Raw genomic sequence first — 54,318 nt, forward strand, 5'->3', positions numbered from 1 at the left:
AAACAACAAAGCCCGGCAGAGCCGGGCTTTGTTGTTTGGGCAGTACCCAGCGGGTACTGCAGGGAGGCTGATTAGGCAGCCAGCTTGGCAATGCCATTGGCCGCTTCGGCCAGTGCTTCTGCCTTCTTGGCGTCGCCCATGGCCAGGCCTTCGGCGCGCACAAAGCGCACGTCGGTGATGCCCAGGAAGCCGAACACGGTTTGCAGGTAGCTTTCTTGGTGCTCCGCAGCGCGGCCCCAGTCGTTGGTGGAGTACACGCCGCCGCGGGTGGAGGCCACGATCACGGTCTTGCCGCCGGCCAAGCCCTTGGGGCCGGTTTCGGTGTAGGTGAAGGTGCGGCCGGCTTGGGCGATGCGGTCGATCCAGGACTTGAGCTGGCTGGGCACGCTGAAGTTGTACAGCGGGGCGCCCACGACGATCACGTCAGCGGCCAGGAATTGGGTCACCAGCGCTTCGGAGATGGCGTTTTCGCGTTTTTGCACGTCGGTTTGCTCAGCGCCAGCGGGGGCGCGGAAGCCCAGGGAATCGGCGGACAGGTGGTTGGGGGTGTCCACGGCCAGATCCAGGTATTCGACGGTGGTGTCTGGGTGGTTGGCAACCCATTGGGCCACGGTGTCCTTGGTCAGTTGGCGGGACACGGAGTGGGCGCTCAGGATGCTGGAGTCGATGTGCAAGAGTTTCATGGCAGGTCCTTAAAGAGGGGAAGTTCAATGCAACTAGTGTCTTTGAAAGACGAATGTTTGATAAGTCAGCATATTTGCGTTAGATTGTTCTGAATTTGGAACAATAAGGGCGCTTATGCAAGACACCAATGACATGCTGTACTTCGCCGAGGTGGTGGAGCGTGGCGGTTTTGCGGCCGCGGGCCGGCACTTGGGGCTGCCCAAGTCCAAGCTGTCGCGCCGCGTGGCCGAGCTGGAAGAGCGACTGGGCGTGCGCCTGCTGCAGCGCACCACCCGCAAGCTCTCGCTCACGGAGGTGGGCGAGGTGTATCTGCGCCACTGCCTGGCTGTGCGCGATGCAGCCGAGGCGGCTGCCGAGGCGGTGGAGCAGGTGCAGACCGAGCCACGCGGCACTATTCGGATGGCCTGCCCGGTGACGCTGGCGCAAAGCACGGTTGGGCCCATCATGGCGCTGTTCCTCGCGCGCCACCCGCAGGTCAAGGTGGACATGCGCATCAGCAACCGCGTGGTGGACCTGGTGGAAGAGGGCGTCGACGTGGCGCTGCGCGTGCGCGGCTCGCTGGACGACAGCGGCAGCCTGGTGGTGAAGAAGCTGGGCGAGTCCAACACCGTGCTAGTGGCCAGCCCGCTGCAGCTAGAGCGGCAGGGGCAGCCGGCCTCGATTGATGACCTGGCGCGTATGGACACCATTGCCATGTCCGCGGTGGACGGCCGGGCCACGCTGGTGCTGCTGGGGCCTGGCGGTGCCGTGCACAACCTCGTGCACCAGCCGCGCTATGTGGCCGACGACTTGCTCACGCTCAAATATGCCGCCTTGCAGGGCACAGGCATGTGCTTTATGCCCGACTACATGGTCCGCCGCGAGGTGGAGCAGGGCCGCCTGGTGCACGTGCTGCCGGGTTGGGCTCCGCCGCGCGGCATCTTTCACGCGGTCTATCCGTCGCGCCGCGGCATGGTGCCGGCGGTGCGGCGGTTTCTGGATTTTCTGGATGAGCACACCAGCAACGAGGGCATGCCCGTGCTGCCGCCGGGCTGCCCGTCCATCGACTGATGGTTGTGCGACATCAGCGCAGGCGCAGCGGGTCCACACGCCGCTCGGGCCGCGCGGCGCTGTCCAGGGCGCTGGGTTCGGTGATGGCGTCGGGGTCCGTCCAACCAAAGAACTTGCACACTTCGGCGCGCTGGCGCTGCGCATCCGCGTAGCCCAGGGCCATGAGTTCGCTGGTGTAGCCGCTCTCAAACAGCAGATAGCTGGCCAGCGCAGCGCCCTTCACATCGGCCTTTTGGGACGACACGCCCACGCCGCCCAGCATGGTGCGCACAGCGTGGGGCAGGTCCCCCACGTGGCGTGAGGCCACGGCGTCCAGGCGCTGGCTGGGCGCGATGACCAGCAGGTCCACCGGCTTGAGTGCGCTGGTTTTGCGTGCTGCTTCGGGCACCAGTTGGATGGTCTGGTTGATGCGGCGCACACGTTCCACGTCCACGGCCAGCGCGTCCAGAAAGATGTTGGACAGCGCGTGGCCCGCAATTTGCGCAATGCTGGGGTAGCTGCTGGTGGTGTGCAGGTGGGCTTCGTTCTTGGGCTCGTGCATGCGACCGGCGCCAATCACGAGGATGCGCTCTGCACCCAGATGGATGGCGGGCGCCACCGGTGCGCTTTGGCGCATGGAGCCGTCGCCAAAATACTCATTGCGCCCGTTGATGTGCAACTGCGTGGCCGGAAACACAAAGGGGATGGCGCTGGAGGCCAGCAGGTGTGCGTGGGTGATACGGTCGCGCACCGCAAAGCGCTGCGTGCGCATCCACGGCATGATGCGTTTGTCACCCTCAAAAAACGTGACGTGGTCCCCCGTGCTGTAGCTGGATGCGGTGACGGCCAGCGCTTGCAGATGGCCCTGGCGCACCAGATCTGGCAGACGTTCCAGCGGCACCAGCTTTTGCAGCAGCTCGGCCAAGGGCGTGTTGTCCAGCAGCGAGCGCGGTTTGATGCGCCGCCACTTGGCCAGCAGCCAGCCCAGCGACAGCAGCGTGAGCCAGGTGGCGCCTGATCGGATCATGCTCAGGTGGTCGGCGCGGTACACCTCATGCGCGTGGAAATTGCGCCAGGTGTGGGCAATCATGCGCACCGTGGCATCAAAGTTGTCGGTCCCGCAGGCCAGGGCTGCAGCGTTGATGGCGCCGGCCGAGGTGCCGGCAATGATGGGAAACGGGTTGGGTTCATCACCTGCGCCGCAGGCCAGGCGAATGTCGGCGATGGCTTCGAGCACACCCACCTGGTAGGCCGCGCGGGCGCCACCTCCGGTAAGCAATAGGCCAGTGGCAGGCAGGGGTGGCGGGGTTTGATCCATGGGGCCATTATGAAAAGCCCGCCACGCTTGTAAACCGCTAAATGCAAGGAAAAACCCTAGCTCTATGGTGGCACGTGGCGATGGGGGTTTCCGCGCCGGGCCGCCCCAAGCGGAAACGCGCCCCCTTTGGGGGGCAGCGACCCGCGCAGCGGCGGAGCGTGGGGGCATAGCTACTTCGCTAGACTCGGCGGATTCAGGAGTTTTCATGTCCGTGACCGTTCAAGCCATCCACGACGCCTTGCAAGGCGTCATCGACCCCAACACCCAGCAAACCTTCGCCAGCGCCAAGGCGCTCAAGAACATCACCGTGCAAGGCGGCGATGTGCGCCTGGATCTGGAGCTGGCCTACCCGGCCAAAAGCCAATGGCCTGCGATGGTGGAGGCGCTGAGCGCCGCCGCCAAGACGGTGCCCGGCGTTGGCAGCGTGACCATCACGCCCAGCACCAAAGTCATCCCCCACGCCGTGCAGCGCGGTGTGCAACTGTTACCCGGCGTGAAGAACATCGTGGCCGTGGCCTCGGGCAAGGGCGGTGTGGGCAAGAGCACCACCGCCGCCAACCTGGCCCTGGCCCTGGCCGCCGAGGGTGCCACCGTGGGCCTGCTGGACGCCGACATTTACGGCCCCAGCCAGCCCATGATGATGGGCATCGAAGGCCGCCCCGAGTCGTCCGACGGCAAGACCATGGACCCCATGCGCAACCACGGCGTGCAGGTCATGTCCATCGGTTTCTTGGTGGATGGCGATCAGGCCATGATCTGGCGCGGCCCCATGGCCACCCAGGCGCTGGAGCAGCTGCTGCGCCAGACCAACTGGCAAGACCTGGACTACCTCATCGTTGACATGCCGCCTGGCACCGGCGACATCCAGCTCACGCTGAGCCAGCGCGTGCCCATGACCGGCGCCGTGGTGGTGACCACGCCGCAGGACATTGCGCTGCTGGACGCCAAGAAGGGCATCAAGATGTTCGAGAAGGTGGGCGTGCCCATCCTGGGCATCGTGGAAAACATGGCGGTGCACGTGTGCACGAACTGCGGCCATGTGGAGCACATCTTCGGCGCCGACGGCGGCAAGAAGATGGCCGCGGGCTACGGCATGGATTACCTGGGCGCCTTGCCGCTGGCCCTGCATATCCGCGAACAGGCCGACAGCGGCCGCCCCACGGTGGTGGCCGAGCCTGACGGCGAAGTGGCTGGTCTCTACAAGGGTATGGCGCGCCAGGTGGCGGTGAAGATTGCGGCCCAGGCCAAGGATTTCTCCAGCAAGTTCCCCACCATCACGATCAGCAAGAACAGTTGATTGGTACGCCCGTTTTTAAGTCAAATAGGGCGCTATCCCTCGTGGATCTTGCGCAAGCAGCTACCAAAAACGTAGCGCTTGTGTGACGTCCTTGCGGGCTTCACCGTGCGGGGTACGGGTGGGGGTGCCCAGCGCAATCCAGCCCAGCAGGGTGTCGCCGGGCTCGCAAAAGGCTTGGGCGATATGCGGCGCGCGGGCCTTGTCGCCGCTGAGCATCTTGCCGGCAAAGCCCAGCGCATGGGCGGCATTGAGGAAGTTGGCCACTGCGCCGCCCACACACATCCATTGTTCATGCGCAGGCACCAGCGGGTGGCCCAGGTCGATGCGGGCCAGCACCGCCACGGTCATGGGCGCACGCAGCGCGCGCTCGCGCTCCATGGCCACGCCCTCGGCGTCCTTGCCCTTGCGCTGGGCGTGCTCGGCAAACAGGTCTGCCAGGCGCTGGCGCGCATCGCCTTGCACCACCACGAAGCGAAACGGCACCAGCTCGGCGTGGTCCGGCGCGCGCAGCGCAGCGGCCAGCATGCTCTGCAGCTGGGCGGCATCCGGGGCGGGGTCGGTCAGGTGTTTCACGCCCAGCGAGTAGCGGCTGAGCAAGGTGTCGAGTGCGGGGGAGGTGTGCATGGCGGCGCAAGAATAGCAGGCGCGCCCGCATAATCGCGCTCCCCTTCACCACCGGACTTCGCGACATGAACCTTCTGGCTTCCATGAAATACCTGGTGGCGCTGAATGAGCACCGCCACTTTGCGCGTGCCGCCGAGGCCTGCCACATCACGCAGCCCGCGTTGTCCAACGCCTTGCGCGCCTTGGAAGAAGAGTTTGGCGTCGTCATCGTGCACCGGGGGCGGACGTTTGCAGGCCTGACGCATGAGGGCGAGCAGGTACTTTCTGCCGCGCAGCGCATGCTGCACGAACACATGGTGCTGCAGCAGACCCTGAAAAGCACAGCGGACAGACCCGCCGGTGGCTTGACGATTGGTGCCGTGCCCACGGCCATGCCGATTGCCGCGCGCTTTGCAGCGATGCTGCAGGCACAACACCCCGGCATCCTGCCGGTGGTGTTGTCGCTGAGCTCCTTGGAGTTGGAGAAGCGGCTGGACAACCTGTCGATCGACTTGGGACTGGGATATACCGAGCGCATGGACGCCAGCGCAGGCAAGCTCAAGGCCATGCCACAGTACGTGGAGCACTACTTTTTATTGCGGCGTGCTGCGGTGCCCCATGCGGTGGAGCTGCAGGTGGGGGCACCGGTGACGTGGCAAGAGGCGGCTGGGCACGCTCTGTGCTTACTCACGCCAGACATGCACAACCGCACCATCGTCAACGCAGCGTTCGCCAGTGTGGGCTGCCATGTGCAAGCTCACATCGAAACCAACTCCATTCTCACCATGGCCTTGAGCGTGGTGGAGGGGCAGGTGTGCAGCGTGATGCCGGGGGCGCTGGTGGCGGCGGTGCGCGGGTACCGGGAGCTGGAGGCGCTGCCGCTGGATAGCCCGCAGGTGCTCACCCCCATCGGTTTTATGAGCCATGCACAGGTGCGCCCTTCGCGGGCGATGGCAGCCGCGCAAGCGTTGGCGCAGGACAGTGCCTGGTTGCGGCATGCGGCCACTTATAGCGGCCTTTTGTTACCGTTTTAATTGATATTCATCAAGAAATTTGGTGTACAAACGCATCTTGACGCCCCTAAATTTTTAAGGTTATTTGCCTTATTTAGTGCGCGCCGTAGTTATTTTGGATTGGACAACGATGTCTTTTTTTTCCGGTCCCGCTCGGCGGGTCAATGCAGCAGCCCGCAGGTTTGCTGCGGCCTTGCCAGACAGTTTTTCGCTGGACCGCGACCAACGTGTGACCGTGCAAGACCGCCAAGTGGCCTTGTTGCGCAACGGCCAGCGCACCCTCAACCTCGACTTCACCCTGCCCGACGGCTTTAGTCAATCCACTGGCATGGTGGCGACGGTGTTCGCAAGGGATGGCGATGACTTCATCCGCATCACCACCTCGGTGCGCAAACAAGATGGCCAGCGCGCCATCGGCACGCCGCTGGACCGCTCCCAGCCTGCCTACAACGACGTGCTGCAAGGCCGCGCTCACCTGGGCTACGCCACCATCTTTGGCAAGCAGTACCTCACGCACTACGAGCCCGTCAAAGACGCGTCGGGCCGCGTCATCGGCATTTTGTTTGTGGGGCTGGACATCACCGCCTCACCCGGCATGGGGTTGTCGGCTGCCATGGCATGGCGCGTTGCGGCCGTGTATGCCCTGGGGCAGAGCGCGTTGCTGGTGGTCAGTGGCCAGTGGGATCAACCGACCCCTTTGGCCCTGGCTGCGGCCATGCTGACCCTGCTATGGGCCAGCACTTATTTGTTCATGAACCATTGTGTGACGCGCCCGCTAGGCGCTGGCCGGGCCGCCTCTCAGCGCATTGCCTCTGGCGACCTGACCCGGCAGGTGCATGTGGGCTCCAGCGACGACATCGGCCAGGTGCTGCTGGCCATCAACAGCATCAATGTGGGGTTGACGGTATTGATCGACAAAGTCCGTGGCTCGGCCTCGGTGGTGTCCATGGGCACCAATGAAATTGCCGATGGCAATGTGGACCTGGCCAATCGCACCGAAAAGCAGGCCAGCGAAGTCAATGCCGCCGCCTCAGCGGTGCACGAGCTCACCGCCACCGTAGCGCAAACGGCCGACCAGGCCGTGCAGCTCAAGACGCTGGTCAACTCGGTGTCGGGTGTGGCCAGCGATGGGGGCGAGGTGGTGCAGCAGGTGGTGCACACCATGGGGCAAATCTCGACCAGCGCCAGCAAGATCAACGACATCATTGCGCTGATCGAGGGCATTGCCTTCCAGACCAACATCCTCGCCCTCAATGCGGCGGTGGAAGCGGCCCGTGCTGGTGAGCAGGGGCGGGGCTTTGCAGTGGTGGCCTCCGAAGTGCGCAGCCTTGCGCAGCGCTCGGCCAGTGCCGCCCACGAGATCAAAGATCTGATCAGCGCATCGGTCAGCAATGTGGCTGCGGGCAGTGAGCTGGTGGACAAAACCCGCCACGCCATGGAACAGATCACCGGTTCTATCTCTGAGGTGGTGCGCTACATCGACGGCATTGCCCACGCCAGCCAGGAGCAGCGCGCCGGCATCGAAAGCGTGAACCGCAGCGTCTCCGAGATTGACCAAATGACACAGCAAAACGCCGCCTTGGTGGAGCAGGCCGCCGCCGCCGCCATGAAGATGCGCGACCAGGCCCACACCCTGGGCACTGCGGTCGATAGTTTCAAGACACACCACTAAATGCTGCTGCGCAGCATTTATTTTTTGAATCAATGCATGTGATGAATCAATTGGATTCATCCGGCTTGACCTGTGACACTCGCGGCCGCCACGGCGGACGATGGTGGGTCATGTTTTCATCAATCGCAAAGGAAACTTAATGTCTGGAATACTCGACAAGGAACGGATCATTGCCGGTCCCGGCTTCAACCGGTGGCTGGTACCCCCTGCCGCATTGGCCATCCACTTGTGCATCGGTATGGCCTACGGCTTCTCGGTGTTTTGGTTGCCCCTGTCCAAAGCCCTAGGCATCAAGGACGCCATCAAATGCGCCCCGGACGTCGGCTTCTGGGGACAGCTGTTCACCACCACGTGTGACTGGCAAATCTCGACCTTGGGTTGGATGTACACCTTGTTCTTTGTGCTGCTGGGCTCCAGCGCTGCCACGTGGGGTGGTTGGCTGGAACGTGCCGGTCCGCGCAAGGCGGGTGTGGTGTCGGCGGTGTGCTGGTGTGGCGGTATGTTGATTTCCGCCATCGGTATCAAGACCCACCAGTTCTGGCTCATGATCCTGGGCTCCGGCGTTATTGGTGGCATCGGCCTGGGGCTGGGCTATATCTCGCCCGTGTCCACGCTGATCAAGTGGTTTCCCGACCGCCGCGGCATGGCCACCGGCATGGCCATCATGGGCTTTGGTGGTGGTGCCATGATCGGCTCGCCCTTGGCCGCTGACCTGATGAAGTACTTTGCCACCCCTACCGATGTGGGTGTGATGCAAACCTTTGTGGTGATGGCGCTGATTTACTTTGTGTTCATGATGGCTGGTGCCTTTGGCTACCGCGTGCCTGAAACCGGCTGGAAGCCTGCCGGCTGGACGCCACCACCCGCCCAAGCGAACAACGCCATGATCACGCAGAAGCACGTGCACGTGAAAAAGGTCTGGGGCATTCCCCAGTTCTGGCTCATCTGGATGGTGTTGTGCATGAACGTGAGCGCCGGTATCGGTGTGATCGGCATGGCGTCTCCCATGCTGCAAGAGGTGTTTGGCGGTAGCCTGATTGGCGTGCAAGCCAAGTTTGGCGAGCTGGACAAGACCCAGCTGGCAGCCATTGCCACGGTGGCCGCTGGCTTTACGGCGCTGCTCTCGCTGTTCAACATTGGTGGCCGCTTCTTCTGGGCCAGCCTGTCCGACAAGATGGGTCGCAAGATCACCTACATCGTGTTCTTCGTGCTCGGTGGCCTGATGTACTTCAGCGTTCCCGGCAGTGCCGCAGCGGGCAGCATTGTGCTGTTCGTGGGTGCCTTCTGCGTGATCCTGAGCATGTACGGCGGCGGCTTCGCCACCGTACCTGCCTACCTGGCAGACATCTTCGGCACGCAAATGGTGGGCGCGATCCACGGTCGCTTGCTGACCGCTTGGGCGACTGCCGGCGTGTTGGGCCCCGTGGTAGTGAACTACATGCGGGAATACCAACTGGGTCTGGGCATTCCGCGCGAACAGGTCTATAACCAGACCATGTACATCTTGGTGGGCATGTTGGTGGTGGGCTTGATCTGCAACCTGCTGGTGCGTCCGTTGGATAACAAGTGGTTCATGACCGACGCTGAGTTGGCTGAAGAGAAAAAGCTGGCGCACGAACGCGCAGCTGCGTCGGAAGTCGGTACCAGCTCTGGCGGTGCAGACACCATTCCAACGGGTGTGGTGGTGTTTGCTTGGTTGGCCGTGGGCCTGCCTTTGGCATGGGGCGTGTACCGCACCTTGCTGAGCGTGGCCAAATTCTTTGCCTGATTTGCCAAGAGCGAACGACGTGTAACAACGCTCGCCCCGGCCGCTGCCTGCAGCAGCTGGGGCGAGCATGAAATAGACAGGCGCGGAGGCATGTTTCCGCGCCTGTCTGCCCTTTTGGGGCAATAACGACTGGGGGTCTTATGAGCGAGCAAAAAGTAGAGTTGTACAACGGTGCGGCCGGTGGCTGGGGTGCCTTGCGCAGTGTGGGCAAGACCTTGCTCAAGCAGGAGATTCCCATCAAAGGCGCCAAGACCTTGCTGTCCGCCAACCAGCCCGATGGCTTTGATTGCCCCGGCTGTGCATGGCCCGACCGCAACCATGCCTCCACCTTCGAATTTTGTGAAAACGGCGCCAAGGCCGTAGCCGCCGAGGCGACCGCACGCCGTGTGACGGCAGACTTTTTTGCGCAGCACACCGTGGCCGAGCTGGCCACCTGGGGTGACTTTGCGCTGGAGGACCAAGGCCGCCTGACAGCGCCCATGGTCTACGACGCCGCAACCGACAAATACCAGCCCATTGCCTGGGACGATGCCTTTGCAATGATTGCGAAGTATCTGAACGCGCTGCCCGACCCGAACCAGGCCATCTTCTACACCTCGGGCCGTGCCAGCAACGAAGCCGCATTTTTGTACCAGCTGTTTGTGCGCGAGTACGGCACCAACAACTTCCCCGATTGCTCCAATATGTGCCACGAGCCCAGTGGCACGGGCATGCGCGAGAGCGTGGGCGTGGGCAAGGGCACGGTCACGCTGGACGACTTCGAGCAGGCCGACGCCATCTTTATCTTTGGCCAGAACCCCGGCACCAACCACCCGCGCATGCTGGGTGAACTGCGCCAGGCCGCCAAGCGCGGCGCGCGCATTGTGAGCCTGAACCCGCTGCGTGAGCGCGGGCTGGAGCGCTTTGCCGACCCACAAGACAAACTGCAGATGGCCACCGGCGGCGACTCGCCCATCAGCACCCACTACTTCCAGTTGAAGATTGGCGGTGACTTTGCCTTTGTCAAAGGCATGATGAAACATTTGGTCGAGTTGCAGGATGCCGGCGAAGACGTGCTGGACCAGGCCTTCATTGCCGAGCACACCACAGGGTTTGATGCCCTGCTGGCCGACCTGCGCGCCGAGTCGTGGGCGCTGCTGGAAGCCGAATGCGGCTTGGCGCAGGAGCACATCCGCGCCGCTGCCGACGTCTACCGCCAGGCCAAAAGCGTGATCGCTTGCTGGGGCATGGGCATCACCCAGCATGCCAACTCGGTGGCCACCATCCAGATGATCGTCAACCTGCTGCTCATGCGCGGCAACATTGGCCGCCCCGGCGCCGGGCCTTGCCCCGTGCGCGGCCACAGCAATGTGCAGGGTGACCGCACCATGGGCATTTGGGAGGCGCCGCCCGTGGCGCTGCTAGACAACCTGCAAAAGGTGTTTGGCTTTGAACCCCCGCGCGCCCACGGCTACAACACCGTGGAATCCATCCAGGCCATGCTCGACGGAAAAGGAAAGGTGTTTTTCGCACTCGGTGGCAACTTTGCTGCCGCCACGCCCGACACCGTGCAGACCTGGAAGGCGCTGCGCAACTGCGACCTGACCGTGCATGTGACCACCAAGCTCAACCGCAGCCACATCGTGCACGGCAAGGCCGCGCTCATCTTGCCTTGCCTGGGCCGTACCGAGATCGACATGCAAGCCGGTGGCGTGCAGGGCGTGACGGTGGAAGATTCCATGAGCATGGTGCACATCTCGGTGGGCATCAACCCACCCGCATCCGAGCACCTGCTGTCCGAGCCTGCCATCGTGGCCCGCCTGGCGGCCGCCACGCTGGGTGCGCGCAGCCAGACGCCCTGGCTCTGGCTGCTGGAAGACTACAGCCGCATCCGCGACAAGATCGAGGCCGTGTTCCCCGACTTCAAGGATTTCAATACCCGTGTGCAGGTGCCCGGCGGCTTCCGCCTGCGCAACACGGCCAGCGAGCGGGTGTGGAACACCGCCAGCCACAAGGCCGTGTTCAAGACCCACGCGGTGCCCACCGGCACGCCGCTGCAGCGCGCCCGCGAGCGCAAGGGCGATGCGATTGTGTTCGCCCTCATGACCACGCGCTCGCACGACCAGTACAACACCACCATCTATGGCGCGGACGACCGCTACCGCGGCGTGTATGGCCAGCGCCGCGTGGTGTTTGCCAATGCTGAAGACATCCGCGCGCTGGGCATGAAAGACGGTGACTGGATCGACTTCCAGACCGTGTGGGACGACGGCGAGGAGCGCCGTGCCGATGGCTTCAAGCTGGTGGCCTACAACATCCCGCGCGGCTGTGTGGCGGCGTATTACCCCGAGACCAACCCGCTGGTGCCGCTGTCTTCGGTGGCGGCCAATGCGGGAACGCCCACCTCCAAATGCATTCCCGTGCTCATGCTGCCGCACCAGCGCCAGGAGGCGCAGGCTGCGTGAGTGACGCGTTGTCGGCTGCATTGCTGCGCGCTTTGGCCGAGGAGGCTGAGCCAGTCTCGATTCCGCGCCTGGGCAAACGCCTGGGCGTGGGGGCCAGCGTAGTCATGCGTGCCCTCACGCTGATGGGCGATGCGGTGCTGGGCGGCCAGGCCGGGCCCGGCTGGGTGCAGATGCGCCATGAGGACGGGCGCTGGGTGGTGAGCCTGACCGAAGCCGGGCGCCAGCACTGCGCCCAGCAACGCCATAGATGACGTGGTGGGCCTGCCCACACCGTTAAGCCGCAGCGCCGTGCTGCGCCAGCCCGAAGGCGTGCTGCTGAGCGACGCCCTGGCGGCCGAGGTGCCGGTGGCGCTGGTGTTCAACGGCATCTCGCACGCGGTGATGATGGCCACGCCGCAGGACCTGGAGGCCTTTGCCCTGGGCTTTGCCCTGAGCGAAGGCATTCTGGACAGCGCCAGCCAGTGCTTTGGCATGGACGTGCTGCCGGTTCAGATCGACGGTGGTGCAGCCTTGGAAGTGCAGTTGGAGATTGCCGCCCCTTGTTTTGCCCGTTTGAAAGACCAGCGCCGCAGCATGGCCGGCCGCACAGGCTGCGGCGTGTGCGGGCTGGACAGCTTGCAGGCATTGGACTTGGCGCCACCACGCATGCCCGAAAAGCCGTGGGTACGCGACCTGCCCGCGGCGACCGTGTTGCGGGCGTTTGAGGCCATGGCGCCGCTGCAGGTGCTCAACGCGGCCTGTGGCTCCCTGCACGCTGCGGCTTGGGCCACACCAGAGGGTGAGGTCACACTGCTGATGGAAGACGTAGGCCGCCACAACGCACTGGACAAACTGCTCGGTGCCGTGACATGCAGTGGTCAGATCACTGAGCCCGGCTGGGTGCTCATGAGCAGCCGTGCCAGCCACGAACTGGTGCGCAAATGTGTGCGCATGCAGGTGCCGCTCTTGGCCACCATCTCGGCCCCCACCAGCCTGGCCGTGGCCATGGCGCAGCGCACCGGCTTGCAGCTCTGGGGCCTGTGCCGCGCACCCCGCGCCGTGCTCTACACGCCCTGAGCCAGCGCGTTGCCTGCCCCCCAAAGCTCTGGGGAATAGGGCCCCGGGTGAATAATGCCGCTTTGCGCATCTCCTTGAGGAGCCTTCCTTGAAACTGTCTTTTTTTGCCCTGGGCTGGAAAACCCTGTGGCGCGATGTGCGTTCGGGCGAGCTGCGCCTGCTGATCCTGGCCGTGACGTTGGCGGTGGCGGCGCTGACTGCGGTCGGTTTTTTTGCGGACCGGCTGCAAGGCGGCTTGCAGCGCGACGCGCGCCAGCTGCTGGGCGGTGATGCGGTCGTCTCCAGTGACAACCCGCCGCCCGAGGCCTTTGAGGCACAAGCCCGCGCTTTGGGCCTGCAGGTCGTGCATACGCTGGGCTTTCCGACCATGGCGCGCGCCAGCGATGCGCAGGGTGGGGCGGCCAAGCTGGTGGCCCTTAAGGTGGTGGAGCCCGGCTACCCGCTGCGCGGCAGCTTGCGCGTAAGCAGCGCGCCCGACGCGCCCGATGCCCCCACCAAAGACACCCCCGCTGCAGGCAAAGCCTGGGTCGACGCCCCGCTGCTGGAAGCTATTGGCCTGAAGGTGGGCGACACGCTGCTGCTGGGCGACAGCCAATTCACCGTGGACCGCATCATCGTGATCGAGCCCGACCGCGGCGGCGGCTTTATGAACTTTGCGCCACGCGTGATGATTGGTCAGCCCGACCTGGCCGCCACGGGCCTGGTGCAACCGGCCAGCCGCCTGAACTACCGCTTGGCTGTGGCGGGTGACGAGCCCGCGGTGAAACGGTTTGTCGATTGGGCCGATGCGCAAGTGAAGGGCGGCGTGCGTGGCGTGCGCGTGGAGTCGCTGCAAAGCGGCCGCCCCGAGATGAGCCAGACGCTGGACCGCGCGCAAAAGTTCTTGAGCTTGGTGGCGCTGTTGGCTGCCTTGCTGAGCGCGGTGGCCGTGGCCTTGGCCGCGCGTGCCTTTGCCGCCAACCACCTGGACGACTGCGCCATGCTGCGCGTGCTGGGCCTGTCGCAGCGCACCATTGCCAGTGCCTATGCGTTTGAGTTTGCGCTGGTGGGCCTGTTTGCCAGTGGGCTGGGCGTGGCGCTGGGCTTTGGCGTGCATTACCTGTTTGTGGCGCTGCTGGCGGGGCTGGTGGATGCGGCCTTGCCCGCCGCATCGCTGTGGCCGGTGTTGCTGGGCGTGGGCATGGGCCTGACGCTGCTGATGGCCTTTGGCCTGCCGCCGGTGCTGCAACTGGCCCAGGTGCCCGCGCTGCGCGTGATCCGCCGCGATGTGGGCAACTTGCGCCCGGCTTCGCTGGGTGTGCTGGCGGTGGGTGTGGCCGGTTTTGCCGCACTCTTGATGACGGTGAGCAGCGACCTGCTGCTGGGCCTGATTGCGGTGGGTGGTTTTGCGGCATCGGTGCTGGTGTTTGCCGCGCTGAGCTGGCTGGCCGTCAAGGTTTTGCGCAAGAGCGTCAACGAGGCCACGGCGCCGCGCTGGTTGGTGCTGGCCACACGCCAAATCTCGGCCCGCCCGGCCTACACCGTGGTGCAGGTGAGTGCGCTGTCGGTGGGTTTGTTGGCGCTGGTGCTTTTGGTGCTGCTGCGCACCGATTTGATCAGCAGCTGGCGCAAAGCCACGCCGCCCGATGCGCCCAACCGCTTTGTCATCAACGTGATGCCCGAGCAGTCGGATGCCTTCCAGAAAGCGCTGACCCAGGGTGGCGTCACCAAGTTTGACTGGTACCCCATGATTCGGGGCCGCTTGGTGGCGGTGAACGGCAAGGCCGTGTCGCCGGACGACTACACCGAGGACCGCGCCAAGCGTCTGGTGGACCGTGAGTTCAACCTCTCCCACAGCAGCAAGAACCCGCCGCACAACGAGGTGATTGCCGGCCGCTGGACCGAGGACGAAGAGGGCGCCGTGAGTGTGGAAGAGGGCATTGCCAAGACGCTGAACCTGAAGCTGGGCGACAGCCTGCGCTTTGACATTGGCGGCGTGCAGACTGAGTCCAAGATTACCTCGCTGCGCAAGGTGGACTGGGGCTCCATGCGCGCCAACTTCTTTGTGATGTACCCGGTGGGCGTGCTCAAAGACGTGCCCAGCACCTACATGGGTGCCTTCAAGGCGCCCGAGACCAAGGGTTTTGACAACGCGCTGGTGCACCAGTTTCCCAACATCACCAATGTGGATATGACCAGCACCATCAACCAGGTGCAGCGTGTGTTGGACCAGGTGATCCGCGCGGTGGAGTTTTTGTTCGGCTTCACGTTGGCGGCGGGACTGGTGGTGCTGTTTGCCGCGGTGACCGCCACACGTGAGGACCGCGCGCGCGAGTTCGCCATCATGCGCGCCGTGGGTGCGGGCAGCAGCCTGCTGCGCCAGGTGCAGCGCACCGAGCTGGCGGGTGTGGGCTTGCTGGCGGGCTTCTTGGCTTCCATCGTGGCGGCAGCCGTGGGCTGGGCGCTGGCGCGTTTTGTGTTCGAGTTCGACTGGACCGTGCAGCTCTGGGTGCCGCTGGTGGGCGCGCTGGCCGGTGCGGTGTTGGCCTTGGCCGCTGGCTGGTGGGGCCTGCGCGACGTGCTGCGCCGCCCGGTGGTGGAGACGCTGCGCCGAGCGACCACCTGATTTACTATAATTTTGATAGCTGCTTGCGCAATATCCATGGGCGCTAGAGGCTGATTTGGCTTGAAGCAGCCGGGTGGCATGCAAGCTGCCTCTAGAATCGCTGCAAAGGGAAGCGAACCATGTCCAAAGAGGCCCAAGCCCGCATCAAGATCAACAAGCTGCTCGAATCCGCTGGATGGCGGTTTTTCGATGATGCGGTGGGCCCGGCCAACATCGTGCTGGAGCCCAAGGTCAAGTTGACCCAGGTGCAGGTCGACGCCTTTGGCGCTGACTTTGAATCCAGCAGCAAGGGCTTCGTAGACTTTTTATTGCTGGACGCGCAGGGCTTTCCGCTGGTGGTGCTGGAAGCCAAGGCGGAAAGCAAGAACCCTTTGGTTGGCAAAGAGCAGGCGCGCAAGTACGCCAAAAGCCAAAACTGCCGTTTCGTCATCCTCAGCAACGGCAACCTGCACTACCTGTGGGATTTGCAGCACGGCAACCCCCACGTCATCACCGCTTTTCCAGCGCCCGATTCGATCAAGGGCTACAGCAAGTTCAACCCCGATCCGGAACGGCTCGTCAGCGAAGACGTGCCGCAGGACTACATTGCACGCACCCAACTGCCGGGCTACGACCTGGAGCCGGGCTGGAAAGACGAAGCCCAGCGCGATGCCTTTGTAGAGAAGAACCGGCTGCGCTTCATGCGCCAGTACCAGCAGCGCGCAGCCCATGCTATTCAGTCCGCCGTCAAAGAAGGCAAAACACGCTTCCTGTTCGAGATGGCCACCGGCACCGGAAAAACGCTCACCTCTGCCGCCGTCATCAAGCTCTTTTTGCGCACCGGCAATGCCCGCCGCGTGTTGTTTCTGGTGGACCGGCTGGAGCTGGAAGACCAAGCCAACAAAGCTTTCGTGGCCTTGCTGAAGAACGACTACAAGTCCGCTATCTACAAAGAAAACCGCGACGACTGGCGCAAGGCCGAGATCGTAGTGACTACCGTGCAGAGCCTGCTGTTCAACGCCAAGTACAAACAGTTTTCGCCCACCGACTTTGACCTGGTAATTTCGGACGAAGCCCACCGCTCCATCGGTGGCAATGCCCGCGCCGTGTTTGAGTACTTTGTGGGCTACAAGCTGGGCCTCACCGCTACGCCCAAGGACTACATCAAGAAGTTTGACGCAGCCAAGCCCACCACCAAAGACCCGCGCGAAGCAGAGCGCCGCCTGCTGCTGGACACCTACCGCACCTTTGGCTGCGAAAGCGGCGAACCCACCTACCGCTACTCTTTGTTGGACGGCGTACGCGATGGCTTCCTGATCAACCCCATCGTGGTCGATGCGCGCACCGAAGTCACCACCCAGCTGCTGTCTGACCAAGGCTACGCCGTGGTAGTGATGCATGAAGCCGCTGAGGGTCAGCAAAACAGCGAACAGCGCTTCAAGCAAAAGAGTTTTGAAAAGCGGTTTTTCTCCGACCCCACCAACCGCTTGTTTTGCGAAACCCTGATGCAGCACGGCCTGCACGACCCCATCAGCGCCGAGTTCGGCAAAACCATTGTGTTTGCCGTGAGCCAGGCGCACGCCGCCAAACTCACCCAGATACTGAACGACCTGGCTGACAAGGCCTACCCCGGCCGCTACCAGTCGGACTTTGCGGTGCAGGTCACCAGCAGCGTGACCGATGCGCAGCAGTTCACCATCAACTTCACCAACAACAACCTGCTGGGTTCGGCCAATGGCTTGCCCGCCTACAAAACCAGCAAGGCCCGTGTCTGTGTCACCGTCGGCATGATGACCACCGGCTACGACTGCCCAGATTTGCTGAACCTGGCGCTCATGCGCCCGGTGTTTTCGCCTTCTGACTTTGTGCAGATCAAAGGCCGGGGCACCCGCAAACACGACTTCCGCGAAGCGCTGCAAGACGAGGCACTCAAAGCCCAGGTGCTAGCACCGCACAAGACGGCTTACAAATTGTTCGACTTTTTTGCCAGCTGCGAATACTTTGAAGAAAAGTTCAACTACGACGAAGTGCTCAAGCTGCCGCGCCCCGGCAGTGGCGCACCCGCAGGCAGTGGCGAAGAGGGAGCAGGTGCTGGCGCCAGCGGCGAAGCCGGCACCACCACCGGTGGCACAGACAACGGCCACTACCACCACACCGCCCCCGACGCCATCACCGCGCAGGAAGAAACCCAGATCGGCTTCCAGGGCATGAAGATTGACCGCATGTTCTTTGAGAAGTTTGAAGACACCGTCAAAGCCAGCCCCGTGGTGACAGAGCAGGTGAGCAATGCCCAGTGGGACCAGGCCATTGACTACATCACCACCGAGCTATTTGACAAACCCAACGAGTACTTCAACCTCGACAAACTGCGCCGCGCAGCGGGGGTAGACCGCCGCTTGGGCCTGCGCGAGATACTGGAAAAGGCCTTTGGCTTCATCACCGGCTTCAAAAGCAAAGACGAGTTGTTGGAAGAAGAATTTGAAAAGTTCTTGCTTGACCAGCAAAACGCCACCGGCTTCAGCGCCGACAGCACGGCAAGCAGCGTGCAGGCCATGAAGTACTACTTCAAAGCCTACGCCACCGACCACCACCTGCGCGAGATCATCGAAGCCGGCCACCTCACCAGCCTCAACGTCTACCCCGCCTTTGGCATGAGCGACTTCAAAGCCGTGCCCTCGGTGTGGCGCACGCGCATCCCCGAATACGTCAAAGACTACGTGCCACTCAACCAGTTCATGTAGCTCACCATGTCCGTAATGCCAGTCTTTAACGGCGTAAGGACTGGGATGACAGACATTGATATCGAAGCTTTATTAGCTACAATCGAAGCAAATTAAGCTACATATGCTCGCTGACCTCCTGTTTGGCAACTACCGCAAAAAAGTCCTGGGGCTGCTCTTGCTCCACCCGGACACGGACTACCACGTCCGCGAGCTGGCCCGTCAAACAGGCACCGCGCCCGGTACCCTGCACAAAGAGCTGGCACGCCTCGCCACAGCGGGGCTGCTGCTGCGCAAAGAGCAGGGCAATCAAGTTCGCTACCAGGCCAACCAAAAGTGCCCGGTGTTTGCAGAACTGGCTGGCATGTTGCGCAAGACCACGGGCGCGGCGGAGCTGCTAGCCAACGCTTTGGCGCCGTTGCACCCACCCTTGTCATTCATTTTCGGCTCGGTAGCCAGTGGCACCGAAACCGCCGCCAGCGATATAGACCTGCTGGTGATTGGCGACTTCGGCTTTGCCGATCTGGTGCGCGCCATTCACCCGGTGCAAGCCGAGCTGGGCCGCGAAATCAATCCCGTGGTCTACAGCGTGGCAGAGCTGCAGCGCCGCGTGCAGGCGCAAGACTCTTTTGTCATGGACTTGCTGCGCAAGCCCAAAATTTATCTAACCGGAACCGACGATGACCTTAGCCAACTTACTGGCCATTCAGCGCCTGCTGGCGTTTAGCGCAACGCCCGACGGCGTGCAACGCTTGCTGGCTGCGGCGGTGCGCAACCTGGCAGACGCCCAGCTGGCGCAGCTGAGCGCTGAAAACCGTTTTGACGCGGCCTACAAATGCATCATGCAATGCGCCATGCTGGGTCTGTGGGCACGTGGCTACCGCACCTCTACCAGCCAGCCCGGCCACCACCAGACGGCTTTGCAGGCACTGCCCCTCACCATGGGGCTGCCGAACGACATCATCATCGTGCTGGATGCGCTGCGCAAACAGCGCAACCTCAACGACTACGAAGGCGACCCGATCGGCGACGCCGTCGTGAGCGAATGCCTGGCCCAGGCGCAAAGCCTGCTGGCCCACACCCGCCAATTCCTGCAAACCCAGTTCCCCGATCTGCTGGCAACCCCCAAGAAAAACTAAATCCCCATGCTAGACGCAGACACCAAACGCCGCATCGACGCCTGCCGCGACATCCTGGTCGGCAAAGTGCCCGACCCCAAAAGCCAGGTCGAGCAAATCACCATCGCGCTGATCTACAAGTTCATGGACGACATGGACGCCGAAGCCGAAGAGCTGGGCGGCAAGCGCACCTTCTTTGCGGGCAGCTATGCCCGCTACGGCTGGGCCAAGCTCATGGCGCCCAGCTTGGGCGGCTTTGAGGTGCTGGCCCTGTACAGCGAGGCCATCGCCACCATGGGCCAAAACCCCGGCGTGCCCGAGCTGTTTCGCGACATTTTCAAAAACGCGTATTTGCCCTACCGAGACCCGGAGACGCTGAAGAGCTTTTTGAAGGAAATCAACCACTTCAGCTACGACCACTCCGAGCGCCTGGGCGATGCGTTTGAGTATTTGCTCAGCGTGTTGGGCAGCCAGGGCGACGCAGGCCAGTTCCGCACGCCGCGCCACATCATCGACTTTATGGTCGAGGTGATGGACCCGCAAAAGCACGAAAGCGTGCTAGACCCGGCCTGCGGCACCGCCGGTTTTTTAATCAGCGCCTGGAAGCACATACTCAAAAACAATAGCAGCCCACGCAATACGGACGAGGGAAAGAGCTCTAAAACGCTTAAACCCGTTCGCCCTGAGCTTGTCGAAGGCCTCCCCGGCAACCTGCTCACCCCCGACGAACGCGCCCGCCTGGCCGCCAACATTCGCGGCTACGACATATCGCCCGACATGGTGCGCCTGAGCCTGGTCAACCTGTACCTGCACGGCTTCAGCGACCCGCATGTGGTGGAGTACGACACCCTCACGCAAGACGACAAGTGGAACGAAGTGGCCGATGTCATTTTGGCCAACCCGCCGTTCATGAGCCCCAAAGGCGGCATCAAACCCCACAAGCGCTTTAGCGTGCAAGCCACCCGCAGCGAGGTGTTGTTTGTGGACTACATGGCCGAGCATTTGAGTGCGACTGGCCGCGCGGCCATCGTCGTGCCCGAGGGCATCATCTTCCAAAGCGGCACGGCGTACAAAGCGCTGCGCAAGATGCTGGTGGACACCAGCCTGGTCGCCGTAGTCAGCCTGCCCGCAGGTGTGTTCAACCCCTACAGCGGCGTCAAGACCAGCATCCTGATTCTGGACAAGCGCGTGCACAAGCAGACCGACAGCGTGCTGTTTGTGAAGGTGCAAAACGATGGCTTCAACCTGGGCGCCCAACGCCGCGCGGTGGTGAATAGCGACTTGCCGGAGGCGACACGGTTACTGCGTGGGTGGATGACTGTGCAGGACAAGTTTGAGGGCGACGGGGTGATGGCGCAGGCGGTGGCGCGTGGGCGGATTGGGGAGAGCGGGGACTTTAATTTGAGTGGAGAGCGGTATGTGGCTACCCCAGCTTCCATCAGCAACTTTGATCAGATCGCGATTGGTGACGTTGTTACGACGGTCACTGCGCCCGTGAAAATCCAGAGGGTCGAATATGCTGATACTGGACGTTACCCAATCATCGATCAATCTCAGGATTCGATAGCTGGCTGGACTGATGACGAATCAGCGATTGTTCGAATTCCAAAGCAGTTGGTAATCTTTGGTGACCATACCTGTGCTGTGAAGCTGATAGACCAGCCTTTTGCACAAGGTGCAGATGGCATCAAAATTTTGCAGACGGAAGATTCTCTGCTTCCGAAGTTTCTATACTTTTTTTTGAAATGCAACCCGCTTGAGGCAGATGGATACAAGCGCCACTTTGGGGACTTGAAGCGAAAGGTGATTCCCCTCCCACCCCTCGAAGTCCAACACCAAATCGTGACCGAAATCGAGGGCTACCAAAAAATCATCGACGGCGCCCGGCAAGTGCTCGACAACTACAAACCGCATATTGTGGTTAGTCCGGATTGGCCGGTGGTTGATCTCAAGGACGTGTCCGAAGTAACTTCAAGTAAGCGAATTCTCGCTGAGGAGTACGTTTCTACGGGTGCCCCGTTCTATCGCACAAAGGAGATCGTAGAACTGAGTAAAGGTAAAGACATTAGTCTTGAGTTATTCATAGCGCCGGATCGATTTCAATCAATTAAAGCTCGTTTCGGAGCGCCGGCCAAAGGCGAGCTGTTAATTTCTGCTGTGGGGACTATTGGAGTTTCCTGGGTTGTGGAGGACGACCGCGAGTTTTATTTCAAAGATGGAAATCTTTTGTGGGTAAAGAATCTCGCTAATCTCGATCCTTATTTCCTTAAGTACTGTCTCGACTCTACGTTCTCCGCAGGCATAGATCACATTGTGTTTGGAGCGGCGTATAAGGCGCTCACAATCGAGAAGCTAAAGGAATTCAAAATTCCCCTTCCTGACATAGAAACCCAACGCACCATAGTCGCCGAGATCGAAGCCGAGCAGGCGCTGGTCGCCGCTAACCGCGAACTCATTCGCCGCATGGAAGCCAAGGTCAAGGCCGCCATCGACCGGGTGTGGGGCCAAGCATGATGCAAACCACTCACTTTTTCATAGCTGCTCGCGCATATTCCACGGGCGCTAGAAGCACTTTTCGCTTGTAAGTTATGCAAATCCAAGAACCCAACGCCCAAACCCCGTTTGAATGGATAGGCGGCGAGCCCGCGGTTCGCAGCCTGGTGGACCGCTTTTACGACCTGATGGACCTGGAACCCGGCTACGCGGCGCTGCGGGCCGCGCACGGCAGCAGCCTGGACAAGGCGCGCGACCACCTGTTCTGGTTTCTGTGCGGCTGGCTGGGCGGGCCCGATTATTTTGTGGAGCGCTTTGGCCACCCGCGGCTGCGGGCGCGGCACATGCCCTTCAAAATCGGTATTCTGGAGCGCGACCAGTGGCTGGCCTGCATGGACCAGGCGATGGGGGACACCGGCGTGCCTGTCGAACTGCGCGAGCGGCTGAAAACCTCCTTCTTCCAAACTGCGGATTGGATGCGCAACGTGGGCGTCTAGCCCTGTTGCCGCCCACCAACCCATGGAAAACCTCGATGTCATGGTCTTGCGGGCCCTGTGCAGTTGGCGCCAGGCCGGGCGGCGTGCGTTGCTGGCCACGGTGGTGCGCACCTGGGGCTCGTCGCCGCGGCCCGTGGGGTCCATCATGGCGCTGTGTGAAGACGGGGCGGTGGTCGGCTCGGTGTCGGGCGGATGTATTGAGGACGATTTGATTTTTCGTTTCACGCGGGCCTACGCGTCAGACGGTGCGGCCACCAATGCCGATGCGCAGCAGATTCCCAGTGGCCCGCCGCAGCGCGTGAAGTACGGCATCACCGCCGACGAGGCGCACCGCTTTGGCCTGCCCTGTGGCGGCACGCTGGAGCTGCTGCTGGAGTTCGATCCCGATGCTGCGAGCCTGGCCGACCTTGTGGGCCGCCTGGAGCAAGGCCAGTTGGTGCGCCGCACCGTGCAGCTGAAGGACGGGGCGGCAGATCTGCAGCCCGCCGGCCCGCCCACCGCACTCCGTGTCTCGGACACCGAGTTGGTCAATACCTTCGGCCCCGAGTACCGCCTGCTCATCATCGGCGCTGGGCCGCTCAGTGAATATGTGGCCACCATGGCGCAGTTCAGCGGTTTTGCGGTGACGGTGTGTGACCCGCGCGAGGAGTACCGCGGCGCCTGGGCTGTGCCCGGTGTGACGGTGAGCAGCGGCATGCCAGACGAGGTGGTGACCGCCTTCAAGCCCGACAGCCGCAGCTGCGTGATTGCGCTGACCCACGACCCCAAGCTGGACGACCTGGCGCTGCTGGAGGCCCTGCAGTCCGAGGCCTTCTACATCGGCGCCATTGGTTCGCGCCGCAACCACGCCGCACGCCACCAGCGCATGCAGGAGCACCTGGGCCAGACGCCGCAAACGCTGGCACGTCTGCGCGGGCCCATTGGTATCTACATTGGCAGCAAGACGCCGCCCGAGATTGCGGTGAGCGTGATGGCGGAAATACTGGCGGTGAAAAACGGCGTGACCTTGCCGCGCGACATGGCGGTGTCGCACGCCAAAGACGAACTGGCCATCGCCCACAACGACCCCGGCGCCCTGGTCTGTGGCGTGCCGCAGCCCTGACGGATCAAGCCAAGCGTGCGGCCCAGGGCTGTGGCGGCCTCTAGAAGCTGGGGCACATGCTGCAAGGCTTGTTGCAGGGGCATGCGGGCCGCCGGTGCCTGCAGGGCCACGGCGGTGCGCACCGCGCGGCTGCCAGCTTGCAGCACCGGCACGGCCACACACACCAGCCCGTCCACAAACTCCTCGGCATCCACGGCATACCCCTGGCGCACGATCTGCGCGAGTTCGTCCTCCAGCGCTTGGCGCTGGGTGAGTGTGGTGGCGGTGTAGCGGGGCAGGGGCAGGCTTTCCAGCAGTGCTGCGCGGGCCTGCTCCGGCATGTGGGCCAGAAACAGCTTGCCGCTGGCCGAGCAATGGATCGGCACCCGCGTGCCGGCTTTGAGTTCCATGCGCAGCGGAAAGGCCGACTCCACCCGGTCCAGGTACATCACGTCGGTGCCGCTCAGGGCCGTGAGGTTGCAGCTTTCGCCCACCACACTGACCAGCTGGCGCAGCACCGCATGGCGCACGCCGCGCCGCGTGTCGGCGCTCAGCACGTTTTCGGCCAGGCGCACCAAGCGGGCCGCCGGTGCGTACAGCCGACCGCCGGGTTCACGGGTGATCAGGCCGCCGGCTTCCAGCTGGGCCAACATGCGGTGCACGCTGGGTTTGGGCCAGCCGCTGCTGCGCACGGCATCGGCCAGGCTGAAGGGCTGGCCCGTGGCACAGACCAGGTCCAGCAGTTCAAACATGCGCAGCGCGGGGGAGGGCTTGTCCATGGGTTTGGAGTTTTGTTCCGGAATCCGAGACAAATAACTATAAATATCCGAGATGAAAAAGTGCGCTGATTATGCTCGTGACATTCTTGTCACACCAGCCGCGCATGCCACTTCCCTTTCAAAACACCGTTCTCACGGGCGCCTGCGGCGGCCTGGGCCAAGCGCTGGCGCGCCAGCTGTTGGCCCAGGGCTCGGTGGTTGCGCTGGTGGGGCTGAACCGTCCTGCTCTGGAGGCGCTGGCCGCCACCGCCCCCTACCGCTGCGCCATCTACACCCCCGATGTGGCCGACCCGGCCGCCATGCAGGCCTGCGCGCAGGACTGGGTGGGCAGTTTTGGCGTGCCGGACTTGCTGATTGCCAATGCGGGTGTGGCCGGCGGTTTTGACACCGCCCAGGCCGATGACCTGGCCGTGATGCGCCGCATGCTGGAGATCAATGTGCTGGGCGTGGCCACCACCTTCCAGCCCTTTCTGGATGCCATGCGCGCCCAGGGCCGCGGCAGCCTGGTGGGCGTGGCCAGCCTGGCGGGTTGGCGCGGCATGCCGGGCAACGGCGCCTACTGCGCCAGCAAGGGCGCGCTGATCCGTTATCTGGAGAGTCTGCGTGCCGAGCTGCGCGGCAGCGGCTTGCGCGTGCACACCGTGAGCCCCGGCTACCTGCGCACGCCGCTCACGGCGGGCAACCAGTTTGTGATGCCCGGCCTGATGGAGGCCGACGATGCGGCGCGCGTAACTGCTGGACGCTGTGGCCAGTGGGCGCGAGCACATTGTGCTGCCGCGCCACATGGGCTGGTTGTCGCGCGCGCTGGGCCTGTTGCCCACGGCCTGGCACGACCGCATTTTGCTGGGCCAGCCGCGCAAGCCGCGCGTGGGTGAGGCCGGGGCCACGGCCATTCCGGGCTTGCCGCCGCGCTCCTGACCTGATTTCGACACACTACAAAAACCCGAGAGAGACACCCATGACAGAGACTCCCCAGCGTGCCGCAACACGCGATTGCATTGCCCTGATTGGCGCCGGCCCCAGCGGCCTGGCCGCCGCTCGCAACCTGCAAAAGCAGGGCCTGCCCTTCCAGGGTTTTGAGGCCCACACCGATGTGGGCGGCCTGTGGAACATCGACAACCCGCGCAGCACGGTCTACGAGTCGGCCCACTTGATCTCCAGCAAGACCACCACCGAGTTCAGCGAATTCCCGATGCGCCCCGAGGTGGCGGACTATCCCAGCCACAAGGAGATGCGCCAGTACTTCTTTGACTTTGCTGACCACTTTGGCCTGCGCGCGCACTTCCACTTTGGCGCCAAGGTGTTGTCGGTCAAGCCCTTGGGCGATAGCGTGGCGCCGCTGTGGTGTGTGGAATGGCAGGGCGCGGATGGCGTGGTGCAGAGTGCCGAATTCAAGGGCGTGGTGATTGCCAACGGCACGCTGGCCGAGCCCAACATGCCGCAGCTTCGAAGGCCACTTTGACGGCGAGCTGCTGCACACCGCGGCCTACAAGAGTGCGGAGATGTTCCGCGGCAAACGTGTGCTGGTGGTGGGCGCGGGCAACTCTGGCTGTGACATTGCGGTGGACGCAGTGCATGCCGCGCAGAGTGTGGACATCTCGGTGCGCCGCGGCTACTACTTTGTGCCCAAGTACGTGTTTGGCAAGCCGGCCGATACCTTGGGTGGCAAGGTCAAACTGCCGGCCTGGCTCAAGCAAAAGGTGGACAGCACGGTGCTGGGCTGGTTCACCGGCGACCCCAGCCGCTATGGGTTTCCCAAGCCCGACTACAAGATGTACGAATCGCACCCGGTGGTGAACTCGCTGGTGCTGCACCACCTGGGCCATGGCGACCTGCATGTGAAGGGCGATATTGCGCGCCTGGACGGGCACACCGTGCACTTCAAGGACGGCAGTGCCAAGGACTACGACCTGATTCTGTGCGCCACCGGCTACCGCCTGCACTACCCCTTCATGGATGTGAAGCTGTTGAACTGGCAGGGCATGTCGCCCCAGCTCTACCTCAACATTTTTTCGCCCCAGTTCGACAACCTGGCTGTGATGGGCATGATCGAAGCCAGTGGTATTGGCTGGCAGGGCCGGTACGAACAGGGCGAGCTGGTGGCGCGCTACTTCAAGGCGCGTGATGCCGGAAGCGCAGCCGCCGCGGCGCTGTGCCGCGCCAAGGTTGGCCCGCCACCCGACCTGAGCGGCGGCTACCGCTACCTCAAGCTCGAACGCATGGCCTACTACGTGCACAAGGACACTTACCGCGCCGCGGTGCGTGCCGCCAGCGCAGCGCTGGCCTGAGTTTTTCAGCACACTGGTTTTTCAAGAATACAAAAGGGAGACCCCCATGTTGCCTGTGGACGAAATACGCCTGAACTTCAACCCCGCTTCGCTGGTGGTGCTCAACATCGTGCTGGGTTTTCTGATGTTCGGCATTGCGCTGGACACACGCGTGGCCGACTTCAAACGCGTGATGCGCATGCCGGTGGCCATGGCGGTGGGCATTGCGGCACAGTTTGTGGTGTTGCCCGCCGTCACCTATGCGCTCACCCTGGTGCTGAACCCCGGCCCCAGCATTGCGCTGGGCATGATTCTGGTGGCTTGCTGCCCGCCCGGCAATGTGAGCAACATCCTCACGCACCGGGCGCAGGGCAATGTGGCGCTGTCGGTGTCCATGACCGCCATTTCCAACGCGCTGGCCATTGTGCTGATGCCCTTGAACTTTGCCTTCTGGGCCGGCATGCACCCCACGGCATCCACGCTGTTTCGCAGTATTGCGCTGGACCCGCTGGAGATGGCGGGCCATATCGTGGTGATCATCGGCGTGCCCTTTGTACTGGGTATTGCCTGTGCCGAAAAGCTGCCGCGTTTTACCGAGAAGGTGCGCAAGCCTGCGCGCATCCTGAGTTTCTTGTGCCTCATCGGTTTCATCGTCGGCGCCGTGGCCGGCAACTGGCGCTACTTTCTGGACTACGTGGGCCTGGTGCTGCTGGCGGTGGCCATCCATGATGCGCTGGCTTTTGGCACTGGCTATCTATGCGCCCGCGCCACCGGCCTGTCGGACTATGACCGTCGCGCCGTGTCGATCGAGGTGGGCATCCGCAATGCGGGCCTGGGCCTGGTGCTGATCTTCAGCTTCTTTGGTGGCCTGGGTGGCATGGCTGTGGTGGCCGGTGTGTGGGGCTTCTGGGACATCATCGCCGGCCTGGCGCTGGCCAGTTGGTGGGGTCGCAAGCCCCCGGTCAAACCGGCTGGGAGCGAGGCATGAATGTGTCGGCACATGGCGCCGCGCGTCGCGTTTTCATTACCGGGGCCGATGGCTTTTTGGGTCGCAGCCTGGTGTCGGCCATGTTGCAGCGCGGGCAGTTTGAAGCCATTGTGGCCGCCGATGTGCGCACCGTACCGCCAGAGCGCCGCCTGCCGGGCGTCACCTACCTGGAGCAAGATGTGCGCGACCCCACGGTGGGCAAGCTGTTGGCGGCGCACGCCATCGACACCGTGGTGCACTTGGCCTCCATCGTCACGCCGGGCAAACAGTCCAACCGTGAGTTTGAGTATTCGGTGGACGTGCTGGGCACGCGCAATGTGCTGGATGCCTGCGTGGCCCAGGGGGTGCAGCATCTGGTGGTGAGCTCCAGTGGCGCTGCCTATGGTTACCACGCTGACAACCCAGCCTGGCTGGTGGAGAGTGATGCACTGCGCGGCAACGAAGCCTTTGCCTATGCCCACCACAAACGCCTGGTGGAAGAGATGTTGGCGCAGTACCGTGCTAGTGCACCGCAGCTGCTGCAAACCGTGTTCCGGATTGGCACCATCTTGGGCGAAGGCGTGGACAACCAGATCACCGCATTGTTTGAAAAGCCGCGCTTGCTGGCCATACGCGGTAGCGATAGCCCGTTCGTATTCATCTGGGACGCCGATGTGACCGGCGCCGTGCTGCATGCGCTGCAGCGCCGCCACGCAGGTTGTTTCAATCTGGCAGGCGATGGAGCCTTGCCCTTGCAGGCCATTGCCAAACGCTTGGGCAAACCGCTGCTCACCTTGCCGGCCTGGTTGCTCAAGAGCGCTTTGGTCGTGGGCCAAGCGCTGGGCGTGAGCCGTTATGGCCCGGAGCAACTGGACTTTTTGCGCTACCGCCCGGTGCTGCTGAACACCGCGCTCAAAAAAGACTTGGGTTATGTGCCCGGCAAGACCAGCAGCGAGGCACTGGACGCCTTTATTGCCGCCCGGGCCGCCCAAGGCCGCCCTGTGACCGGTCACAGCGGGTCCGCCGCATGAGCGGCGCACAGGTGCTGCGGCCCTGGAGCCGTGGCGACAGCCTGCGCGCGCTGGCCGTGGTGGTGCTGTGGGGGCTGAACTTTGTGGTCATGAAGGTGGGCCTGCAGGGCCTGAGCCCCATGTTGCTGGGCGCACTGCGTTTTGCGGCGGCGTCGCTGCCGTTTTTGTGGTGGGTGGGGCGCCCGCCGCTGCCTTGGCGTTATGTGCTGGCCTATGGGCTGGCGCAGGGGCTGGGGCAGTTCGGCTTTTTGTTTCTGGGGCTGCAGCTGGGCATGACGGCGGGCATGGCCTCGGTGGTGATGCAGATGCAGGCCTTTTTCACCCTGTTGCTGGCCGCGCCTATTCTGGGTGAGCGCGCGCGCAGCTGGCAGTGGGCCGGGCTGGTGCTGGCGCTGTGCGGCCTGCTGGCTATTGCCTCGGCGCATGGCGAAGGGCCGGGCCAAATGACCTTGGTGGGCCTGGTGCTCACGGCCAGTGCGGCCTTTATGTGGGCGGTGTCCAACATCGTGGTGCGGCTGGCGGCCCGCCATGGCAGTTATGAGCCGTTTCCTTTCATCGTCTGGACCAGCGTGGTGCCTATCTTGCCCTTCACCGGCTTGGCGTTGTGGGCAGATGGTTGGGATGTCTGTGGTGTCCCCAGATCGGTGGTCTGGGCTGGGCGCAGGTGGCGTCGGTGTTGTATTTGGCGTGGTTGGCGACCTTGCTGGCCTACACGCTGTGGACCAAGCTGCTGCAGCGCCATCCGGCGGGCAAGGTGACGCCGTATTCGCTATTGGTGCCCGTGGTCGGTCTGGCTGCTGCCGCAGCTGGCGTTTGGAGAAGTGCCCAAGTTGCTGCAGTGGCTGGGAACTGGGGCGGTGTTGCTGGGGCTGCTGGTGAACCAGGCCGGGCAGTGGTGGGCGGCGCGCAAAACGCGCGCGTAGTGCGGTTCAGGCGCGATTCTGCGGCTGCAACAGCACCACCAGTGCGCCTGCGCCGCCTTGGGCGGGTGGCGCTTGTACAAAGGCCACCACCTCGCTCTTTTGCACCAGCCAGCGGTGCACTTTCTCTTTTAGCACCGGAGCCTTGCCAGGCGAGCCCAAGCCTTTGCCATGCACCACACGCACGCAGCGGATGCCTTGCTTGTGCGCCTCGCGGATGAAGGTGCCTAGCGCCTCGCGCGCCTCGTCGCTGCGAAAGCCGTGCAGGTCAATTTGCTTTTGAATCGTCCATTTACCCTTGCGCAGCTTCTGCGTCACATCGGTGCCCACGCCGGGGCGGCGAAAGCTGAGCTGGTCGTCGGTATCAAGCAGCGTGGTGACATCTACCTCGTCACTGAGGGCCTCTTGCAGGGCTGCGGCATCGTCCAGCATTTGTTGCTTGGGTATGGGCTGGGGCGGCGTGGGGGCTAGCGCTGCGCGCTGCGGTGGCACCATGGGTTGCACCTTGCCAATGGCGGCCTGGAACAGGTTGCTGGCGGCGGCTTTGCGTTTGGCCTCTAGTGCTTTTTGCGCGGCCAGCGCCGCTTCGCGCAGCGCCTGGGCCTCAATCTCTTTTTTGACCAGCTTGAGGTCGGAGAGGGCGGTGATCTTCATACCAAGCCCTGTTCAGCCATCGACAGCGCCTGGCCCGGCGCCACGATGATGTGGTCCAGCACGCGCACGTCCACCAGCGCCAGCGCCGCCTTCAGGGTTCGCGTCAGCGCCTCATCGGCACGGCTGGGCTGCACGCTGCCACTGGGGTGGTTGTGCGCCAGCACCACGGCGGCGGCTTGGTGGTGCAGGGCGCGGATTACCACCTCGCGTGGGTAGACCGAGGTTTGGGTCAGCGTGCCACGAAACAGTTCTTCCAGTGCCAGCAGGCGGTTCTGGCTGTCCAAAAACAGGACCGCAAATACCTCGTGTGCGCGTGAAGCCAAGTGCAGCTGCAAATAGTCTTTGACCGCATTGGGTTCGGCAAACACCGTGCGCTCTTGCAGGCGCTGGGCCAGCGCGCGGCGGGCCAGCTCCAGCACTGCCACGATCTCGGCGCGCTTGGCTGGCCCCAGGCCTTTGACGCGCTTCAAATCGTCTGCGGTGGCGTTGAGCAAACCAGATATACCTCCAAACCCACCTTGGCCCCCGTCCGTATTACGTGAGCTGCTATGATTTTTGAGTTGCAAAAGCTCTTCAGCCATTTGCAAAACGCCTTTGCCCGCAATACCGGTGCGCAGCAAAATGGCCAACAGCTCCGCATCGCTGAGGGCCGCCAGGGCCCCGCGCAAGCAACTTCTCGCGTGGTCGGGCTTCGGGGGGAGGTCTTTGAGGGGCATGGCAGTGGGCAGTGCAGGGGTGAATTCAGGGCTAAGCCCTTGGCCGGGGGCAGGGGCTGGTGCTTTCTACAATAGAGGGCAGTTTATCGAGACTTTTATGACCACCACGCACCCCCGCGTCGACGCCGGCTCCTTCCTCACCTTGCACTACCGCCTAGGCGGCCCGGCGGGCGACATCATCAATACCTTCACGGGCAAGCCCTCCACCCTGACGCTGGGGAATGGCGAACTCTCGCCGGCGGTAGAAGAATGCCTCTTGGGGCTGGAAGAGGGCACGCGCGCTACGTTTGAGCTGCCCGCTGGCGCTGCCTTTGGCGAGCGCAACCCTGACATGCAGCAGTGGTTGGCCCGCAAAGAGCTCAATTCCATGGGCGACCCGCTAGAAACCTACAACGTGGGCGATGTGGTGCAGTTCCCCACACCCGATGGACAAGGTCAGTTTGCCGGCGTGGTGATGGCGGTGCGCGAGGCCGGTGGCAAGGACGGCGCCGTGCAATTCGACTTCAACCACCCGCTGGCCGGTCAGCCCGTCACGTTTGAAGTGCAACTGATTGGGGTGTTATGAGCCACACCGTGAACATCACTAGACCACAGGAAATCATTCTGGCCGAGCCACGCGGCTTTTGTGCCGGTGTGGACCGCGCCATTGAGATTGTGGAAAAAGCGTTGACCAAGTTCGGCCGACCTATCTACGTGCGCCACGAGATCGTGCACAACACCTATGTAGTGAACGACCTGAAAGAACGCGGCGCCATTTTTATTGAAGAGCTGGATGACGTGCCACCGGGCGCGACGCTGGTGTTCTCTGCCCACGGCGTGAGCCAGGCGATCCAGCGCGAGGCCGCGCGCCGTGGCTTTCAGATCTTTGACGCCACCTGCCCGCTGGTGACCAAGGTGCACGTGGAAGTGGCCAAGCTGCACAAAGAAGGCTACGAGTTCATCATGATCGGCCACAAGGGCCACCCGGAGGTGGAAGGCACCATGGGTCAGCTCGACGCCGGCATCCATTTGGTGGAAGACGTGGCCGATGTGGCGCGGGTTCAGCCGGGCCAGACGGCCAAGCTGGCGGTGGTGACGCAAACCACGCTGAGCGTGGACGACGCCTCGGAAATTGCGGCGGCAGTGAAAGCCCGCTTCCCCAACGTGCGCGAGCCCAAGCAGCAAGACATTTGCTATGCCACGCAAAACCGCCAAGACGCGATCAAGGTCATGAGCCCGCAGGTGGACATCGTCATCGTGGTCGGCAGCCCCACCAGTTCCAACAGCAACCGCCTGCGCGAACTGGCGCAAAAGCTGGGCACCGAGAGCTATATGGTGGACAGCGCTGACGAATTGCAGGTGGCGTGGTTTGAAGGCAAGCAGCGCGTGGGCCTGACGGCTGGCGCTTCCGCCCCAGAGATACTGGTCAAGGCTGTCATCGACCGCATCAAGGCGCTGGGCGCTGTGTCAGTGCGCAAGATGGACGGCATTGAAGAGACTGTGAAATTCCCCCTGCCCAAGGGCTTGCGGCTGGACGCCTGAGCGGCGACTAAATTGCTCCTAAAAGAGTAGCTGCTTACGCAATAAAATAAAGGGCTAGAGCCCGATTTGACTTAAAAGTACGAGAAGAACGCCATGTTAGACATTACCCTGCTGCGCAAAGACCTGGATTCGGTGGTTGCCCGTTTGCAAACCCGCAAGAACCCGCAAGCCTTCTTGAATGTGGACGCGTTCACCGCGCTGGAGGCTGAGCGCAAAACCATCCAGATGCGCACCGAAGAGATGCAGGCCAAGCGCAATACGGTCAGCAAACAAATCGGCATGCTCAAAGGCAAGGGCCAACACGCGGAGGCCGACGCTGCCTTGGCGGAAGTGGCGGGTTTGAAAACCGAGCTGGAAGCCTCCGCTACCCGTCTGGACGCGATTCAGGCCGAAATGCAAACCATGCTGGAAGCCGTTCCCAATCTGCCACACGAGAGCGTGCCTGTGGGCGAAGACGAACACGGCAATGTGGTGGTGCGCACTTGGGGCACGCCCAAGACCTACGATTTTGAAGTCAAAGACCACGTGGATTTGGGCAACCCGCTCGGGTTGGACTTTGAGATGGGCGTGAAACTCTCAGGAGCACGCTTTACTTCAATGAAGGGCCCAATCGCTAGATTGCACCGTGCTTTGTCGCAATTCATGCTAGATGTGCAGACAGAAGAGCACGGATACACCGAGTGCTATGTGCCGTACATCGTCAACGAAGACAGTCTGCGCGGCACTGGTCAGTTACCTAAATTTGAGGAAGATCTCTTTCAGGTTTCCTTTGGCGCCATAAAGAGCAAAGCCGCGTATGCCGATGTATACGCAAATAAGTTCGATGTAAACGGCAATGTTGCTGCCGATTCTGAGCTGAAGGTTGTCGAGAAAAATTGGTACCTCATCCCAACAAGCGAAGTGCCGCTGACCAACTTCGTGCGCGATGTGGTGTCCGCCGAATCCGACCTGCCCATCAAACTCACCGCCCACACGCCATGCTTCCGCTCTGAAGCCGGCAGCGCCGGGCGCGACACGCGCGGCCTGATTCGCCAGCACCAGTTCGACAAGGTGGAAATGGTGCAGATCGTGCACCCCGAAAAGAGCTACGAAGCGCTGGAAGCTATGACCGGCCACGCCGAAGCCATTTTGCAAAAGCTGGGCTTGCCCTACCGCGTGATGAGCCTGTGCACCGGTGACATGGGCTTTGGCGCCACCAAGACCTATGACCTGGAAGTCTGGCTGCCCGCGCAAAACACTTTCCGCGAAATCAGCTCGGTGTCCAACTGCGAAGCCTTCCAGGCCCGCCGCCTGCAAGCCCGCTTCAAGAACGCTCAGGGCAAAAACGAGCTGGTGCACACCCTGAACGGCTCCGGCCTGGCCGTAGGCCGCGCGCTGGTGGCGGTGCTGGAGAACTACCAGAACGCCGACGGCAGCATCAGCGTGCCGGAGGCACTGCGTGGCTACATGGGCGGGTTGGCGGTACTGAAGGCCTAGCCAGGGAGGCTGGCGGGGAAAGCGGGCCACCGGGCCTGCTAGAATCGCGGCTTCGTTTTGACCGACGCGAATTCAGGAGAAGTGGCAGAGTGGTCGAATGTACCTGACTCGAAATCAGGCGTGTCGCAAGGCACCGAGGGTTCGAATCCCTCCTTCTCCTCCAAAAGCAAAAAAGCGCCCTAGGGCGCTTTTTTCATGGGCGGTTGCCGCCGATGATGGTCATCACTTGCTGATGACGTAGCTCTTGTAATAGCCCGAATCCACCAAAATCTTGGACCAGTTGGACTTGTCCACCAGCACCGGCTTGAGCAGGAACGAGTTCACCAGCTTGACGCCGTTGTTGTAGGTCTTGGTGTCGTTGACGGGGATGGGTTTGTTTTGCATCAGGGCGTCGGCCATATTGACGGCGACATCGGCCAGCGCACGGGTGTCTTTGAAGATGGTGGAGGACTGCTCGCTTTTGATGATGGAGCGGACCGAGTTCAAGTCGGCATCCTGCCCGGTGACCACGGGAAATTCTTTGCCTTGGCTGCCATAACCTAGACGCTTCAGGGTGGCCAGCAGCTCAAGGGAAATGCCGTCGTTGGGGGCCAATATGGCGTCCAGTCGTTTGGTTTTGTAAAACGCGGTCATGAGCTTATCCAAGCGCAGGCGGGCGGTGACGCCGTTCCACTGGGGCGTGGCAATGGCTTCCATGGCGGTCTGTCCAGACTCCACCACCAGGCGCCCATTTTCAATATAAGGCTTGAGGACCGACATGGCACCGTTGTAGAAGAAGAAGGCATTGTTGTCGTCGGGGGAGCCGGCGAACAGTTCGATGCTGAACGGTCCCGCTTTGTCTTTCAGCCCCAGCCGGTTCACGATGTCTTCGCCTTGCATAACGCCGACTTGGTAGTTGTCGAACGTGGCGTAGCCGTCGATGTTGGGGGTGTCGCGGATCAGGCGGTCATAAGAAATAATTTTGATCTTCTTGTCAGCCGCCTTTTGCAGAACGTCCTTGAGGGCTGGCCCGTCGACGGGTGCCACGATCAAGACCCGTACCCCGTCGGTAATCATTTTTTCAATCTGCGCAATCTGCTGCTTGGGCGCGTTGTCGGCAAACTTCAAGTCGGGTTCGTAGTCCAGCTTGCCCAGCGAACGGCCGAGAGCCAAGCCGTCAATCACCCAGCGTTGCAGGGCCACGGTAGGCATCGAAATGCCAATCTTGCCCTTGTCTTGGGCGTGTGCTGGCGCCTGCCAGAGTGAGCTGGCCAACAGCAGCAGTGGAATAATTTTCTTCATGACCTGGATTTCCTTGGAGCGATGCCTGAGCTTAGGCGTTGGGTTGTCAATTGAGTAGACGAAGAGGTTGCGGTTGGGAAGCCGATGCGCTGAATTTGAATTCAGACACCGCGTGCACGAGCCCTTGGGCTTGTGATTTCAGGCTGCTGGCGGCGGCGGCCATTTCTTCCACCAACGCCGCATTCTGTTGGGTGGTTTGGTCGATGCGGGAAATGGCCGTGCTCACTTGGACCACGCCGTCGTGCTGCGTCACACTCGATTCGCTGATGGTGCCTACGATCTCGGTGACTTGCCCAATGGCATCCACCACTTGCGTCATGGTTGCGCCTGCCTGGGAGGCCAGGTTGCTACCTGCCGCAACGCGTTCTACGCTGGTGTTAATCAGGCCCTTGATCTCTTTGGCAGCCTCGGCGCTGCGGCCTGCCAGCGAGCGCACTTCCGAAGCCACCACCGCGAAGCCACGCCCTTGCTCGCCCGCGCGGGCGGCTTCTACGGCGGCATTGAGGGCGAGGATGTTGGTTTGGAACGCGATGCCATCGATCACGCCGATGATGTCGGAGATTCGCGTGGAGGCTTGATGAATCGAGCTCATCGTGTTGACGAACTGCCCGACGACGGCGCCTCCGGCTGCTGCAATTTGCGACGCCTGGGTTGCCAAATGGTTCGCTTTGGCGGCCGCTTCGGTATTGAGTTTCACCGTGTCGCTGAGCTGCGCCATGGATGCTGTCGTTTGCTCCAACGCGCTGGCTTGTTGTTCGGTGCGTTCAGACAAATCTTGGTTGCCTTGGGCAATTTCTGCGCTGGCGATAGACACGCTGTGCGCGTTGGACGTGACGCCTTGCACCATGCGGTTGAGTGTGTCGCTCATTTGGCGCATGGAGCCCAGCAATTCGCTGGTTTCGTAGTTGCCTTGCACCTGAATGTCGCCCGTCAAGTCGCCCTGCGCCAGCAAGCGTGCACTGCGTACGGCCTGGCCCATGGGGCGGGTGATGTTGTTGGCCAGCAGCAGTGCCAGTGACAGCATCAACACGGCCGCAACAGCGCAACTGATGATGATGACTTGCAGTGTGCGCGCGACCGCTTTTTGCGCCTCAGCGTTAATGCTAGAGGCCTCTTCGCCGACGGACGTCGCCAATGCCGCCATAGGTGCCTCGACTTGGGCAAAGGTGTTCTGCAAGGCCCCCGCTTTGTTCTCTGCAATGCTGATATCAATTTTGGCGGACTCGATGGTCAGCTTGGCCATGTCGGTGTACTCGCCCATCAGCGGTACCAGTTTTTCCAGCTGCTCCTTGGCTGCGGCCGAGCTGGCGGTACTCCGTAAGCCCGCCAAGGCCGCTGTGAGGGTTTGGGCATGGGTGGCAAAGTAGGTTTCAGCTTCGGCGATGCGTTCGGGGCTGTTCTGCTGCGCTCCAAAAAGGGCCAACTGTCCATCACCGCGAATGGCAATGTGCATTCGGCTGATGGTTTCGTTGGCTTGCTGTGTCTGCCCTAGCGCCACGAGACTGTCGATCGACTTGCTCATGGTTTTGGCGGCCACGACACCGAAGGCGCCGATCACCATGGCAAGCAGTGCCCCTAACAAGCCCAGAAAGACGATCTGGGTTTTGAGTTTCATTTTTTGTTTAGAAACAACTGAGACATTCGCGGACAAAATGGTCTGGGTTTTGAGCGCTTCGTTCGGGCTTGTCATAGATTCCTCATAGGGGTTCGTTTCAAGCTGACCGGTAGTGCAGTTTTCAACGCGTCCCGGTGTTATTTAGTTTTTTTGGTGAACTAATTATCTTTGTCAGGTCATTCTGAGCCATAGGGGAAAACCCACGACGTCAACGCCTAATCGGCAGAGGCCGGCTCAATCCGGGGTTTTCCAGTCCGGAAACTCGCCGTACAGGGCCTTGATCTTCTCGTCGGACACCCGGGTTTCCGAAATTCCCGTACTTTCGGAGCCCAAGTGCAAGAACACCCCAATGATGTTCCCGTCGGGCAAAGTCTGCTTGGCCAGCGCGTGGCGGATGACCCCAAATTTGAAACGTTCGGTCAGCACCATTTGTTTCAGCACCAACTTTCCCTCATCGCACTGCACGTCGTTCAGCACCCAGTCCCGGCCTTTGGTGGTCAATTTCCCTGCGCACACGGGCTGGCGTTGGGCATCGCGCATCTCAAACGTTGCAAGATCGGCGGTCATGATGTTGACCAATCGCAGGCTGATAACCCCTGTTTTTGCATCCGTTTGGTAGATGCCGACGGGGCGGGTGACGGGTTCGTCCAGATGGGCTTGAGCTGACAGCGACAGCCCTATGAGTACACAGGCGAAGAAGGCGCGGTTCAGAGGCATGGTGGGATCCCAAGGTGGTTCGTTGTGAAGCATAGGCCAGAAAAGAATTTCCCAAGTCGGACGAAGGGCGGCGAAACATTCTTGCCGTGAAGATTAAACAACGTCGGTTTTGCTGGTTTATCCCGGCTTTCGCCGTCGGGTGATTGGGACAACAATGGCAGTATGTTTAGCCAGCTTCGCGTGTCACTCTTTGCCGGGTTTTTGCTGTGGGGCCTTGGGGTTGGGGGGGCGCATGCGGCTCCGCCCCAGCGCGACCTCACGGTGGAATTGCGGCAGGTGGCAGACGGGCCTGAGCAGGCTGTTAGCTACCGGGCCGGTTCCGGTGGCACCGAAGCCCTGCTGCCGCTGCAAAAAATTCAGGTGCGCAACGGCCAAAAGGGCATGCTGCGGTTCAACCTGTCTACTCCGGTGCAATGGGTAGAGGCGGTGCAGGCCGCTTCGGCCAACAGCGGCGCCGGGGTGAAACACGCTTTGCAATGGTTTGACACCGGTAGCAGCATCTCCGCGACGCCGCGCTGGCCGGGCGGCAAGCAGCCCGCCACGGTCGAGCTGGAAGTGCAAATGGCCGATATGGCACCCCAGCCACAGGCTGACATGCCGGCCCAGCGCCGTTCCAGTTTTAGCTCGACGGTAACGGCGCCCTTGGGCCAGTGGGTGACGATCGCTGCCAGTGGCGACCCTGAGCCGCAGCCGGGCAACTACAGCAGCAACTCAGCAGCGGGCACCGCGCGTCGCTTGTTGCAAATCCGGGTGCTGGCGCCCTAATACGAAGGACGCAGGCACTTGGGGCCCACGCTCAGCTTGGCGTGAGGTGCTTGGCGGCTTGCAGGGGGTTGGGCGTAGGCTCGGCCACCTTGTGCAAGGTGTTGCGGTCGGTGTGGTGAAAGGGCTCGGTCTGCCCTTGAATCATCAGCACCGTGTCTTCGTCGTAGCTCCAGGTGCCGTCGGCGTTGATCGTCACCTTGATGCGGAACTCGGTGGTCTTGAAGGCGTGCTGCAAAAACGGCGCTGAGCAAATTCCATAGGTGTCCAAGCCGTGGGTGGCCACCAACTCAAACTCGGTGGCGTCTGCCGTGGCCTCGCAAGCCGCCATGGCCACTTGGCCGCGCGGAATGGTCAGCGTGTGGATGAGGGTGCCAGTGGCTGGCTCCCACAGCCAGTAGCCCACTTGGTCGTGGTAGGTCTTGACCTGCTCGGGCTTGGTGATATGCGTGTGGTAGCGCAGGCCGTAGAGCAGTTGGGGACCGTTGGTTTGCGGATCGATGGGCTGTAGTTCAATCCGCTCGTGAAACACCTGCTTCTTGGGGCCCTCGGCTTTGGGTTTTACATCCAAGCCTCGCATACCTTCCCACACACCCGCCATGGCGCGCAGCGGTCCCAGGTTGGCCAGGGTGTCGACGTCGACCGGGTGGGGTTCGGTGTAGATGTCTTTGGGAAAGTCGCTCATGGCCTGCCTTTTCAAGTGATTTTGGTGTCTAGCCCGCTTGGGTATTGCGTGAGTAGCTATGAAATCAATAGTGTCATGGCTTTTCGGCAGCCAGCGCCAATGCGGTCAGCGCTTGCACCACGGCGGTGTGGGCGGTGGTGCTCAGCGGCTCCAGTTGGGCTTGCAAGGCGGTCAGTGCGGTGGCGCCGTCGCGTTGCATTTGGCCAATGGCCTGCCCTGCTACCTTGGGTGATTCAAAGCCCTTGCTTTGCAGTAACAAGGCGCCCGTGCTGTCTACCAGCTTGAAGTAGAACTGGCCGTCTTTCTCGCGGTACTGCTTGAATGAGGCCAAAGCCACTTTGACCGTTTTGACGACCTGCGTTTCCGTGCCGGTGTTGAGCTTGCGCAGGCCGACGGCGGCGCGCAATCGGCCCATGAACGGCGTGGCAATGGCGCGGGCCTTTTGGGCGCCGGCCAGCAACAAAGCCTCTACCTTTTCGGGGTGGGCCATGTAGTCTTCGTAGGCGGCGCGCATGGGCGCAATCTCTTGGTCAATGCGGTCTAGCAATAGCGCCTTGGCGTCGCCCCAGGCAATGCCGTCGGCATAGGCTTGGCGCAGCGTGGCGGTTTCTGCTTCGCTGGCAAAGGCCTGGTAAATCTGAAACAGGGCCGAGCCCTCGGTGTCTTTGGGGTCGCCGGGTGCGCGTGAATCGGTCTTGATGCTGGCAATCAGTTTCTTGAGTTGCTCGCGGCTGCTGAACAGCGGGATCGTGTTGTCGTAGCTTTTACTCATCTTGCGGCCGTCCAGGCCGGGCAGGGTGGCAACAGACTCTTCGATCTCGGCCTGCGGCGGCACAAAGTGCTCGCCATAGCGGTGGTTGAAGCTGGCTGCCATGTCGCGCGCCATCTCAATATGCTGAATCTGGTCGCGCCCCACGGGCACCTTGTGCGCGTTGAACATCAAAATGTCCGCGCCCATCAGCACCGGGTACATGAACAGGCCCGCCGTCACATCGGCATCGGGGTCCACACCGGCGGCGGTGTTCTTGTCCACCGAGGCCTTGTAGGCGTGGGCACGGTTGAGCACGCCCTTGCCGGTCACGCAGGTCAGGAACCAGGTGAGTTCGGGAATTTCGGGTACGTCACTCTGGCGATAGAAGGTGACATGCGCAGGGTCCAGGCCTGCTGCCAACCAGCTGGCGGCAATTTCCAGCGTGGAGCGCTGGATGCGCGCGGGCTCGTCCACCTTGATCAGTGCGTGGTAGTCAGCCAAAAAGTAAAAACTTTCCACACCCTGTGTTTTGCTGGCGCGCACGGAGGGTCGGATCGAGCCCACGTAGTTGCCGAGGTGGGGTGTGCCCGAGGTGGTGATGCCGGTAAGAAAGCGAACGGTGCTCATGGTCGGGTCAGAGGAAGAAAAGAATTAGTGGACCAAGGCGGCCAATGGGGAGAGCAGCAGGTTGAGCACGGTGTAGGTGAGCGACATCACCGGCTGCATCCACACGGTATTCACGATGCCGGCAAACACCAGCGCGATCACGATAAAAAAGCCAAATGGCTCGATTTTGGAGACGAGCAAGGCCTGCTTGATCGGTAGCAGCCCCACCAAAATGCGGCCTCCGTCCAGCGGTGGCAGCGGAAACAAATTGAACGCGAACAGGATCACGTTGACCAGCACGCCCGCTTGGCACATCTTCAGAAAGAAGGGCTCGGTGACGCTCAGACCTTGCAGCAGGTAGAGACCGATGCCCCAAGCCAGCGCCATCACCAAGTTCGCCGCCGGGCCCGCGAGTGCCACCCAAATCATGTCGCGCTTGGGGTTGCGCAGATTGCCAAAGCGCACAGGCACCGGTTTGGCCGCGCCCAGAATGATGGGGCTGCCGATAACGACCAACATCAAGGGCAGCAGAATGGTGCCGAAGGGGTCAATGTGTTTGGCAGGGTTGAGGGTGACGCGTCCCAAGGACCAAGCGGTGTTATCGCCAAAGTAGCGGGCCGCATAGCCGTGCGCGGCTTCATGCACCGTGATGGCGAAGAGCACCGGCAGTGCGTAAATGGCGATGGTTTGAATAAGTTGGGCAATATCCACAGGGCAATTGTCTCAGAGTGAAATAGGGGGAATACCGGCTACTTAGAGGCCAATGCGCGCCAAGTCCCCACCGCCCTGACGAATGACCTCTGGCTCATCGCCTGTCAGGTCAATCACCGTGGTGGGTTCTAGTGCGCAGGCGCCCGCGTCGATCACGGCGGCGATGTCGTGTTCGTAGCGCTCGCGAATTTCCTGTGCGTCATTCAGGGGTTCGGTCTCCCCTTTTGCTATCAAAGTAGTAGCTAGTAGCGAAGATCCGTGAAGGGCTAGAAGCTCATTTAATGCTTTATGTTCGGGTACACGCAGGCCAATGGTCTTGCGCGACGGGTGGCTGACGCGGCGTGGCACTTCCTTGCTGGCTTCCAGAATGAAGGTGTAGGCGCCGGGCGTTGCCGCCTTGAGCAGGCGGTACTGCTTGTTGTCGACCCGAGCGTAGTTGGCCAGTTCGCTGAGATCGCGGCACAGCAGGGTGAGGTGGTGTTTGTCGTCTACCCCGCGAATGCTGCGCAGCTTGTCAGCGGCGGCCTTGTCGTCCAGGTGGCAGACCAGCGCGTAGCTGGAATCGGTGGGAACGGCCAGAATGCCGCCTTTTTCCAGCAGGCCCACGGCTTGTTTGAGCAGGCGGACCTGCGGGTTGTCGGGGTGAAGTTCGAAATACTGCGCCATGGCTGTGCAAGCGCTTGCGCGCGGACTAGGAAGAAAAAGCTGCGGGAAGGCTACTGAATGCGGTGGCTGACAAGCTCCCACACTGGAGTGAGTTCGCTGTTCAAAAAGGGCAGGGTGCCCAGCTCGGTGTGGCTCTCGTCGGGGCTGTGGAAATCGCTGCCGCGCGACGCCGCCAAGCCGAACTCTTTGGCCGTGGCGGCGTAGGTCACGTATTCGGCGGGTGCGTGGCTGCCGGTCACGACTTCGACGCCCTGGCCCCCAAAGCCCTTGAACTCAGTGAACAGCGCGAACTCTTCGTTGGGCGTGAACTTGTAGCGGGCGGGGTGGGCAATCACGGCCACGCCACCGGCCTGGGTGATCCAGGTCACCGCATCTTTCAGCGTCGCCCAGCGGTGGGGCACATAGCCGGGCTTGCCTTCGACTAAGAATTTTCGAAAAACCTCATTGGTGTCGCGGCACACACCCGACTCGACCAAAAAGCGCGCAAAGTGCGTGCGTGAAATCAGCTGCGGGTTGCCCACAAATTTCAGTGCGCCCTCGTAGGCCCCTTGAATGCCCACCTTGGCCAAGCCGTCGGACATTTCCATGGCCCGGGCATCTCGGCCGCCACGGGTTTGCTGCAGGCCTTGGCGCAAGTCGGCGTTGTCGGCGTCAAACCCTAGGCCGACGATGTGCACCGTTTGATGGAGAAAGGTAATGGAAATTTCTACGCCAGTGAGAAAACGCATGCCCTGGCCGAGCGCCGCGTTGCGGGCACGCTCCAAGCCGCCGACTTCGTCGTGGTCGGTCAGGGCCCACAGTTCCACCCCGTTGCCCTTGGCGCGTTCGGCCAAGGCTTCAGGGGTGAGGGTGCCATCGGAGACTACGGAGTGGCAGTGGAGATCGGCGTTTTGGTATTGGGTCACCAAACCATTTTAGGCCCAGCCTTTAAAAGGCCGGCGCTACCTTGTATTCCCGCTGATCGCCGTCTACCGGGTGGGGCACGCTCAACAGCCCCGAGTGCAGCAGCAGGCGACCTGCTTGAGCTTGGACCTCGGGCGGGGCATACAAGGTGTCGCCTACCATGGGGTGGCCAATGGCCTGCATGTGAACGCGCAACTGGTGAGTGCGTCCGGTGACGGGCTCTAGTTCGACGCGCGAGGTGTTGGCGGTGGTATCGACCGCAGTGCAGCGCCATCGCGTGAGCGCCTGTTGGCCCTCGGCGTAATTGATGGTGCGCTTGGGCCGGTTGGGCCAGTCCACCAGCATGGGCATGTCAATGTCTTGCCAGTCGTCGCTGACGGCGAGTTGCCCGGTGACGACAGCCACATAGCGTTTGTCCACCCGGCGCTGCTCGAACGCAAGGTTGATGACCCGCTGCGCGGGCAAGCCCAGCGCCATGACCACCAAACCCGAGGTGTCCCGGTCCAGCCGGTGCACGATGAGTGCGTCGGGGTAGCGAGCCTGCACGCGTTTGCTCAGGCAGTCTTGTTTGTCAGGTCCACGGCCCGGCACGGTGAGTAGGCCCGAGGGCTTGTTGAGCACCACCATTGCCGCATCGGCGTACACCACCTCCAGCGGCAGGGCCAAAAAGTCGTCAGTGCTGAGGATCATGCTGGGCAACCAAGCGCTGCACGGTTTCGCACAGCTCGTTCACATCATTGGGTTTGTAAATCAGGGCGTTCGCCCCTTCCTGCAGGGCACGCTGTTCGATCTCGGGCGTCACATAACCAGAGGCCAGCGCGACGGGAAGCTCGGGCCGTAATGCTTTGGCGGCACGTAGCAAGTCCAAGCCCGAGAAACCCGGCATGTTGTAGTCCGTGACCAGCAACGCAAAGTACTGCGGTTTTGCCTTGAGCGCCGCCAACGCGGCGTGGGGGTCGGTGAAGGTGGAGACGACAAAGCCCTTGCGGGTCAACAGGCGGTCTACCAAAAACACCAAGGCATGGTCGTCATCCACGTACATCACATGGTGGCCTTCTCCCAGCACTTCGGGCGCCGTCTCGGGCTCGACTACGTCCAGCGGCATTTGCTCGGTGGCGGGGAAGTACAGGGTAAACAGACTGCCTTCGCCAAGCGTGCTCTCTACATCAATGGCGCCCAAGTGGGTTTGCATGATGCCGTGCACCACAGACAGCCCTAGCCCCGTGCCCTGGCCCACTTGGCGGGTGGTGAAAAACGGTTCGAAGATACGCTGCAAGGTCGCCTCTGACATACCGTTGCCGGTGTCTTGCACTTGTACCGTGACATAGTGCCCCGGCATCAATCCCAACTGCTCGCTTTGCGGCGACTCCACCTGGCGTTCGTCCAATGCGATAGTGACCGACCCTTTCTTCTGCCCGATGGCTAAGATGCCGTTGGTAAACAGATTGAGCAGGGCCTGCTCGATCTGGGTGGCATCTGCCAGGACCAGGGGGACTTTCGGTGGAACGAGCAGGCGAATCTCAACGGTAGGGGGGAGCGCGACCTTGACCAAGCGCAAGGTTTCTTCAACTACTTCTGCCAGATGAATCGGGGTCCGTTTGGGCGGTTCGTTGCGGCTGAAGGTCAGAATTTGGCGCACGAGGTCGCGCGCGCGCCGCCCCGCCTTGTCGATCTCTTGGAGGCTGACCAGCGCAGCGGCGTCGGCCGCAGTGTCTTGCTTGGCCAATTCCACATTGCCCAAGATTGCGCTCAGGATGTTGTTGAAGTCGTGGGCAATGCCGCCGGCCATGGTGCCCATGGCTTGCATTTTTTGAGACTCACGTAGCTGCGTTTCTAGCGCCGCGCGCTGCGTTTCAGCCAGCTTCTTGGAAGTCAGGTCGCGGGCAAAAATGGTGGTGACCGTACTAGCTCCCGCCGCCGTGTCTTGCCCGCGCAAGTTCGCCGGCTCGGCGTCGTCGGTGTGCAAGGGCACACGGTTGCGCAGGCGGCGCTCTAGCGACACGCTAATCTCTACATAGATGTTCTTGCCCAGCAGCGTCGTGGCGCTGAACTCGCCGAGCATGGCCTGCGCAGGAATCCGCCCGCCTTCCAGCGCTGCTTCCACGGCCGGCAAAAATTGCCCCAACCGGGCGCCAAAGGCCTGGTCCGCCGGGCATTCAAACAAGGCGGTGGCGGCGGGGTTGAAGACGGTGATGCGTTGCTGTTCGTCGATGCACAGAATGGCGTCCAGCGATGAGTTGATGATGGCTGCCATGCGGTTTTCGCTGAGCAGCAGGTCTTCATTGCGCTGGCGCAAGATCGATGCACTTTTCTGCAAGGCCTGGCGTTCGGCCAGCAAGGGGCCTTGGTCGATGATGGCGCAGATGAAGTGGGCCAGTTCGTCGAGCGGATTCTCAATGCGGGCAATGTGCAAGTCGCCGCTAAAGCTGCCGCGCGAGCCTGCCAGAAACACCACCTCGTGGACCTCGCTGGTGCCTTCCTGCTTGGCCGCTGAAAACGCGATGGCCACTTCGTCGGTGTGATCGGGGCCCACGAAGGGCAGCAAAAAGTTCAGCGGTGCATCGCTTTCCAGTGGCTGAAACAGGCGCAGTGCCATGGCATTGCTGGCCATCACCAAGCCCTCTTCGTCCACCACCATCAAAGCCAGCGGCACGTTGGAGAACAAGGTGGCAAAGCGTTCGGAGGCGCCTTCCGCTTCTTGCTGGGAGTAGCGCAGTGCCTGGTTCTGAACCTCTAGTTCTGACTGGTACTTGCGCAGGTCTTCGATCATCTGCGACGGTGCGTAGCCGTCCACGATCAAACCCTGACCACCGCGCCCGGGGCGCGTCGATAGGCTGGTTTTTGGGCGCGGCACCGGCTTGCGGGCGGGGCGTGCCATCTAGCGACGCACCACGCTGTTGCCCGGCGCAAAGGATTGAGCTTGCAGGGGGGTGTGGGCGGCAATGTAGCTGCGCAGTACATCCGCATCGACAAAGCCCGTATCCACGTAGCCGGGGTGGCCGCTGAGACGGGGGTAGCCGTCGCCGCCCGCAGCCACAAAGTTGTTTACTGCCAAACGGTAGGTTTTTGCGGGCACCACATCGTGGCCGCCAATTTTGGCGCTGACCAGTTTGTTTCCGTCGATGACCAAGTCCACGCCCGCAAACTGCGGGAAGGCGCCCGCGCCTGGTGTCATCTTGGTGGACACCGCCAGAAAATCCCAAACCTCTTGTCCGCTCAAGGCGACCACGGTGACGGTGTTGCCAAACGGATGGACCTTGAGCACATCTTTGTATGAAATGCTGCCCGCGGGCAAACTGTCGCGTATGCCGCCTGAGTTCATGACCGCCAAGTCCGCATTGGTTTTTTCCATCATGGCGCGGCCAATCAACACGCCCAGTGCGGTAGGCTGGCCGCGCACCACCGAGCGGTCGCCCTCCAACCGCGCATCACTGCGGCCGACTTCGGCTTGCAGTTTTTGTTGGCCAAAATCTTGGTAGGGCTGGAGCAGCTTGAGCATCTCTGGCGCTTCCGCAATGTCTTCGGTGTAGGGTCGCAACACCGTTTTTCCATCTGCCGTTTTGACGGATTTTTTTAGGTTGATGGGTATCAGGCTGTATTTGACCAGCGTGAGCTGGCCACCTTGGTAACGAAAGTCGGCCCGGCCCACGTACTTGCCCCACTCGTGGGCCTGCACGATCCAGGTGCCGTTTTGTCGGTCAGGTGCGCAGGCGCTACCGGGTACATAGGCAGTGTCCAGCGCGTTCTCTGCCTTCATACAGGCCGGGTTTTGCGTGTGGCCACCCACAATCAAGTCCAGCCCGCGTACAGCGCGTGCCAGCTCTACGTCGCCTGGGGCTTGGCTACCGTGTTGGCCGTCTGGGTAATGGCCCATGTGGGTAGCGGCAATCACGACATCGGCCTGCCGGCGCAACTCAGGCACCAGCGCTGCGGCTTCGGTTTGTGGGCTCGCAAATCGCACACCGCGCAGGTTATCCGGGTGCACCAAGATACGGGTGTCCTCGGTGGTCAGCCCCATCACCGCGACGCGCAGGCCGCCCAGCTCAAACAGCTTGTAGGGCGCAAACATGCGCTGGTCGCCCTGGTAAATGTTGGCCGATAGCATGGGAAAGCGGGCCAGCTTGCGCTGCATTTGCAAGGTGGCAGGGGGCTTGTCAAATTCGTGATTGCCCACGGCCATCGCGTCGTAGCCCAGCAGGTTCATGCCTTCAAAATCTGGCACCGCGTCTTGCAGGTCGGACTCCGGTACGCCGGTGTTTACGTCACCACCGTCCAGCAACAGGCTGTAGCCGCCCGCGTCCTTCACCTCTTGGCGAATCCGGTCTATCACGGTCTTGCGCGCCGCCATGCCATATTCACCGTTCTGGTTTTTCCAAAAACGGCCGTGGTGGTCGTTGGTGTGCAGGATGGTGAGGTCGTAGGACTTGTCCGGCTGCGGCGCACCGCCCCAGGGCGCACATCCTGCGAGCAAGAGAGTCGGTAACAGCCAGGTCAGGATGATTTTTCGCATGGGTTTAGCCAGGGGAATGAAGGTTGCGGATGGTGTTGACATCAAACTCGGTGACCGGTGCGGCCCGGTTGCCCCAGGCCGACCGCAGGTGGCTGAGTACCGCCGCGATGTCGGCATTGTTCAGCGCCAGTACAAAAGGTGGCATACCGTGCGGCTGCGGAACGCCCGCTGTCGACGGGCCAAAGCCACCGTAGAGCACCATCAGAATCAAGTTGTTCGTATTGTCCATGGTGACTGCCCGGTTTCCCGCCAGGGCGGGGAAGGCGTTGGCCTTGCCTTCGCCTTGTTTGCCATGGCATTGCGCGCACTGGGCTTCGTAGACGCGCGAGCCCACCGTTTGGGTGTTGATGGGGGTGGCGGTGCTGCCCGGGTTGGGGCGGTTTGCGGCGGTGGCGGGCGTTTGCAGGCTGATCAGGTACTGGGCCATGGCTTGGGCATCTGGCTCGCGCAAGTACTGGCTGCTGTGGTGCACCACCTCGGCCATTGGGCCGCTGGCGACCGCCAATTCATTGCGCCCGTGGGTCAAAAACTGGGCCATGTCCTCGGCCGTCCAGCCCTCTAGCGCCGGGAGCTTGCCCGCAATGGTGCCTTGCAGCGGTGGTGCATACCAAGGCAGGCCGGGCATGACGGCGCCTGTCAAATTGTGTTTCTCGGCCGGCGCGCCCCACAGGTTGCGCCCGCCATGGCATTCGTTGCAGTGGCCTAGGCCTTGCACCAGATAGCGACCACGCTCCACCGACATGGACATCGCCGGTGCATTCGCCAAGGCAGGCGCTGGTGTGAAATTGACGGCCTGCCAGACCTTGAGCGCCCAGCGAGAGCCATACGGCCATGAGAGGCCTTGGGTGGGCGGCGCCTGGTGCACAGCGGGGAGGCTCTGCAGGTAGGCATACAGCGCGTCGCTGTCTTCGCGCGCCAAGTGGGTGAAGCTGGTGTACGGAAACGCGGGGATCAGCACCCGTCCATCCCGCGACTGGCCATGGTGCAGGGCGCGCCAAAAATCGTCAGCAGTCCACAGGCCCAAACCGGTTTGGGGGTCGGGCGTCAGGTTGCCACCGTAGACAGTGCCGAACGGTGTGGCAATCCCGCTGCCACCGGCATACGCTGCGCCGCCAGAGGTTGTGTGGCACTGGGCGCAATTGCCCAGGCGCGCCAAGTAGGCGCCTTGCGCCAGCACGTTGGGCGCCACCGGCTTGGCTAGTGCGGTTTCCTCCATGCCAAGCGCGCCCGAAGGCTGCGCGGGAATCCACAACCACCACCAAGCCATGGCGGTTGCCCCCAATGCCAACAGCAGTAGCAGCGCCAGCAGCGGGAGGCGCAGTGGCTTGCGCAAGGGCGGGCTGGGCGTGGGCGTTGTCATGGCGCGCTACCGCAAAGGGGCAGGGGCAACTGCCCCGTGGTGCGTGGCTGTCGGCTGTCGGCGGCGTTCGCTGGGTTAGGCACCGGCTGGGCTGCTAGCCAGAGAGCCACCGCGTTCACATCCTGCGGGGTTAGTCGGCGGGCAATGGCGGCCATGCAGTCGGGTGCTTGGGCATGGCGCTGGCCGGTTTGCCAGCCGCCCAACTGGGCGTTGAGGTAGTCGCGTGGCAAGCCCAGCAAGCCCGGGGTGGCAGGCAGCACGCCAGTCAGTTTTTCGCCGTGGCATTGAACGCAGGCGGGCAATTGCAGCGCGGCGTCGCCACGCAGAGCCAGCGTACGCCCACGGGCCAGTTCGGCGGGGTTGGCCGCGCTGGGCAGAGGGCGGGGGTAAGGCGGCGTCAGGCTGGAGAAATAGGCGGCCATCTCGCGCAAGTAGTCGTCACTGAGTGGCGCCAGCAGGCCTTCCATCAGCGTGTAGTGGCGCCGGCCGTCCTTAAAGTTACGCAGCTGGTTGTAGAGGTAACCTGCGGGCTTACCCGCCAGACGCGGGTAGTAGCCGTCGGGCCCGGCCCGGCCCTGGGGGCCGTGGCAGGCTGTGCAGGCTTGGGTGCGCTCGGCCATGGCGGAGTCGGCCGCCAAGGCGGGCCCGCCCGCCAGGGCCGCCAGAAGTGCCAAGGCGGGCCCGGTACATCGGTTCCTGAACACGCCAAGCAACCGACTGCGTGACCTGAAAACTGAAAGTGCGAACCAGGGTGCCAACATGGCGCGAGCTTACCGCAGGCCGCAGCTGGGGCGGGCCTTTCAGGGCATTAGTGGTCGGCCCAGACCACGGGCTCTTGCGGTGCCAGCCAGCTGGCAAAGTGGGGCGCAAATACCTCGTCAATTCGCCCGCGCTTGACCTTGAGGGTGGGCGTGACAAAGCCATTTTCTGGCGTCCAGGCCGTAGTGACCGTGGCCAGGCAATCCAGCTTTTCGTGCGGCTCCAGTGTGGCGTTGACCACTTGCAGGTGCTGCCGCAGTGATGCGCTGATGGTCGAGCGGCCTTCTGGGGTTTGGCTTCGGGCTGCGGCGTCGGGCGAGAGCATGACCACGGCCAGCGGCTGCGCCAGGTTCGCCCCGGTGACGCAGCAGGCCTCAATGTCGGGGTGCAGAACCAGCCGGTCTTCGATCGGGGCGGGCGCAATGTATTTGCCCTTGCTGGTTTTGAACAGGTCTTTGACACGGCCGGTGATGCTGAGAAAACCGTCTGCGTCGATGTGGCCCTTGTCACCCGTGCGCAGCCAACCATCGTCGGTGAATACTGCTGTGGTTTGGTCGGGCTCGCGGTAGTAGCCCTGCATCAGCGCAGGGCAGCGCATCAAGATTTCGCCAGATTCCGAATCGACGCGGCTTTCAACGCCTTCATACGGCAGGCCGACTGAACCGGTTTGCCGTGAACCCGGCAGGGTGGAGTGGGATATGCCGCTGTTTTCCGTCATGCCGTAGACCTCGATCAGGTCCAAGCCCAGGTCGCGGTACCACTGCAACACATCCGCAGGCATGGGCGCGGCGCCCCCGGCTGCGAGTCGGCATTGGTCCAACCCCAGCCCTTTCAAAATTTTGCGACGCACCAGCGTGCCAATCAGCGGCAGACCCAGTAAACGGCGCAGCTTGGCGGGCGGCATCTTGCTGTGTACGCCCTGCTGAAATTTCACCCACAGCCGCGGCACCGAGAAGAAGATGGTCGGCCGGGCGCGCTGCAAGTCTTGCAAAAACGTATCCAAAGACTCGGCAAAGAAGATGCGCCCGCCATAGCGCAGCGAGGCCTGTTCAATCAGCATGCGCTCGGCCACATGGGCCAGCGGCAGGTAGGAGATGTAGCGGTCGTTGCTGTCCATGGGCACGCGCTGCGTGGCGCTGCTCACGCCCCAAGCCATGCTGGCAAAGCTGTGCACCACGCCCTTGGGCTGGCCCGTGGTACCCGAGGTGTAAATGATGGTGCTGACCTGGTTGGCGGGCCGCACCGGTTGGCCGGTCAGCGGCGGGGTGTGCTCTGCCAATCGGGCCCATTGGTGTCCGGGTAATTTCGGCGCCAGCGGCAGGGCAATCAAGGGCAGCTCAGGCGGGGTGCCGTGTTCTAAGTTGGCGGTGTCGTCCATCTTGCCCACAAACAAAGCCCGCGCTTCGCTGTGCTTCAAGATGTAGGCCAACGCCTGGGCGTTGAAGGTCGGGTAGATGGGGACGGACACATGGCCCGCCATCAAAATGGCCAAGTCCGCCAGTATCCAGTGCGCACTGTTCTTGCCAATGATCGCCACACGGCTGCCGACCGGCCAGCCTTGGGTCTGCAGCCAGGCCGCCATGGCGCGTACTTGCTGCGCGGCCTCGGCCCAGCTGATGTTTTGCACCACGCCGCCGCCCATGGGCTGGGTGAGGTAGACCTGCGACGCGCGTTCCTTCTCCCAGCGGTACAGGCATTGCAGCGGCAAATCGTCGGCTTGGACAGTGATGGTGGCAGTCGGCATGCAAACCTTTCCCGTGGCATCCAGTGGAAGGGCCATTCTTCTTGGCCCCACGGGTAGGGGCAATGGTGTTCACCCTAGGTGACGCGGAGTTTGAGCGCTTGGGGCTGCAGGATCACCAAATCGGTGCTGGAATAGGCCACGCAGGGCAGGCACCAGCCCTCGGCCTTTTCTTCGGCGCTGAGCCCGGGCCAGGCGATGCGGTAGTGCACTTGGCCAGTTTTTATTTGGCACATACAAGTGCGGCAGGTGCCGTTGCGGCACGAGCTGGGCAGCTCCACACCCGCGCTCAGCGCGGCTTGAAGCACGGTCGTGTCTGGCCCCGCAGCAACCGCGTACTGCCCTGGAAGCACGGTGATGTGGTGTCGGCTTGCGGTCAGCGAGGGGGGCGCTGCGGGAGTTATGGACATGGTTGGCGGGCCAAATTGGGGCGATCAGAGCGACCCAGGGCAGGGTTTTCACGAATGCTGCGACAATCACGCTCTTTTTTCCATTTTGCGTGAGTTTGCGTTTAGACATGTCCAGTACGACCACCTTCAAGGTTCGCCCCGCTACCCTGCGCGATGCCAAAGCCATCGCAGAACTCCACAACGCGTCCATGCGCGAAGCCTTCAAAAGCATGTTGGCCGACACCCACGTTCCGGCCGAACCGCTAGAAAAACGCCAGGCTTACTGGCGCGAAGCGATTGAATACGCTGAGCCCCAAGTGTTGGTTGCCTTGGACGACGACAAGATCATTGGTTTTGTAGGCTTTGACCGCTCGCGCGACAAAGGCACCCCGCCCACCATGGGCGAGTTGTGGGCCATTTATGTGGCTTCCAGCCACTTGGACAAGGGCGTGGGCCTCGCCCTGTGGGACGCCGCCCGCGAAGGCCTGCAAGACGAGGGCTGCAGCCACGTCAGCATCTGGGTCCCTATCGCCAACGAGCGCGCCATGCGCTTCCACGAGCTGGCCGGTTTCAAGCGCGAAATGAACACCGCCAAGACCGTGCCGATTGGCAACGTCAAGATCGAAGAGATCCGCCTCAAACGTCCGTTGGCGTAACCAGAGGCCGAGGGCCACGCCAGCGCTTGTCCTTTTCAGTGCAGGCGCTGGACGACCACACTGCCAATCGAGTAGCCTGCACCAAACGAGCAAATCACCCCCATCTCACCCGGCTGAATATCGGCCTGGTGGCGGTGGAAGGCGATGATGGAGCCGGCCGACGCGGTGTTGGCAAACTCGTCCAGGATCACTGGCGCGTCATCCAGCGTGGCGTCGCGGCCCAGTAGTTTTTTGGCAATCAACTGGTTCATGCCCAGGTTGGCTTGGTGCAACCAAAAGCGGCGCATGTTTTGCGGCGTGTAACCCAAGCTGTCCAGATGTTGCTCCATGTGCTCTGCGGCCATGGGGCACACCTCTTTGAAAACCTTGCGGCCCTCTTGGCGAAACAGCTGGTCGCGGTCGTCCGGGTTGCGGTCTTCGGCGCGCGACATAAAGCCGTTGTTGTTGCGGATGTTGTTGCTGAACGTGCTCAGCAGCTTGGTACCCAAAATCTCGAAGGCACCGGCTGGCGCCAAGTCCAGCCGCTCCACCAAGATGGCGGTACACACATCGCCAAAAATGAAATGGCAGTCTCGGTCAATCCACGCCTGGTGGGCCGAAGTGATCTCGGGGTTCACCACCAACACCGCGCGGGCGCTGCCGCAGCGTATCGCGTTGTAAGCCTGCTCCAACGCAAACGTGGCCGACGAGCAAGCCACGTTCATGTCAAACCCATAGCCGTTCACGCCTAGCGCCGTTTGTATCTCCACCGCCATGGCCGGGTAAGGCCGCTGCATATTGGCCGCGGCGCACAACACTCCATCCACATCGGCGGCCGTTTTGCCAGCTGCGTCCAGTGCTGCCTGCGCGGCCTTTACCGCAATCTCTGCCATCAGTGACAACTCGTTGTCCGCGCGCGGGGTGAAATGCGGGCGCATGCGGGTCGGGTCCAGTACGCCGGTTTTCTCCATCACATAGCGGCGCTGAATGCCGGATGCTTTCTCAATGAACTCCACGCTGGAGTCGACCAGCGCGGTGCGCGTACCCGCAGCAATCTCGTCCGCGAACTGGGCGTTTTGCAGCGCCGCGTATTGGTTGTACGAGGCCACCAGCTCCGCGTTGGTGATGACGTCGGGCGGCGTAAACAGGCCGGTACTGCTGATGGCGACACGGTGCATGGTGGGTTCTTGGTCAGGTTGGTCGAATGGGAGGGGCAGCAAAGTGCGGGGCGATTATCCGCCCGTTCGCACCGGCTTGGTGCCCAGTCCCGTGGGTTACAGCGGGGCTGGGCCCGTGGCGCGCTTCGTTGTACCCTGCCCGCATTGATCGGTTTTTTGGACGAAGGATTCCCATGACAACATTTCGCGGTTGGGCCGCCCAGCGCAGCGGCGCCCCCTTGGAGCGCCTGGACTTTGACCCCGGCACGCTGGGCGACGAAGACGTCGAAATTGCCGTGGAGTACTGCGGCGTGTGCCACTCTGACCTGGCCATGGTGGACAGCGAATGGTTCCCCGCCAGCTACCCCTTGGTACCGGGCCATGAGGTAGTCGGCACCATCGTCGCATTAGGCGCCAACGCCAAGGGCCGCAGCGTGGGCCAGCGCGTCGGCATTGGCTGGCACAGCGGTAGCTGCCAACACTGCAACTTTTGTATGGGTGGCGAGCAAAACCTGTGCGGCACGCGCCAGCCCACCATCATCGGCCGCCATGGCGGATTTGCCGACCGCTTGCGCGCCCACTGGAGCTGGGCGCTGCCCCTGCCCGCAGGGCTGGATGCAGCGTCTGCCGGCCCGCTCATGTGTGGTGGTGGCACGGCGTTTTTGCCTTTCGTGATTCACGACATCAAACCCACCGACCGCGTCGGCGTGGTCGGCATTGGCGGCCTGGGCCACTTGGCAGTGAAGTTTGCCAAGGCCTGGGGTTGCGATGTGACCGCGTTTACCTCTAGCGCCTCCAAGCGCAACGAAGCTTTGGCCTTGGGTGCGCACCGCACCGTGTCCAGCGTGGATGTGAAAGAGCTCAAGGCCTACGCCGGCAAGCTGGACTTTTTGTTGGTCACCGTTGGCGCCAGCTTGGAGTGGGATGCGCTCATCGGCACGCTGGCCCCCAAGGGTCGTATGCACATGGTGGGCGTAGTGACCGAGGCGATGAAAGTGCGCACGGGCGGCCTGTTGTCGTGGCAGCGCAGCATCTCGGCATCCCCCACGCCATCGCCCGTCACGCTGATGAAGATGATGGAGTTTTGCGCCCGCCACGGAATCGCGCCCCAGGTGGAGCATTTCCCCATGTCCAAGGTCAACGATGCGCTAGACCACCTGCGCAGCGGCAACGCACGCTACCGGGTGGTGTTGGACGCGGACTTTGCCTGATTTATGAATGAGATTGGCAGCTAGCCCTTGTGGATATTGCGCGAGTAGCTCCTGATTTAGTAGCGAGAATTTTGTGATGCTGGCCACTTCAATAGCTGCCTGCTGCAGTTACCCGCCGGTTGGGTTGGCCAGCTGTGTCTCAGGATTCATT

At 62.3% G+C, this 54,318-nt stretch carries 46 protein-coding genes, 1 tRNA gene and 4 pseudogenes; 29 read left to right on the plus strand and 22 right to left on the minus strand.

Annotation, left to right across the window (positions count from 1 at the left end; genetic code table 11):
• Window positions 1–71: 71 nt before the first annotated feature.
• Window positions 72–683 carry an FMN-dependent NADH-azoreductase gene (locus tag U5O12_RS04655; protein ID WP_322577516.1) on the minus strand — a complete coding sequence of 204 codons (612 nt, stop codon included), beginning with the start codon at window positions 681–683 and terminating at the stop codon, window positions 72–74.
• A 115-nt stretch (window positions 684–798) separates the two neighbouring features.
• On the opposite strand from U5O12_RS04655, the gene U5O12_RS04660 reads away from it, so the two are divergent.
• Window positions 799–1,734 (plus strand): LysR family transcriptional regulator, encoded by a 936-nt coding sequence (locus tag U5O12_RS04660; RefSeq protein ID WP_322577517.1) that lies wholly within the window; start codon window positions 799–801, stop codon window positions 1,732–1,734.
• Between the two features lie 13 nt (window positions 1,735–1,747).
• On the opposite strand, the gene U5O12_RS04665 is transcribed toward U5O12_RS04660, so the two are convergent.
• The gene (locus tag U5O12_RS04665) at window positions 1,748–3,031 is read right to left on the minus strand and encodes a patatin-like phospholipase family protein (protein WP_322577518.1); all 1,284 of its coding nucleotides are present in this window, start codon (window positions 3,029–3,031) and stop codon (window positions 1,748–1,750) included.
• A gap of 205 nt (window positions 3,032–3,236) precedes the next feature.
• Between U5O12_RS04665 and apbC the strand changes: the two genes are divergently transcribed.
• Complete coding sequence (gene apbC / locus U5O12_RS04670) at window positions 3,237–4,328, plus strand: iron-sulfur cluster carrier protein ApbC (RefSeq protein WP_322577519.1); 1,092 nt, start codon at window positions 3,237–3,239, stop codon at window positions 4,326–4,328.
• 60 nt (window positions 4,329–4,388) lie between these two features.
• On the opposite strand, the gene U5O12_RS04675 is transcribed toward apbC, so the two are convergent.
• Window positions 4,389–4,952 (minus strand): nitroreductase, encoded by a 564-nt coding sequence (locus U5O12_RS04675; RefSeq protein ID WP_322577520.1) that lies wholly within the window; start codon window positions 4,950–4,952, stop codon window positions 4,389–4,391.
• Window positions 4,953–5,017: 65 nt separating this feature from the next.
• Here U5O12_RS04675 and U5O12_RS04680 point away from each other — a divergent pair, with 65 nt between their 5' ends.
• The 14 genes and pseudogenes from U5O12_RS04680 (at window position 5,018) to U5O12_RS04740 (ending at window position 23,398) form a co-directional block, all read left to right on the plus strand.
• Window positions 5,018–5,965, plus strand: coding sequence for a LysR family transcriptional regulator (locus U5O12_RS04680; protein WP_322577521.1), 948 nt, complete (start codon window positions 5,018–5,020; stop codon window positions 5,963–5,965).
• A 109-nt stretch (window positions 5,966–6,074) separates the two neighbouring features.
• Window positions 6,075–7,616, plus strand: coding sequence for a methyl-accepting chemotaxis protein (locus U5O12_RS04685; RefSeq protein ID WP_322577522.1), 1,542 nt, complete (start codon window positions 6,075–6,077; stop codon window positions 7,614–7,616).
• Window positions 7,617–7,755: 139 nt separating this feature from the next.
• Window positions 7,756–9,384 (plus strand): OFA family MFS transporter, encoded by a 1,629-nt coding sequence (locus U5O12_RS04690; RefSeq protein ID WP_322577523.1) that lies wholly within the window; start codon window positions 7,756–7,758, stop codon window positions 9,382–9,384.
• Window positions 9,385–9,524: 140 nt separating this feature from the next.
• Window positions 9,525–11,828, plus strand: coding sequence for an FdhF/YdeP family oxidoreductase (locus tag U5O12_RS04695; protein ID WP_322577524.1), 2,304 nt, complete (start codon window positions 9,525–9,527; stop codon window positions 11,826–11,828).
• Window positions 11,825–12,079, plus strand: a complete 255-nt coding sequence (locus tag U5O12_RS04700) for a hypothetical protein (protein ID WP_322577525.1) — start codon at window positions 11,825–11,827, stop codon at window positions 12,077–12,079. Before U5O12_RS04695 ends, U5O12_RS04700 begins: the two co-directional genes overlap by 4 nt.
• Before the next feature lies 1 nt (window position 12,080).
• Complete coding sequence (fdhD, locus tag U5O12_RS04705; RefSeq protein WP_416221447.1) at window positions 12,081–12,884, plus strand: formate dehydrogenase accessory sulfurtransferase FdhD; 804 nt, start codon at window positions 12,081–12,083, stop codon at window positions 12,882–12,884.
• 88 nt (window positions 12,885–12,972) lie between these two features.
• The gene (locus tag U5O12_RS04710) at window positions 12,973–15,489 is read left to right on the plus strand and encodes an ABC transporter permease (protein WP_322577526.1); all 2,517 of its coding nucleotides are present in this window, start codon (window positions 12,973–12,975) and stop codon (window positions 15,487–15,489) included.
• 119 nt (window positions 15,490–15,608) lie between these two features.
• Window positions 15,609–15,956: pseudogene (locus U5O12_RS21135) on the plus strand (type I restriction endonuclease); the annotation flags it as partial.
• Window positions 15,957–16,058: 102 nt separating this feature from the next.
• On the plus strand, window positions 16,059–18,209 hold the full coding sequence (locus U5O12_RS04715) for a DEAD/DEAH box helicase family protein (protein WP_416221450.1): 2,151 nt from the start codon (window positions 16,059–16,061) through the stop codon (window positions 18,207–18,209).
• 103 nt (window positions 18,210–18,312) lie between these two features.
• Window positions 18,313–18,915 (plus strand): nucleotidyltransferase domain-containing protein, encoded by a 603-nt coding sequence (locus U5O12_RS04720; protein ID WP_322577528.1) that lies wholly within the window; start codon window positions 18,313–18,315, stop codon window positions 18,913–18,915.
• The gene (locus U5O12_RS04725; RefSeq protein ID WP_322577529.1) at window positions 18,869–19,327 is read left to right on the plus strand and encodes a DNA-binding protein; all 459 of its coding nucleotides are present in this window, start codon (window positions 18,869–18,871) and stop codon (window positions 19,325–19,327) included. The genes U5O12_RS04720 and U5O12_RS04725 overlap by 47 nt, the downstream gene beginning before the upstream one ends.
• 123 nt (window positions 19,328–19,450) lie before the next feature.
• Window positions 19,451–21,820: an N-6 DNA methylase gene (locus tag U5O12_RS04730; RefSeq protein ID WP_322577530.1), complete on the plus strand. Its 2,370-nt coding sequence runs from the start codon at window positions 19,451–19,453 to the stop codon at window positions 21,818–21,820.
• Between the two features lie 74 nt (window positions 21,821–21,894).
• On the plus strand, window positions 21,895–22,296 hold the full coding sequence (locus tag U5O12_RS04735; RefSeq protein WP_322577531.1) for a group II truncated hemoglobin: 402 nt from the start codon (window positions 21,895–21,897) through the stop codon (window positions 22,294–22,296).
• A 22-nt stretch (window positions 22,297–22,318) separates the two neighbouring features.
• Window positions 22,319–23,398: an XdhC family protein gene (locus tag U5O12_RS04740; RefSeq protein WP_322577532.1), complete on the plus strand. Its 1,080-nt coding sequence runs from the start codon at window positions 22,319–22,321 to the stop codon at window positions 23,396–23,398.
• Between the two features lie 35 nt (window positions 23,399–23,433).
• Here U5O12_RS04740 and U5O12_RS04745 read toward each other — a convergent pair.
• Window positions 23,434–24,156, minus strand: a pseudogene (locus tag U5O12_RS04745) (IclR family transcriptional regulator); the annotation flags it as partial.
• A gap of 104 nt (window positions 24,157–24,260) precedes the next feature.
• Between U5O12_RS04745 and U5O12_RS04750 the strand changes: the two are divergent.
• The 6 genes and pseudogenes from U5O12_RS04750 to U5O12_RS04775 all read left to right on the plus strand — a co-directional run bounded on the left by U5O12_RS04750 (window position 24,261) and on the right by U5O12_RS04775 (window position 29,344).
• Complete coding sequence (locus U5O12_RS04750) at window positions 24,261–25,031, plus strand: SDR family NAD(P)-dependent oxidoreductase (RefSeq protein ID WP_322577533.1); 771 nt, start codon at window positions 24,261–24,263, stop codon at window positions 25,029–25,031.
• 83 nt (window positions 25,032–25,114) lie between these two features.
• Entirely contained in the window at window positions 25,115–25,618 is a 504-nt protein-coding gene (locus U5O12_RS04755; RefSeq protein WP_322577534.1) for an NAD(P)-binding protein, read from the plus strand.
• Window positions 25,563–26,444 (plus strand): hypothetical protein, encoded by an 882-nt coding sequence (locus U5O12_RS04760; RefSeq protein ID WP_322577535.1) that lies wholly within the window; start codon window positions 25,563–25,565, stop codon window positions 26,442–26,444. Before U5O12_RS04755 ends, U5O12_RS04760 begins: the two co-directional genes overlap by 56 nt.
• Before the next feature lie 46 nt (window positions 26,445–26,490).
• Complete coding sequence (locus tag U5O12_RS04765) at window positions 26,491–27,411, plus strand: bile acid:sodium symporter family protein (RefSeq protein ID WP_322577536.1); 921 nt, start codon at window positions 26,491–26,493, stop codon at window positions 27,409–27,411.
• On the plus strand, window positions 27,408–28,421 hold the full coding sequence (locus tag U5O12_RS04770; protein WP_322577537.1) for an SDR family oxidoreductase: 1,014 nt from the start codon (window positions 27,408–27,410) through the stop codon (window positions 28,419–28,421). The genes U5O12_RS04765 and U5O12_RS04770 overlap by 4 nt, the downstream gene beginning before the upstream one ends.
• Window positions 28,418–29,344, plus strand: a pseudogene (locus tag U5O12_RS04775) (EamA family transporter). The gene U5O12_RS04770 and the pseudogene U5O12_RS04775 overlap by 4 nt, the downstream one beginning before the upstream one ends.
• A gap of 6 nt (window positions 29,345–29,350) precedes the next feature.
• On the opposite strand, the gene U5O12_RS04780 reads toward U5O12_RS04775, so the two are convergent.
• Together U5O12_RS04780 and radC are read right to left on the minus strand one after the other, a co-directional pair.
• Window positions 29,351–29,995 carry a Smr/MutS family protein gene (locus U5O12_RS04780; protein ID WP_322577538.1) on the minus strand — a complete coding sequence of 215 codons (645 nt, stop codon included), beginning with the start codon at window positions 29,993–29,995 and terminating at the stop codon, window positions 29,351–29,353.
• Window positions 29,992–30,711: pseudogene (gene radC, locus U5O12_RS04785) on the minus strand (RadC family protein). Before radC ends, U5O12_RS04780 begins: the two are co-directional and overlap by 4 nt.
• Window positions 30,712–30,808: 97 nt before the next feature.
• On the opposite strand from radC, the gene U5O12_RS04790 reads away from it, so the two are divergent.
• The 4 genes from U5O12_RS04790 to U5O12_RS04805 all read left to right on the plus strand — a co-directional run bounded on the left by U5O12_RS04790 (window position 30,809) and on the right by U5O12_RS04805 (window position 33,871).
• On the plus strand, window positions 30,809–31,276 hold the full coding sequence (locus tag U5O12_RS04790) for an FKBP-type peptidyl-prolyl cis-trans isomerase (RefSeq protein ID WP_322577539.1): 468 nt from the start codon (window positions 30,809–30,811) through the stop codon (window positions 31,274–31,276).
• A 14-nt stretch (window positions 31,277–31,290) separates the two neighbouring features.
• Entirely contained in the window at window positions 31,291–32,232 is a 942-nt protein-coding gene (gene ispH, locus U5O12_RS04795) for a 4-hydroxy-3-methylbut-2-enyl diphosphate reductase (protein WP_322577559.1), read from the plus strand.
• Window positions 32,233–32,325: 93 nt separating this feature from the next.
• The gene (gene serS / locus U5O12_RS04800) at window positions 32,326–33,708 is read left to right on the plus strand and encodes a serine--tRNA ligase (protein WP_322577540.1); all 1,383 of its coding nucleotides are present in this window, start codon (window positions 32,326–32,328) and stop codon (window positions 33,706–33,708) included.
• A gap of 75 nt (window positions 33,709–33,783) precedes the next feature.
• Window positions 33,784–33,871 (plus strand) — tRNA-Ser (locus tag U5O12_RS04805).
• A gap of 59 nt (window positions 33,872–33,930) precedes the next feature.
• On the opposite strand, the gene chvE is transcribed toward U5O12_RS04805, so the two are convergent.
• From chvE to U5O12_RS04820, 3 genes are all read right to left on the minus strand, one after another.
• Window positions 33,931–34,989 (minus strand): multiple monosaccharide ABC transporter substrate-binding protein, encoded by a 1,059-nt coding sequence (gene chvE / locus U5O12_RS04810; RefSeq protein WP_322577541.1) that lies wholly within the window; start codon window positions 34,987–34,989, stop codon window positions 33,931–33,933.
• Window positions 34,990–35,035: 46 nt separating this feature from the next.
• The gene (locus tag U5O12_RS04815) at window positions 35,036–36,604 is read right to left on the minus strand and encodes a methyl-accepting chemotaxis protein (protein ID WP_322577542.1); all 1,569 of its coding nucleotides are present in this window, start codon (window positions 36,602–36,604) and stop codon (window positions 35,036–35,038) included.
• Between the two features lie 234 nt (window positions 36,605–36,838).
• Window positions 36,839–37,321 carry a hypothetical protein gene (locus U5O12_RS04820; RefSeq protein ID WP_322577543.1) on the minus strand — a complete coding sequence of 161 codons (483 nt, stop codon included), beginning with the start codon at window positions 37,319–37,321 and terminating at the stop codon, window positions 36,839–36,841.
• A 162-nt stretch (window positions 37,322–37,483) separates the two neighbouring features.
• Between U5O12_RS04820 and U5O12_RS04825 the strand changes: the two genes are divergently transcribed.
• Window positions 37,484–38,086, plus strand: coding sequence for a hypothetical protein (locus U5O12_RS04825; RefSeq protein WP_322577544.1), 603 nt, complete (start codon window positions 37,484–37,486; stop codon window positions 38,084–38,086).
• A 31-nt stretch (window positions 38,087–38,117) separates the two neighbouring features.
• Here the strand turns inward: U5O12_RS04825 and U5O12_RS04830 are convergent, their stop codons facing one another.
• From U5O12_RS04830 to U5O12_RS04885, 12 genes are all read right to left on the minus strand, one after another.
• Window positions 38,118–38,768 (minus strand): FABP family protein, encoded by a 651-nt coding sequence (locus tag U5O12_RS04830; protein ID WP_322577545.1) that lies wholly within the window; start codon window positions 38,766–38,768, stop codon window positions 38,118–38,120.
• A 73-nt stretch (window positions 38,769–38,841) separates the two neighbouring features.
• Window positions 38,842–40,146: a tryptophan--tRNA ligase gene (locus tag U5O12_RS04835; RefSeq protein WP_322577546.1), complete on the minus strand. Its 1,305-nt coding sequence runs from the start codon at window positions 40,144–40,146 to the stop codon at window positions 38,842–38,844.
• A 24-nt stretch (window positions 40,147–40,170) separates the two neighbouring features.
• Window positions 40,171–40,836, minus strand: coding sequence for a site-2 protease family protein (locus U5O12_RS04840; protein ID WP_322577547.1), 666 nt, complete (start codon window positions 40,834–40,836; stop codon window positions 40,171–40,173).
• A gap of 42 nt (window positions 40,837–40,878) precedes the next feature.
• A complete protein-coding gene (locus U5O12_RS04845) occupies window positions 40,879–41,502 on the minus strand; it encodes an L-threonylcarbamoyladenylate synthase (protein WP_322577548.1) in 624 nt (207 codons plus the stop codon).
• 50 nt (window positions 41,503–41,552) lie between these two features.
• The gene (locus U5O12_RS04850) at window positions 41,553–42,407 is read right to left on the minus strand and encodes a 3',5'-nucleoside bisphosphate phosphatase (protein WP_322577549.1); all 855 of its coding nucleotides are present in this window, start codon (window positions 42,405–42,407) and stop codon (window positions 41,553–41,555) included.
• Between the two features lie 22 nt (window positions 42,408–42,429).
• Entirely contained in the window at window positions 42,430–43,095 is a 666-nt protein-coding gene (locus U5O12_RS04855) for an RluA family pseudouridine synthase (protein WP_322577550.1), read from the minus strand.
• On the minus strand, window positions 43,079–45,283 hold the full coding sequence (locus U5O12_RS04860; RefSeq protein ID WP_416221448.1) for an ATP-binding protein: 2,205 nt from the start codon (window positions 45,281–45,283) through the stop codon (window positions 43,079–43,081). Before U5O12_RS04860 ends, U5O12_RS04855 begins: the two co-directional genes overlap by 17 nt.
• Window positions 45,284–46,915 (minus strand): bifunctional UDP-sugar hydrolase/5'-nucleotidase UshA, encoded by a 1,632-nt coding sequence (ushA, locus tag U5O12_RS04865; RefSeq protein ID WP_322577551.1) that lies wholly within the window; start codon window positions 46,913–46,915, stop codon window positions 45,284–45,286.
• A gap of 4 nt (window positions 46,916–46,919) precedes the next feature.
• The gene (locus tag U5O12_RS04870) at window positions 46,920–48,275 is read right to left on the minus strand and encodes a c-type cytochrome (RefSeq protein ID WP_322577552.1); all 1,356 of its coding nucleotides are present in this window, start codon (window positions 48,273–48,275) and stop codon (window positions 46,920–46,922) included.
• Window positions 48,272–48,949 (minus strand): c-type cytochrome, encoded by a 678-nt coding sequence (locus tag U5O12_RS04875; RefSeq protein ID WP_416221449.1) that lies wholly within the window; start codon window positions 48,947–48,949, stop codon window positions 48,272–48,274. The genes U5O12_RS04870 and U5O12_RS04875 overlap by 4 nt, the downstream gene beginning before the upstream one ends.
• Before the next feature lie 134 nt (window positions 48,950–49,083).
• On the minus strand, window positions 49,084–50,778 hold the full coding sequence (locus U5O12_RS04880; protein WP_322577553.1) for an AMP-binding protein: 1,695 nt from the start codon (window positions 50,776–50,778) through the stop codon (window positions 49,084–49,086).
• A gap of 74 nt (window positions 50,779–50,852) precedes the next feature.
• On the minus strand, window positions 50,853–51,185 hold the full coding sequence (locus U5O12_RS04885; RefSeq protein WP_322577554.1) for a 2Fe-2S iron-sulfur cluster-binding protein: 333 nt from the start codon (window positions 51,183–51,185) through the stop codon (window positions 50,853–50,855).
• A 107-nt stretch (window positions 51,186–51,292) separates the two neighbouring features.
• Here U5O12_RS04885 and U5O12_RS04890 point away from each other — a divergent pair, with 107 nt between their 5' ends.
• Window positions 51,293–51,820 carry a GNAT family N-acetyltransferase gene (locus U5O12_RS04890; protein WP_322577555.1) on the plus strand — a complete coding sequence of 176 codons (528 nt, stop codon included), beginning with the start codon at window positions 51,293–51,295 and terminating at the stop codon, window positions 51,818–51,820.
• Window positions 51,821–51,855: 35 nt separating this feature from the next.
• On the opposite strand, the gene U5O12_RS04895 is transcribed toward U5O12_RS04890, so the two are convergent.
• Entirely contained in the window at window positions 51,856–52,977 is a 1,122-nt protein-coding gene (locus U5O12_RS04895) for a beta-ketoacyl-ACP synthase III (RefSeq protein ID WP_322577556.1), read from the minus strand.
• Window positions 52,978–53,150: 173 nt separating this feature from the next.
• Here U5O12_RS04895 and ahr point away from each other — a divergent pair, with 173 nt between their 5' ends.
• A complete protein-coding gene (gene ahr / locus U5O12_RS04900) occupies window positions 53,151–54,167 on the plus strand; it encodes an NADPH-dependent aldehyde reductase Ahr (protein WP_322577557.1) in 1,017 nt (338 codons plus the stop codon).
• The last annotated feature ends 151 nt before the right edge of the window (window positions 54,168–54,318 follow it).

It is taken from the genome of Rhodoferax sp., from assembly GCF_034519335.1.
GTDB lineage: Bacteria > Pseudomonadota > Gammaproteobacteria > Burkholderiales > Burkholderiaceae_C > Allorhodoferax.

Coding starts and splice junctions, on each gene's coding strand:
- chvE (WP_322577541.1), bottom strand. CDS start 34,989: ATGAAGAAAATTATTCCACTGCTGCTGTTGGCCAGCTCACTCTGGCAG.
- U5O12_RS04790 (WP_322577539.1), top strand. CDS start 30,809: ATGACCACCACGCACCCCCGCGTCGACGCCGGCTCCTTCCTCACCTTG.
- U5O12_RS04725 (WP_322577529.1), top strand. CDS start 18,869: ATGACCTTAGCCAACTTACTGGCCATTCAGCGCCTGCTGGCGTTTAGC.
- U5O12_RS04880 (WP_322577553.1), bottom strand. CDS start 50,778: ATGCCGACTGCCACCATCACTGTCCAAGCCGACGATTTGCCGCTGCAA.
- U5O12_RS04695 (WP_322577524.1), top strand. CDS start 9,525: ATGAGCGAGCAAAAAGTAGAGTTGTACAACGGTGCGGCCGGTGGCTGG.
- U5O12_RS04765 (WP_322577536.1), top strand. CDS start 26,491: ATGTTGCCTGTGGACGAAATACGCCTGAACTTCAACCCCGCTTCGCTG.
- U5O12_RS04770 (WP_322577537.1), top strand. CDS start 27,408: ATGAATGTGTCGGCACATGGCGCCGCGCGTCGCGTTTTCATTACCGGG.
- ahr (WP_322577557.1), top strand. CDS start 53,151: ATGACAACATTTCGCGGTTGGGCCGCCCAGCGCAGCGGCGCCCCCTTG.
- apbC (WP_322577519.1), top strand. CDS start 3,237: ATGTCCGTGACCGTTCAAGCCATCCACGACGCCTTGCAAGGCGTCATC.
- U5O12_RS04685 (WP_322577522.1), top strand. CDS start 6,075: ATGTCTTTTTTTTCCGGTCCCGCTCGGCGGGTCAATGCAGCAGCCCGC.
- U5O12_RS04660 (WP_322577517.1), top strand. CDS start 799: ATGCAAGACACCAATGACATGCTGTACTTCGCCGAGGTGGTGGAGCGT.
- U5O12_RS04870 (WP_322577552.1), bottom strand. CDS start 48,275: ATGACAACGCCCACGCCCAGCCCGCCCTTGCGCAAGCCACTGCGCCTC.
- U5O12_RS04885 (WP_322577554.1), bottom strand. CDS start 51,185: ATGTCCATAACTCCCGCAGCGCCCCCCTCGCTGACCGCAAGCCGACAC.
- U5O12_RS04755 (WP_322577534.1), top strand. CDS start 25,115: ATGACAGAGACTCCCCAGCGTGCCGCAACACGCGATTGCATTGCCCTG.
- U5O12_RS04690 (WP_322577523.1), top strand. CDS start 7,756: ATGTCTGGAATACTCGACAAGGAACGGATCATTGCCGGTCCCGGCTTC.
- U5O12_RS04895 (WP_322577556.1), bottom strand. CDS start 52,977: ATGCACCGTGTCGCCATCAGCAGTACCGGCCTGTTTACGCCGCCCGAC.
- U5O12_RS04720 (WP_322577528.1), top strand. CDS start 18,313: ATGCTCGCTGACCTCCTGTTTGGCAACTACCGCAAAAAAGTCCTGGGG.
- U5O12_RS04815 (WP_322577542.1), bottom strand. CDS start 36,604: ATGAAACTCAAAACCCAGATCGTCTTTCTGGGCTTGTTAGGGGCACTG.
- U5O12_RS04825 (WP_322577544.1), top strand. CDS start 37,484: ATGTTTAGCCAGCTTCGCGTGTCACTCTTTGCCGGGTTTTTGCTGTGG.
- U5O12_RS04655 (WP_322577516.1), bottom strand. CDS start 683: ATGAAACTCTTGCACATCGACTCCAGCATCCTGAGCGCCCACTCCGTG.
- U5O12_RS04730 (WP_322577530.1), top strand. CDS start 19,451: ATGGACGACATGGACGCCGAAGCCGAAGAGCTGGGCGGCAAGCGCACC.
- U5O12_RS04860 (WP_416221448.1), bottom strand. CDS start 45,283: ATGGCACGCCCCGCCCGCAAGCCGGTGCCGCGCCCAAAAACCAGCCTA.
- U5O12_RS04680 (WP_322577521.1), top strand. CDS start 5,018: ATGAACCTTCTGGCTTCCATGAAATACCTGGTGGCGCTGAATGAGCAC.
- U5O12_RS04890 (WP_322577555.1), top strand. CDS start 51,293: ATGTCCAGTACGACCACCTTCAAGGTTCGCCCCGCTACCCTGCGCGAT.
- U5O12_RS04750 (WP_322577533.1), top strand. CDS start 24,261: ATGCCACTTCCCTTTCAAAACACCGTTCTCACGGGCGCCTGCGGCGGC.
- U5O12_RS04780 (WP_322577538.1), bottom strand. CDS start 29,995: ATGAAGATCACCGCCCTCTCCGACCTCAAGCTGGTCAAAAAAGAGATT.
- U5O12_RS04830 (WP_322577545.1), bottom strand. CDS start 38,768: ATGAGCGACTTTCCCAAAGACATCTACACCGAACCCCACCCGGTCGAC.
- U5O12_RS04735 (WP_322577531.1), top strand. CDS start 21,895: ATGCAAATCCAAGAACCCAACGCCCAAACCCCGTTTGAATGGATAGGC.
- U5O12_RS04740 (WP_322577532.1), top strand. CDS start 22,319: ATGGAAAACCTCGATGTCATGGTCTTGCGGGCCCTGTGCAGTTGGCGC.
- U5O12_RS04835 (WP_322577546.1), bottom strand. CDS start 40,146: ATGAGCACCGTTCGCTTTCTTACCGGCATCACCACCTCGGGCACACCC.
- U5O12_RS04845 (WP_322577548.1), bottom strand. CDS start 41,502: ATGGCGCAGTATTTCGAACTTCACCCCGACAACCCGCAGGTCCGCCTG.
- U5O12_RS04665 (WP_322577518.1), bottom strand. CDS start 3,031: ATGGATCAAACCCCGCCACCCCTGCCTGCCACTGGCCTATTGCTTACC.
- U5O12_RS04855 (WP_322577550.1), bottom strand. CDS start 43,095: ATGATCCTCAGCACTGACGACTTTTTGGCCCTGCCGCTGGAGGTGGTG.
- U5O12_RS04675 (WP_322577520.1), bottom strand. CDS start 4,952: ATGCACACCTCCCCCGCACTCGACACCTTGCTCAGCCGCTACTCGCTG.
- U5O12_RS04820 (WP_322577543.1), bottom strand. CDS start 37,321: ATGCCTCTGAACCGCGCCTTCTTCGCCTGTGTACTCATAGGGCTGTCG.
- serS (WP_322577540.1), top strand. CDS start 32,326: ATGTTAGACATTACCCTGCTGCGCAAAGACCTGGATTCGGTGGTTGCC.
- ushA (WP_322577551.1), bottom strand. CDS start 46,915: ATGCGAAAAATCATCCTGACCTGGCTGTTACCGACTCTCTTGCTCGCA.